The 57,671-nt window shown below is 36.1% G+C and carries 33 protein-coding genes, 2 tRNA genes and 1 pseudogene (1 of these 36 running past the window's edge); 16 read left to right on the top strand and 20 right to left on the bottom strand.

Translation table 11 applies throughout. From position 1 onward, the window contains the following. The 3 genes from BZG01_RS05900 to BZG01_RS05890 all read right to left on the bottom strand — a co-directional run. Window positions 1-1,221 carry the 5' portion of a RagB/SusD family nutrient uptake outer membrane protein gene (locus BZG01_RS05900; protein ID WP_101308907.1) on the bottom strand. Its footprint begins 663 nt before the window's first position, so the window shows 1,221 of its 1,884 coding nt (coding positions 1-1,221); it begins with the start codon at window positions 1,219-1,221; the stop codon falls past the left edge of the window. 19 nt (window positions 1,222-1,240) lie between these two features. Beyond that, window positions 1,241-4,450, bottom strand: a complete 3,210-nt coding sequence (locus BZG01_RS05895; RefSeq protein WP_218973018.1) for a SusC/RagA family TonB-linked outer membrane protein — start codon at window positions 4,448-4,450, stop codon at window positions 1,241-1,243. Between the two features lie 83 nt (window positions 4,451-4,533). Then, window positions 4,534-7,062: a family 43 glycosylhydrolase gene (locus BZG01_RS05890; protein ID WP_101308906.1), complete on the bottom strand. Its 2,529-nt coding sequence runs from the start codon at window positions 7,060-7,062 to the stop codon at window positions 4,534-4,536. Window positions 7,063-7,415: 353 nt separating this feature from the next. On the opposite strand from BZG01_RS05890, the gene BZG01_RS05885 reads away from it, so the two are divergent. After that, on the top strand, window positions 7,416-11,468 hold the full coding sequence (locus BZG01_RS05885) for a hybrid sensor histidine kinase/response regulator transcription factor (protein ID WP_101308905.1): 4,053 nt from the start codon (window positions 7,416-7,418) through the stop codon (window positions 11,466-11,468). 569 nt (window positions 11,469-12,037) lie between these two features. Here the strand turns inward: BZG01_RS05885 and BZG01_RS05880 are convergent. The 13 genes and pseudogenes from BZG01_RS05880 to BZG01_RS05825 all read right to left on the bottom strand — a co-directional run bounded on the left by BZG01_RS05880 (window position 12,038) and on the right by BZG01_RS05825 (window position 36,192). After that, window positions 12,038-14,377: a beta-galactosidase gene (locus tag BZG01_RS05880; RefSeq protein WP_101308904.1), complete on the bottom strand. Its 2,340-nt coding sequence runs from the start codon at window positions 14,375-14,377 to the stop codon at window positions 12,038-12,040. A 41-nt stretch (window positions 14,378-14,418) separates the two neighbouring features. Continuing rightward, window positions 14,419-16,572: a glycoside hydrolase family 43 protein gene (locus tag BZG01_RS05875; RefSeq protein ID WP_101308987.1), complete on the bottom strand. Its 2,154-nt coding sequence runs from the start codon at window positions 16,570-16,572 to the stop codon at window positions 14,419-14,421. 44 nt (window positions 16,573-16,616) lie between these two features. Next, complete coding sequence (locus BZG01_RS05870) at window positions 16,617-18,575, bottom strand: alpha-L-arabinofuranosidase C-terminal domain-containing protein (protein ID WP_101308903.1); 1,959 nt, start codon at window positions 18,573-18,575, stop codon at window positions 16,617-16,619. A 17-nt stretch (window positions 18,576-18,592) separates the two neighbouring features. Further along, a complete protein-coding gene (locus BZG01_RS05865; protein ID WP_101308902.1) occupies window positions 18,593-21,184 on the bottom strand; it encodes an alpha-L-arabinofuranosidase C-terminal domain-containing protein in 2,592 nt (863 codons plus the stop codon). Between the two features lie 263 nt (window positions 21,185-21,447). Further along, window positions 21,448-22,812 carry a glycoside hydrolase family 27 protein gene (locus BZG01_RS05860; RefSeq protein ID WP_101308901.1) on the bottom strand — a complete coding sequence of 455 codons (1,365 nt, stop codon included), beginning with the start codon at window positions 22,810-22,812 and terminating at the stop codon, window positions 21,448-21,450. A 436-nt stretch (window positions 22,813-23,248) separates the two neighbouring features. Then, the gene (locus BZG01_RS05855) at window positions 23,249-25,204 is read right to left on the bottom strand and encodes a glycoside hydrolase family 127 protein (protein WP_101308900.1); all 1,956 of its coding nucleotides are present in this window, start codon (window positions 25,202-25,204) and stop codon (window positions 23,249-23,251) included. A 304-nt stretch (window positions 25,205-25,508) separates the two neighbouring features. Then, window positions 25,509-27,881, bottom strand: a complete 2,373-nt coding sequence (locus BZG01_RS05850) for a glycoside hydrolase family 31 protein (protein ID WP_101308899.1) — start codon at window positions 27,879-27,881, stop codon at window positions 25,509-25,511. A 752-nt stretch (window positions 27,882-28,633) separates the two neighbouring features. Continuing rightward, a complete protein-coding gene (locus BZG01_RS05845) occupies window positions 28,634-30,184 on the bottom strand; it encodes a RagB/SusD family nutrient uptake outer membrane protein (RefSeq protein ID WP_101308898.1) in 1,551 nt (516 codons plus the stop codon). 12 nt (window positions 30,185-30,196) lie between these two features. Continuing rightward, complete coding sequence (locus BZG01_RS05840; RefSeq protein ID WP_101308897.1) at window positions 30,197-33,526, bottom strand: TonB-dependent receptor; 3,330 nt, start codon at window positions 33,524-33,526, stop codon at window positions 30,197-30,199. Between the two features lie 129 nt (window positions 33,527-33,655). Next, window positions 33,656-34,699 (bottom strand): FecR family protein, encoded by a 1,044-nt coding sequence (locus tag BZG01_RS05835; protein ID WP_101308896.1) that lies wholly within the window; start codon window positions 34,697-34,699, stop codon window positions 33,656-33,658. Between the two features lie 95 nt (window positions 34,700-34,794). Further along, a complete protein-coding gene (locus tag BZG01_RS05830; RefSeq protein WP_143470845.1) occupies window positions 34,795-35,388 on the bottom strand; it encodes an RNA polymerase sigma factor in 594 nt (197 codons plus the stop codon). 333 nt (window positions 35,389-35,721) lie between these two features. Then, a pseudogene (locus tag BZG01_RS22090) lies at window positions 35,722-35,910 on the bottom strand (hypothetical protein); the annotation flags it as partial. A 198-nt stretch (window positions 35,911-36,108) separates the two neighbouring features. Further along, window positions 36,109-36,192 (bottom strand) — tRNA-Leu (locus BZG01_RS05825). Between the two features lie 149 nt (window positions 36,193-36,341). On the opposite strand from BZG01_RS05825, the gene BZG01_RS05820 reads away from it, so the two are divergent. From BZG01_RS05820 to BZG01_RS05800, 5 genes are all read left to right on the top strand, one after another. Next, the gene (locus BZG01_RS05820) at window positions 36,342-36,890 is read left to right on the top strand and encodes a hypothetical protein (protein WP_101308894.1); all 549 of its coding nucleotides are present in this window, start codon (window positions 36,342-36,344) and stop codon (window positions 36,888-36,890) included. Window positions 36,891-37,057: 167 nt separating this feature from the next. Next, window positions 37,058-37,504: a thioredoxin family protein gene (locus BZG01_RS05815; RefSeq protein WP_218973017.1), complete on the top strand. Its 447-nt coding sequence runs from the start codon at window positions 37,058-37,060 to the stop codon at window positions 37,502-37,504. Between the two features lie 3 nt (window positions 37,505-37,507). Beyond that, window positions 37,508-38,566: an FAD:protein FMN transferase gene (locus BZG01_RS05810; RefSeq protein ID WP_101308892.1), complete on the top strand. Its 1,059-nt coding sequence runs from the start codon at window positions 37,508-37,510 to the stop codon at window positions 38,564-38,566. Further along, window positions 38,544-38,771, top strand: coding sequence for a DUF4266 domain-containing protein (locus BZG01_RS05805; RefSeq protein WP_101308891.1), 228 nt, complete (start codon window positions 38,544-38,546; stop codon window positions 38,769-38,771). Before BZG01_RS05810 ends, BZG01_RS05805 begins: the two co-directional genes overlap by 23 nt. Beyond that, window positions 38,756-40,045 (top strand): DUF3570 domain-containing protein, encoded by a 1,290-nt coding sequence (locus BZG01_RS05800; protein ID WP_101308890.1) that lies wholly within the window; start codon window positions 38,756-38,758, stop codon window positions 40,043-40,045. The genes BZG01_RS05805 and BZG01_RS05800 overlap by 16 nt, the downstream gene beginning before the upstream one ends. Window positions 40,046-40,175: 130 nt before the next feature. On the opposite strand, the gene BZG01_RS05795 is transcribed toward BZG01_RS05800, so the two are convergent. Both BZG01_RS05795 and BZG01_RS05790 read right to left on the bottom strand, forming a co-directional pair. Continuing rightward, window positions 40,176-40,248: transfer RNA gene (locus BZG01_RS05795), tRNA-Gly, on the bottom strand. Window positions 40,249-40,443: 195 nt separating this feature from the next. After that, window positions 40,444-42,657: a S9 family peptidase gene (locus BZG01_RS05790; RefSeq protein WP_245870280.1), complete on the bottom strand. Its 2,214-nt coding sequence runs from the start codon at window positions 42,655-42,657 to the stop codon at window positions 40,444-40,446. Between the two features lie 306 nt (window positions 42,658-42,963). On the opposite strand from BZG01_RS05790, the gene thrS reads away from it, so the two are divergent. From thrS to BZG01_RS05755, 7 genes are all read left to right on the top strand, one after another. Next, window positions 42,964-44,916: a threonine--tRNA ligase gene (thrS, locus tag BZG01_RS05785; RefSeq protein WP_101308888.1), complete on the top strand. Its 1,953-nt coding sequence runs from the start codon at window positions 42,964-42,966 to the stop codon at window positions 44,914-44,916. A 21-nt stretch (window positions 44,917-44,937) separates the two neighbouring features. After that, entirely contained in the window at window positions 44,938-45,492 is a 555-nt protein-coding gene (infC, locus tag BZG01_RS05780; protein WP_101308887.1) for a translation initiation factor IF-3, read from the top strand. A 34-nt stretch (window positions 45,493-45,526) separates the two neighbouring features. After that, window positions 45,527-45,724 (top strand): 50S ribosomal protein L35, encoded by a 198-nt coding sequence (rpmI, locus tag BZG01_RS05775; protein ID WP_101308886.1) that lies wholly within the window; start codon window positions 45,527-45,529, stop codon window positions 45,722-45,724. A gap of 93 nt (window positions 45,725-45,817) precedes the next feature. Further along, window positions 45,818-46,171: a 50S ribosomal protein L20 gene (gene rplT, locus BZG01_RS05770; protein ID WP_101308885.1), complete on the top strand. Its 354-nt coding sequence runs from the start codon at window positions 45,818-45,820 to the stop codon at window positions 46,169-46,171. Between the two features lie 232 nt (window positions 46,172-46,403). Next, a complete protein-coding gene (gene dapB, locus BZG01_RS05765; RefSeq protein WP_101308884.1) occupies window positions 46,404-47,117 on the top strand; it encodes a 4-hydroxy-tetrahydrodipicolinate reductase in 714 nt (237 codons plus the stop codon). Window positions 47,118-47,172: 55 nt separating this feature from the next. Beyond that, window positions 47,173-48,561 carry a signal peptidase I gene (gene lepB / locus BZG01_RS05760; protein WP_101308883.1) on the top strand — a complete coding sequence of 463 codons (1,389 nt, stop codon included), beginning with the start codon at window positions 47,173-47,175 and terminating at the stop codon, window positions 48,559-48,561. Window positions 48,562-48,882: 321 nt separating this feature from the next. Continuing rightward, on the top strand, window positions 48,883-49,530 hold the full coding sequence (locus tag BZG01_RS05755) for a WbqC family protein (protein WP_101308882.1): 648 nt from the start codon (window positions 48,883-48,885) through the stop codon (window positions 49,528-49,530). Here the strand turns inward: BZG01_RS05755 and BZG01_RS05750 are convergent. Both BZG01_RS05750 and BZG01_RS05745 read right to left on the bottom strand, forming a co-directional pair. Further along, complete coding sequence (locus BZG01_RS05750) at window positions 49,519-49,953, bottom strand: NUDIX domain-containing protein (RefSeq protein WP_101308881.1); 435 nt, start codon at window positions 49,951-49,953, stop codon at window positions 49,519-49,521. The genes BZG01_RS05755 and BZG01_RS05750 overlap by 12 nt on opposite strands. Before the next feature lie 30 nt (window positions 49,954-49,983). Next, window positions 49,984-50,778: a C40 family peptidase gene (locus BZG01_RS05745; protein WP_101308880.1), complete on the bottom strand. Its 795-nt coding sequence runs from the start codon at window positions 50,776-50,778 to the stop codon at window positions 49,984-49,986. Window positions 50,779-50,967: 189 nt separating this feature from the next. On the opposite strand from BZG01_RS05745, the gene BZG01_RS05740 reads away from it, so the two are divergent. From BZG01_RS05740 to BZG01_RS05730, 3 genes are all read left to right on the top strand, one after another. Further along, window positions 50,968-53,091: an HD family phosphohydrolase gene (locus BZG01_RS05740; protein ID WP_101308879.1), complete on the top strand. Its 2,124-nt coding sequence runs from the start codon at window positions 50,968-50,970 to the stop codon at window positions 53,089-53,091. A gap of 302 nt (window positions 53,092-53,393) precedes the next feature. Beyond that, a complete protein-coding gene (locus tag BZG01_RS05735) occupies window positions 53,394-55,046 on the top strand; it encodes a Zn-dependent hydrolase (RefSeq protein ID WP_101308878.1) in 1,653 nt (550 codons plus the stop codon). Window positions 55,047-55,163: 117 nt separating this feature from the next. Further along, a complete protein-coding gene (locus BZG01_RS05730) occupies window positions 55,164-57,554 on the top strand; it encodes a TonB-dependent receptor plug domain-containing protein (RefSeq protein ID WP_101308877.1) in 2,391 nt (796 codons plus the stop codon). Window positions 57,555-57,671 lie beyond the last annotated feature (117 nt).

The following is a 57,671-nucleotide window of genomic DNA, read 5'->3' as shown; positions in this document are numbered from 1 at the left end:
AACAGTTTCATACAAGCGGGGGTCTCTATTTGTAAACATATCTGATACATGATCAGTCCAATTGAAAGCAGTTCCATCTGCCATAGGAAACATTTCTATAAATTCCTGTGTTGGAGTAAAAGCTCCATTTTGGCAAGATTGCGGGAAGTAATAATCCCATTGGTTATTGTTACCATAGGTATAACGTATGCGTGTTGATATTAACATTTCAGGGTTATTACTGCCACTTCCCCGTGTAAAATAAGCAGATCGGAAAGCCTCTCGATAATCATCAACATCAGTTCCTGATGCCTGTGCTAAAGAATAAACTCCATTATGGCTTAGCTCCTGAAAAAAGCTGGTACAAGCAGACAAACATTCATCCCATAACTCCGATTTATATCCTCCATACCAAACTTGCAGATTGGTTACTGCATCTTGGGTTCCTTCAGTACAATAAGGCTCACTATCATTAAACAAAGGACTGGCCGCAAATAACAAAACTTTACATTTTAAACCCATTGCGGATGCTGATGTAAAACGACCATCCCAATTTGAGATATCTTCAGCATCTAACGACCATGGCAAAACTTTTGCTGCTTCATCCAACAATCCAGTCATAAACAGAACTGTGGAATCCACAGTAGCACGTTTGGTATAATAAGCTGCTTCATCGCTGCTAACTTCAAATGCATGATCAACAATAGGTAAACCTCCATAGTGACGAAACAAGTCAAAATATCTTGATGCAATAATTACTTTTGCTTCGGCTTTCAACCTTTCTTTTTCATCCGTTTCCATATCAGGTACATTATCCACATTTTCAATAAATAACCAAGCCTGACGAACAGCTTCCCATACCTCCTCTTTTGTGAAACCAAATCGGGTAGCATCACTCGACTCTTCGGTACCAGCACTATAACTTCCCGAATAATAGCTCCTATTGACTCCATCCCAACTTAAATGGCTATGCCAACAGTCAGACAAAGTTTCGAACATTCCCATGTTCATTTTATTATCAATACTATTCCAATAAACCGGCAGTCCATAATACAGTTTACTATATGTATTCCACAAAAAGCGTCGTGAATATTCTGCATTACTAAATATCGTATCCTGAGTAACATCAACACCTGGTTGCTTTTCTAAAAAGTCATCTCCAACTGTTACATCATCAACACATGAAACAACTGTTAATGTGCCAATTACAAATGACACAAGTAATAATTTTATATTTTTCATAGTAGTATACATTAAAGAATTAAAAAGCCAATTTCAATCCTAGATTTATCACCCTTGTTAATGGATACGCTGGTCGGGAACTCGTTTTTGATTCCGGATCACCTAACTTAAATTTTGAAAATGTAAGTAAGTTATAACCACTAAGATATAAGCGGCAATTGTCTATACCAGCTCTTTGAAACACCGGAAGATTTAACTTATAGCCTATTTCAATATTTTTCAACCGCAGGTAGCTGGCGTCAACTAAAAACAAATCAGAACTTTGATAATTATTTGTTTTATGAGCAAGAGTAGCACGTGGTAATTTTGCTGTTGAAGCTGTTTCAGGAGTCCAACGCTGTTTGTATTGATACGATAACAAACCTTTTGTATTCGTATCTCCCATCGGATTACGAAATGTTTCCTGAAGTAAGCGTGAAGTATTCCAAGCTCCAGTCCACTGCATACTAAAATCCAGGTTCTTCCATGAAAAGCCAAGATTCATACCTGCCACATACTCCGGATTATTGGTATAACCAGCTTTTGTTACATCATCCGAATCAATTGTTCCGTCTTTATTTAAATCAACATAAACAACATCTCCCGGCTCTAAACCTCCTGCGTGTACAGCAATATCCTGCCCATATTGAGCTTTATACCGGTCATTAGCTGTTTCATCATAGAAACCCCAAAATTTACGAATGATATTAGATCCCACGGGTCTGCCGGTTTGCCTCATATAATCTTCATTGGGCTTAACTTCTCCCTTTTCAATAATTTTATTTTTTGCAAATGAGAGGTTCATGTTCACCCAATATTTAAAATTTTCGCCTATGTCATCATTCCATTTCAAGGCAATTTCATAACCATGACTATCAACTACCCCCATATTTATAACTGGCAAAGAAACGCCTACAATATTAGGTGTCGTTTCAGACTTCACTAAAATATCTTCTCGGTGCTCACTAAATACATCTACAGATACTTTAAAACGCTCTTTTAAGAATGCCAAATCAATACCATAATTTTGCTTGTAAGCTTTTTCCCATGTTACATCTTTATTCGATTTTGAACTTTCATAGGCTCCTGGTTGATTTGAACCTACATTTGTTCCAAAATTATACCCACTTCCACCAAGCACATAGGAATCAGGAATGTACATAAATCGTTGCTGCGTATCTCCTACATAGTATTTATCATTACCTACAACTCCATATGAACCTCTCAATTTCATGTAATTAATGACATTTTTAAATTCCTTCATGAAGTTTTCTTCAGATACAACCCAAGCTAAAGATCCAGCAGGAAAGAATCCATATCGCTTAGCACGTGCAAAATTTTCGGATCCATTGTATCCAACATTAAACTCTGCCATATAGCGGGTACTCCAATCATATGTTATACGACCAACCATTCCTACATAACCTGATGGAATATCGGTATATTGTTTTGGATAATATTTTTTAGATTGAGTGTACAAAGCAAGAGCGCCAATAGTGTGCTTTCCATATTTACGATCGTAGTTTACACTTGCTTCAGCATACCAATTACGTCCTTTATCAAAACTTTCACCATAATTAAGCTCTGCATCATCCCCACTTTTCTTATATTCAATTCCCCCATCACTTGTCTTAACCGGAGTATAAAAAGGAGTGGATGAACTTCTGGTTTTTGTATGATAAAATGTGCTGTTATAGGAACCCTTAACTTTAAAATATAAGCCTTCTGTAACAAAATCAAGCTTCTGCTTTAAAGCCAAATCAACATTAAGCACATTAGTTGATTTAGCATTATATCCTTTTCCATAGTAAGGAGAAAGTCCATCACTACCGGCATCCGGCAAATAATCAGTATTTGTCACAACCCTTTTTCCATCAATTATACCTGCACCACCGAAAGGAGTTGCCCAATAAAGCTGACGAAATAACTGATTCTGATCTTCGTTAGAAATCGGAGTGTTTTTATCTTCTATACGACCACCTAAATTTAGAGTTAACAAAGTGCTTTCTGAAATATCATAATCAAGGTTAGCACGGTAATTATAACGTTTGAAATCAAAATTAAAATCGTAACCCGAATCAAAAGTCTTAAATAAACCTTCTTGTGTAAAGGCTCCCAGAGACACAAAATATCTTATTTTCTCAGCTCCTCCAGAGATATTTACATTATGCTGAGTTTGAATTGCTCCCTTCTTTAATAATTGATCAAGCCAATCTACATCCGGATATAGTATTGGATCAGAATGTGTTTTGAAAGCTTCCAGAACATCAGGCTGAAATTTATAACTACCAGCGCTCACACCATCATTAGCCTGCGCTTCATTATAATAACTTGCATATTCATAACTGTCTGCAAATTCAAGCAATTTTGTGGGCATTTGATAACCAGTAGAAGATGAAAAAGATATTTTAGCCTTTCCTTCTTTTCCTCGTTTGGTAGTAATTAATATAACACCATTGGCTCCACGCACACCAAAAACAGCCGTTGCCGAAGCATCTTTTAAAATAGTAATGCTTTCTATTTCATTCGGATCTAACTGAGAAAACTCACGTTCAACACCATCCACCTGAATCAAAGGAGACGAATTGTTCAATGTCGTTACACCTCTAATATAAATCTCAGCATCATCCGCTCCCGGTTCTCCGGAATATTGTACCGATGACAATCCTGTTACCGAACCAGATAATGCATTAGACAAAGATCCTGTTGGAGTTTTTAATAATTGCTCTCCTGAAACTGTAGACACAGCTCCAGTAATTGTGGTCTTTTTTTGCGAACCATAGGCAATGGCAACCACCTCATCCAGATCAATGCTTGATTCTTCCATAACAACATCAATCGTAAGCTTGTTTCCAATAGCCATCTCCTTTTCAAGCATGCCCACAAAAGAATAAACCAAAAGCTCGGCTTCTGCAGGAACACTTATAGCATAATGACCGTTAATATCAGTGGTTACACCAATGAATGTACCTTTAACAAATACATTAACACCAGGTAATCCCATTCCACTCTTGTCTTTAACAGATCCTTCAATCTCCTTTTTTTTCTGAACTTCCAGCGACGAATTTTCATACAGAGAGGGTTTGTTATTATCAGATAACAGCTGATACCCCTCACCTTGGGGATTATGATCATCCGCCCTTCCGGTAAGCATTGTTGCAAAAACAAAAAGATTAGTCAACGTTAATCGCAACAAGGTTTTTGTACTGCTTCCCAAAGGAAACCAATACCTTGTAAATCGTTTTTCCATAAATTAAAATTTTTACTTAGTAAATTATTTATTCAACTATTTTAAAACCAGCAACAAAAACACCCACAGTTCTCATTTCCAGTTTAGTCAAAAACATATTTATCCCATTCTTTTGCCCATTTAATGATTGGCTTCCCGTTCTCAAACGAAATTGGCAACCAAACATAACGACCATCCAAGTGATTCTTAGGATTCCATCTGTCAGCCATAAAAACGAATGATTTTTTTTCTCCATATACAGGAAATACACAGGTGCTTTGCGATGAAAAAGTCAACTCCGCCCCTTCTCCACGACAGGGATTCCCAAGGGTTTCCCACGCTCCCCAAATGGATGAAGCTACAGCTGAACGTGCTGCATTAGGCGCCCATCCTGTACATCCGGATGTGATTAAATAATATTTACCCTCTTTTTTAAATAAAGCAGGTGCTTCATTATGCCCGCCAGGAAATAAACGAACATACTTACCTGTATAATTCAAATAATCATTAGTTAGCTCTGCAATATGAATGGTTAAATTATCTTCCGAAGAATAGATATGATATGCTTTTCCATCATCATCTACAAACAATGTCATATCCCTCGACATCTGTCCCCCCTCAAAGTCCCGTCGCACAAACAGGCCATCTACAATAGCTGCACGCCATTCGGGAGTCCACCATTCTTTAAAATCATCAGCCGTCAAACTTGATGTCCGTTGATCTTGATTCATATTTACAGGCCATATACCAGCATTTGGTCTTAATGATTTCACAAATTTATAAGGTCCCTTCACATCATCACTTACTGCTATTCCTACTTGCGCAGCACGATAACCTTGCCCTTTTAATTCCAGATGGAAATACATAACAAACTGCTCTGTGACAGCATTATAAATTACTTTAGGGCGTTCAATGGTACACCCTTTTGCAATTGGACTTAATTTGTTATTTTCATCAACAGGTAAAGCTACACCCTCATTTTTCCAATGATACAGATCACCGGAAGAATAACACCTTACCCCAACCAATGCCTGACTGGTATTCGCACTCTTGTGTTCTCCAAACCAATAATATTTTCCTTGATAATACAGAATACCTCCTCCATGTGCATTGATATGATTTCCTTGATCATCTAACCATAATTCGCCAGGATGAAAAGATTGGTATTCTTGTTCCGGCTCATCAAATAATTTCTTTAATCTCGAAATTTTCGCTTCTATAGATTTGGCTTGCAATATTTCACAGATATTTTTTTTTGAAATAGTAAGATCTGTTCCTTGAGGTTGGTTTTCAAAATCTCCCAAAAATGAGTTCCCGATGAAGGAAGTGTTAATATCTCCACCAAAGTCAAATTTGCTTTTTAAGCCACTGTCAGCGTAAAATATATTGTTTTTAAATTGAGTATTTTCCGGCCATTTATTCCCCCAATCTCCCATTTTTAATATCCGAGAATCAATGGAATCATTTTCTTTTGGATATTGTACAATCAAGTTGTTAGAGATCATTGTATTTTTAACAGGCCCTGTGATATGCACAACTGGCGTAAACCATCCACTTTGTTTGGTCGGGTAATTTCTTATTCCGTCATTTACGCTAATATTATAACGAACAGTCGAATTAAGAGTGCCTTTGTTCCAGCTCTTCCCAAGAGAATTTCCATCATTACACACTAATAGAAATCCACCCGCATTATCATGACTATAATTATATTGAATAATAGTATTGTGACAATTGTAATCTGAATCGAATCCTTGTCCATCCCATTTGGCATTATGCTCACTTACTTCGTTATACTGGATAATCGTGTTATCGCAACTCCATGGCCAAATACCTGCTGCCGCTTCATTTGGCGATAAAATGTCAGGACAATTTCGCATCACATTATATTCTATTACAGCACCATCACATCCGATAGGTACAATTCCATCACCGGGTACACTTTCAATCAGGTTGTGTGATATAAGAATTTTCAAATTGGGATACCATTTATCCCGACCAGCATACCCCCCGGAATAAATACCATTCCTTCCACAATTTATGATATGGCAATTTTGTATTGTTAGTCCTACAAATCTTGATTTTACTTTAGAACCTTTATTCTCCCAGAAAATACCCCCTCCAGCACCTTCTTCTTTCACTAAACTTCCATTTACATCTCTAATTACCAAATCATCTAATGTTACATCAAAACGCTCACCAGAATCTTCAGCTTTTATATAAACACCCACTCTGCCTGCTGCTCTATTTTCTCCGTTATTTGTTATTTCAAGCTGAGATACTTTACAATAGGCTGGGTTACTTAATAACAGTGTATATTTTTTATTACCGGCTCCATTAATTTGGGGGAAAGGAAGCGATATATCTCCATAAGCTCCAACCACAATTAATGCCCCTTTTTCCCCTTCCAAATTAAGAACCAACTGCCCGTTAAAAACGGAACCTCTTTTGAAAAGAATGGAATCACCAGCATTAAATTTTAAAAGATTTACATTTTTTAAACTACGCCAGGGTTTCGAAATATTCACCCCTTTATTTAAATCGTTTCCGCTGTGGGAATCAATATAATAATTCGATGAAAATACAATATTCTCAAACAAACAAAGAGATATAATAATAAGTGCAATTCGCCTCATATTTAAACTAACTATATTTTTTAGGAAAAATTAACATTACAAATATGTCTATCTTTGTCAGGATAAAAGTTGAAAGATCATTCCGAATGGGGGAGAATTCATTCAAGGCTTAATTTCAAAGGCTTTCAGATGTAAAAAGACAGATATTTAATCCTTTTTGAATGATTATTCACCTTAGAAAACCAGATAAGAATCGTATTATCAATTTTTAATTAAAATATACTTCACCTCTAATTTCCCGTATCGTAACAGCATCTTAATATTTGATCAGGGGAATTTGACATTAATTAACAGAGAAGAAAAGTTCCATAGATTACATATCGCTTATTCATAAGAGTAAAATAAACCCAGCCATGAAATTTAAAATACTAACATTATCATTCCTGATATTATTATATGCTTCAAACAATCATGTGAAATCGCAGAATATTTCAGTCTCTCAACTGCCAATAATGGATCAATTACCCTCAAATTCTGTTCATCGAATTTTTCAGGATAGCGAAGGGTATATTTGGTTTGGAACTCCCGAAGGATTGTGCAGGTATGATGGCAATAGAATAAAAATTTTCAGGTCAGATATTTATTCTCCAAACTTATTTGCCAGTAACGAGATTTCCTGCATTGCTGAAGACAACAACGATAACCTTTGGATAGGAACGAATGAAGGTTTAAGTATTCTAAACAGAAACACCTATCAAATTAAAACTCATCCTGATAGTATATTACAATCGATGGCAATTCGTGATATATTAATTGGCAGTGATAGTACCATTTGGGTTGGAGCATCAAATGCTGTGTACAGATACAATCCTGATTTTTCAAGAAAAAAAAGATATACGCACAATCAGAATGACTCCAAATCAATTCCTAATGGCGGAATTAATAAACTTTTTGAAGATTCATATCATAATATCTGGTTAACGCTATGGGAAAAAGGATTACATAAATATGATACGGAAAGTGATCGGTTTATCCAATACCCTAAAATTGGACGTACAAACAATCCATTTAAAATATTTCAGGATAATCAGAATAATTACTGGATAGGTACCTGGAATGATGGCTTGTATAAATTTACCCCTAATGCAAAAAATGATAATTTGTATACACAAATAACAATTCCTAAGACGAATTATTCTGAGGAGGAAGAAACCTTCTTTAGCTTTACTCAGGACGATAATGTTGAATATATTTGGTCAATGTCTTTGTCTGGATTAAGTACATTTAGGTATGACAAATCAGGTGATCTTATTCCTGTTAACACACAAGAATTACTTAAAAACACCAACAATATTTTTAGCGAAATAATAAAAGACAGAGATGGTAGTTTATGGATTGGAGCCTTTAGCGAAGGGGTGTTTAAAATTGATTTTGACAAACCTGCAATTAGTAATTTCCCAATAGATGTTCTTAATACCAAAAACAACATAGCACCCTCTTTCACCTCATTATGTATTGATAACGATAAGGATATTTGGGTCAATCAAAATAGGTTAGGTCTATTTATATATTCACCGGAAACAAAAACAATTAGATATTTTACCGAATTCGAAAAATTAAAAAACATACCGGAATTACTCAAAACAAATAGCATCACCTATCTTTCAAGTCGCAATGAAATATGGATCACCAATGATCTAAACACGAAAATTGTAAAAATTAAAAAAAAGGGATCTGATATTACTTCCTTAAAGGAAATCTTTCTAAATAGTATATCTGAAAACACCGGTCTGATAAATCATATTTTTGAAGATAATAAGTCTAATATCTGGATCGGTACCAATAATGTTCTGTTTGTTCAACCAAGAGGATCTGAGAATATATTTCTGATAAATAAGAAGATCGGTTCAATAAACACACTAACACAGGATACAAATGACAACTTATGGATAAGCTCTGCCAAAGGAATATATAAAATAGCTATCCCGCAAATAGTAACAGAAGATGAAATTTCCAATTTAGAAATCGAAAACATTCAAAGTAAGTTATTGAGTGACCATATTCAATCCATTACCGCAGACCTTAGTGAAAATATTTGGATTGGTACTAAAGAAGGTAGTTTAATTGCATACAATACTACTGATAAATCGTTTACAAACAGAACTGTAAATTGCGGATTAAAAGGAGAGGCTATTTTGGATATTATTTCAGACAAATACAATAATATTTGGATTACTACCTATAAAAGAATAATAGAATTTAATCCTAAAAACAATGCCTATTTTGTCTATTCAGCCTCTGATGGAGTTCAAATCAATTCACATCTAAAAGGATCATTCTGTAAAACAACTGATTCAAAATATATATACATAGGAGGAAACAGAGGATACTCGCGTTTTATTCCTTCAGAAAAATTAAACTCTCCCTTGGCTAAAGTACAAACAAAAATTACTGATATAAAAATACAGAACAAATCAATCCTTAGCCAGAACAGTGAAGTTAAATTCGATTTCAAGAATAATTCTCTTGTTTTAAGTCCTGAGGATAAAAACATTGAAATTTATTTCTCTACTCTCGATTACATAAACGCAAAAAAAATAAAGTATGCCTATAAATTGGAAGGAGTAGATAACGATTGGATTTACGCTAAAAACGACAGACAATTTGCGGTTTACAATCAATTAAAAAAAGGACATTATACTTTCTGTATTAAAGCTACTGATGCTCATAATCTGTGGAGCAATAATATCACCAAACTTACAATTTACCGTAAACCGGCATACTATGAAACAAACACTGCATATCTCTTCTATTTTTCACTATTCACTCTAGGAATATTCCTGCTTTTCAAAATTATTCTAGGCAGAAGCAAATTAAAAAATGAAGTGAAAATCACCCAAATAGAGAAAAGCAAATCAGAGGAAATTACCCAAACAAAACTAAAATACTTCACAAATATTTCTCATGACCTATTAACACCCTTAACGATAATTAATTGTTTGATAGACGACATTGAAACGACGGTTCAAAAAAACATGCCCGAATTTGGAATTATACGATCGAACATTATCAGACTCAAAAGATTACTTCAGCAAATACTTGATTACAGAAAAGTGGAAGGTGGTAAAATGGAATTACGTGTTGCAAAGGCGGACATTTCATCCTTTATAAATGATATCTGTTACAACCACTTTATCCCAATGTTTGATAAAAAAAATATTCTATTTGAATTGAATTCAACACCTCAAGAAATAAGCGCCTATTTTGATGCCGATAAAATGGATAAAATCCTGTTTAATCTTCTGTCAAATGCTTTTAAATATACCCCTAGAGATGGAAAAATTATTGTTGAGCTTAATCTTCTCATCAAAGACAACACAGAATTTATTTCGATTAAAGTATCAGATACAGGCATAGGAATTCAACCCGAAGACATTGAACATATCTTTCAACGGTTTTATAATAACAAAACAACTGATGTAAGCGAAACAAATGGGATTGGCTTATCTCTAACAAAAGATTTAGCAGAACTTCATCATGGGAAAATATCCGTAAATAGTTTTCCTAAAAAAGGTTCCACATTTTGCGTAGAGATTCCTATTGATAAAAAAAGTTATACAATTGAAGAAATATATCCGGAAGCACAAAGTTTAGATTTAAATAATATAGATGATAATCCTCAGGAAGATCCGGAAATATCTTCAAAAATCAGCAACATAAACATCCTGGTGGTTGAAGACAATGTTGAATTACTTGAAATAATTCAAAAACGCTTGCTCAAATCTTATAATGTATTGACGGCCCAAAATGGTTTGGAAGCTATTGAGCTTGTAAAATCAACGGATATAGATATAATTATTAGTGATGTAATGATGCCGGAAATGGATGGCCTCGAGTTGTGCCGAACACTAAAAAACAATATAGAAACAAATCATATTTCGATTATTCTTCTTACTGCAAAAAACAGCATAGATGATCGTATTGAGTGTTATAATGCCGGAGCAAATGCCTACATCTCCAAACCTTTTGAAATAAATGTACTGCAGGCGAGAATCCAGAATTTCACTTTGCAAAAGAAACAGCAGCAGCAAGATTTTAAATCTAATCAAGAAATAAATATCTCTTCATTGGATTATCCGTCAATGGATGAACAATTTTTAAAAAATGCCATTCTCATTATTGAAAAAAACTTAACGGAAACAGAGTTTGACATCAACTCTTTTGCCGGGCAACTTAACCTGTCAAAATCAACACTATACAGGAAAATTAAAACAATTACAGGATTATCGCCTATTGAATTTATTCGTAACATTAAACTAAAGCATGCCTCCAAAATGCTAAAATCAGGTCACATTAGCATTTCCGAAGTAGCATATTCCGTAGGGTTTTCTGATCCAAAATATTTTGCATCCTGTTTTAAAGCGGAGTTCAACATTACACCAAGCGAATTTCAAAAAAAACAGTAATACCGATTGTTGCTTTGTTTGAATCATAAATTCGCAAGCTCATCCACGGCACTGCTCAACATTCTGCATTATATCATCTAGCTTTAAAGCTAAGACTAAAGGCCATTTGTTGAACTTGAGATTCAAAAAAATATTAGCATGTAAAACGGTTCTGAAACAGAATAATAAACACAGCCTGAACTGATCGCTTTGAAGTCCGGTTTTTTAGCTCAGGAGCACCTCAAAGCACTTTGAGCACCTTCTTTTTTGCAAAAGAGCACCTCAAAGCATTTTGAGCACCTCTTTTTTTGCAAAGGAGTACTTCAAAGCATTTTGCGCACCTCCCTTTTCGCTCAGTAGAACGTCAAAGCATTTTGCGCACCTCCCTTTTCGCTCAGTAGAACGTCAAAGCATTTTGAAGTCATTTTTTTTTGCAAAGGAGCACCTCAAAATGCTTTGAACTGTCTTCTCCGAGACTGTTCGGGAAAATACTAATCGGTATTCTCCATTTACACAAGAAAAAACAAAACCATTATTCCAGCTAAGGAATAATGGTTTTTACATTTCTTAATCTTGTGTTTTTTCTGCTTTTATAATTTAAACCTCGTTTGCTTTAAATACACTTTATAATCTTTTATCATACCCGGTTTTCCCTCTTCGGCACGCGGTAAATACCAAAAGCCTGTAACAAGCTTTTCTTCACCCAAATCAATTACAATCTGATGTGGAAAGCCTGCTTTGGTTGTTGAGTAATTCGTATGCCATATGGTTGATTCCTGTAAATCGAATACATTGCTTGCCGTATTATTGGCCACATCTAATTCTTCACTGTCGGCGTATATTACTTTCCAATGCTGCCGCGATAAGGGTTTGCCATCTTCACCAAGAATTTCCAGTTCGGCAATGGCAGCAAAACTATCTCCTCCAAAGGAATTTAAGGCTTCCAAACAGAAGTAGCGGGTGTTCGCTTGTTTATTAAAATTAATATGCTGCCAACCATTTCCTTTTGTAAATGAAGCTTTATAATTCGGCGTCTCATTGGTTAAATCAAGAGTTTCTCCAGGTTTACGCGAAGCATAAGCTCCATTTCCTTTTAAAACATCTAATATTGGGTGGCGCAATCCTTCGGTTTTAGCTTCTGTGGGCGATGCCAAATCGAAAACAATCACTTCATTTTCACCTTCTTTTAACCAACATCCCGGAACGTAAAGTGTTTGCTGCGGGCCAATTTCCCAATAGCGGCCAATGGCGTGACCATTCACCCAGGCCAAGCCCTTGCTCCAGTTGCTCATATCCAAAAAAGTGTCTCCTTTTTTATCAACCACAAACCTTCCTTTATAAAAAGCAGGTTGTTTTTCAGAATTTGTCAGCTTGGTATAATGCTTGTTTTTAGCAAAACTGTAATCGGAAGGAATACTATATACCTGCCAGTTTTTTAGTGCCTTTACTTCCTTATCCGATTTTATTTCAACCTTCCCGGTGATCCCTTTCCAGTCGTAAATCCCTTTGCCAAAATTCTGCCTTCCCATGGCCTCAACTAAAATATCAAGAACAGCACCTTCTTTTACAGGAGGCAATAGAATTGTATTTTCTCCTCTTAGCCGGCTGAGAGTTGCTATTTTTTCACCATCGATAAAAACTTGTGTCCAGTCATGAGCTTCAGTTATCACTAAAGATTGCTGTTTATCCGATTTTTCAAGCTTGGTCCGGTATAAAATACTTCCCCATCCCTGATCAAAAAACTCCATCGATTTAATGTCTTCACTCATTTTTGCTTCGGGAAGATTGTCGAACAAGAGAACTGTTTCATCCAATTCAAAAACTGGTATGCTAATGGTTGGTATTGAATCGGGAATTTCACTTAGCGACTCACCTTCAGGCAAATATTTTTCCAGTAATTTTCTAACTTCGAAATATTTGGGTGTTGTTCTTCCCGATTCGCTAATTGGCGCATCGTAATCGTACGAGGTACAAGTTGGCGAGAAATTAGGAAAGTTGGCACCGCTCCAATGTCCGAAACTGGTTCCGCCATGAGTCATATATAAACTAAACGAGATATTCTGATCCAACATATCCTGCATTCCGTTCACCAAATCGGCTGCACTTCGGGTTTCATGTTTTGCTCCCCAATGATCAAACCAGCCTGACCAAAATTCACTGCACATAAGAGGTGTATTAGGACGAAGTTCTTTCAGTTTTTTAAACTGTTCATTGATATTGGCTCCCGTCCCAAAATTAACAGTCCACAGCAAATCATCCAATGCATTGTTCTGGAAATTGGAACTCCAATCGCACTGAAATAATGGGACATCATTAAATCCTGCACCTTTTACGATATCGCGAATATCTTGAATATAGGGCTTATTTGTACCAAAAGAACCATACTCATTTTCAACCTGTACCATTAATATATTTCCTCCTTTGGTAATCTGGAGGTCGGCCAGCTGCTTTCCTACTTCGTTTATAAATAGTTTTGCCTTTTCCATAAAATAAGGATCCTGCTCTCGCAGCTTAATATCCTTTTTCTTTAGCAACCACCAGGGCAAACCACCCATTTCCCATTCGGCACACACATAGGGTCCGGGACGAACAATCACATACATCCCGTTCTTTTGAGCCAAACGACAAAATTCTGCCACATCATTATTTCCGGTAAAATCGTATTTGCCTTCTTCAGGTTCATGAATGTTCCAGAAAACATACAGGCAAATTGTATTCATGCCTAAAGCCTTACTCATCTTGATGCGTTGCTCCCAATATTCTTTCGGAATGCGTGGATAGTGCATTTCGGCAGCCTTAACAACAAATGGTTTCCCGTTAAGCAGAAATGTTTTATCTCCAACTTCAAATGTTCCTTCATTTTTTGGGGGCGAACAAGCATTCAGTAAGAATGTGAACAAAAGGATCGTATATAAAAATAATTTTTTCATTGTGTACAGTATTTGATAATTAAACACTCAGCAATCCATTCTTAATTAAGAGCATCGATACCTGAAAGAGTTGGCTTTACTTCTTTTATACTTCCACCGGCATCAAATTCCAATTTATCAATACACACTTCGCGGTGAAATCCACCGGCTCTTCCCATTGTAATTCCTTTTGGACGGGTAAAACGATGATATACCAAATACCATTCGTCTTTGCCAGGAATTTGAATGGCTGAATTGTGTCCTGTGGCATAAATCTCCTGATCTTTATCTTGTCGGATTACAATGTTATTTTCTGGAATCGTCAATTTTCCCACCGGCGAATCTGAAGTGGCATAGCGCACTTTGTAATTCGGACTTCGGGTATCATCTTCCGACCACATAAAATAGTAGATTCCATTGCGGTAAATTACATAGCTGCCTTCACGATAAGTGTTATCAACATTCATCAATTTTGTGGTTTTTTCGTTGATAGAAACCATATCATCATTCAATTCGGCTGCGGCCATATAACCATTCCCCCAATACAGGTAACTTTTGCCGGTTTTAGGATCGGTAAATACATCGGGATCAATTTCCTGCCCATTTGTAATTCCTTTTGGCTTTTTATCAATCAATGCTTTTCCACTGTCAACAAACGGCCCCGTAGGGTTATCGGCCACAGCCACACCTATTTTTTGTGCTGCAGTAAAATAATAGAAATACTTGTACTGTCCGTCGATTTTCTTTTCGACAATACAGGGTGCCCAGGCATTTCTATTGGCCCAGCTAACATCTTTTTTTAGGTCAATAATAACACCTTCGTCGGTCCAGTCAACTAAATTATCGGATGAAAACACACTGAATTTATAACCCGACCAGTTATTGAAACCATCGCTGGTTGGGTATATGTAATATTTGCCGGTTTTCTCAGAATACAGAATGTCAGGATCGGCTTTGTAACCTTCCAAAACAGGGTTGTGATCTTCCGAAACCGATACCTCGAAGTTTTGACTTTCTTTTCCATCAATTTTAAACGTGTATTTCACCGATCCTTTCGAGAAATCCTGTGCCCCTTTGGGACTATAAGAAATTCCTGAAAAGGTTTTGAATTCCGGATCGAAATGATTCATGTCTGCTCCGGTTTTTACAGGAAGATAAATTGTCTTATCCTGAGCTTTAAAGCAGACATTGTTCTTCTTTAGTAAAGGAGAACTGGCATCAACCAGTAAATCGTCGTAATTGCTGTAAGTTGATACCAGTAATTTTAATTCTTTATCAGTAATTGGCATCACCGTACCATGTCTTGGGTGAAAATTCATCGAAATATCCTGATCGATTACAGTGAAACTCTCTAAATCAGTACTTCTCGTAAATTGATAACCACCTTTGGTATAAAGGTCGTACATCAGAATCCAGTCGTTGCAGTTATTTAATTTGAAAATCCCACTTCCTTCCACAGGACTGGTTTCACAATCCATTCTTTTATCGCTAACCAGCTGATAACCTTCTGTTAATTGATCTGAAACGGCCAATTTAATGCCAGGGTCGCCATCTTCGGCTTTATGAAACAAATGATACTTCCCGTTGAAAAAGACGATATCACCATCAATACAAGCTTTTGTATTGCTTTCTTCCGGCGGAAAATAAAGTTGTTCAGGTGCTGATTCGAGTCCCGAAAAATCAGCATTTGCGTATGCATAATAGATTTTATCAGGATCATCTCCCTGCTTCATTGAAAAATAAACCATGTATTTTTTAGTGGCTTCGTCGTAGATTGTTTGCGGTGCCCACACACGATTCACATCGGAAAACTCATTCTTGAAAGTCTCGGGAATGTTTACAACAGAACTTTCCCAATGAATTAGATCTGTTGATTTCAACAAAATCATCGCATAATTATTCCAACCCTGTTCCGGTACAAATAAGTCGGTGGCTACCATGTAAAATGTTTTTCCATCCTCTCCGCGCAAAATATGAGGATCGCGCACACCACCCGAAGTACTGATTTGTTTTGAATCAATTACAGCCTGATTGTTATTGAGAGCCCGATAGTGATAACCATCTTCGCTTACTGCAAAATGAATGGCTTCTTCGCCGGGAGCATTGCCTGTAAAATAGGCGAATAAATAGGCACTGGTATCATTTCCTGCTTTATCAGAGCTGCAGCCAAACAAGACACTGAATACAAAAAAACAGAGTCCGGAAATTAATATCATGTGCTTTTTTGGTTTTGAAAACATATATTTCAAGTTTAGATTTATTATTTAATTTTTAGACGGCACACGTAAAAAGCATTGCCCGCTGCCAAAAGTTTAAAGCTGTTTTTTTCAGAGCTAATGGAATAATTTCCCGGTACAATTGCCAAAGGAGCTGCCAATGTATTTTGTAAGTCAGGATTATTTGAATGCAGACAAGTTATCTTCACCTCTTTGTCTTCAAAGGATTTTTTTAATCCATCCAGTTTGATATTTATTTCATGATTAACAGAAGATATATTTACCACTTTAACGATTATCTCTGAGTTTTCATGATCCAATACGGCACTTGCATACAAACTATCTTGTCCTGTAATGTTTTCATCCTTCGATTTTATTGAAAGCACGTTTGTTCCAGCATTTTTAGCATACATTTTTTGAACGTAATAATTTGGAGTGCAAACAGAAGTAAGATTATCGAACCAGATCATATCCGGACGCCATTGCCAGGCATCAACATGAGCGAATAACGGAGCATAAGTTGCCATGTGAACGATATCAGCATTTCGCTCCAACCCTGTCATGAATGCCGCTTCAGCCAATGCTGCACGCAAATTATTTGCCTTATCCTTATCGTGTGCTGCATATTCGCCGGCAAAAACTTTTGGCCCTTTTCGGTCATATGTATCATATCTCTTTGCATTCTTATAAAACCATTCAGGATTTTTGTAATAATGCTCATCAACAAGATCAACTTTTAATTCTTTCATTTTTGGCCACAGGTATTCAAACTGCTTGCCATCAGAAGAAGGACCGGAACCGCCGACAATTTTAATTTCAGGATGCTTTTCCCGTATTACTTTCACAAATTTCTCCAGTCGCTCTACATACACTTCTCCCCATTGCTCATTACCAATAGCAATCATTTTCAAATTAAAAGGTTCGGGATGTCCCATTTCTGCCCGCACTTTTCCCCATTTAGTACTAACTTCCCCATTGGCAAATTCAATTAAATCAACCGCATCCTGAATATATGAATCAAGGCTGTCAACCGCAACGCACTCTTTACTTTCGTACTGACAAGCCAAACCGCAGCTTAATACAGGCAAAGGTTCTGCTCCAATATCCTCGCTAAGCAAAAAGTATTCAAAAAAGCCTAAACCATAACTTTGATAGTAATCCGGAAAGAAATGATATTTGAAAGTATAAAACCACCTGTTGATATTCAAAGGTCTGTTCTCAGCCGGACCAACACTATTTTTCCATTGATAACGGGTTTTTAAGGTATTTCCCTCGACAATACATCCACCTGGAAAACGTAAAACACCCGGGTGCAAGTCATACAATGCCTGAGCAAGATCCTTGCGCAATCCATTTTTCCTGCCTTTCCATGTTTCTTTCGGAAATAGAGAAATGTGGTCAACATCAACTGTTCCTGCGGTTTCCAAAATGAATCGGATTTTACCTTTTGCTTCTGTTTCCTTAGCTTTTATTGTACATGTATATTTTTTCCAGTCACTTCCTTGTACTAAAATTTCACTGGTTCCAATTGCAGCATTGCCGGCATTTAGTAATTCTACCTTAAATTTATTTTCATCATTGCTAATTGATCTCGCATAAAATGAAAACAAATATTCATCATACTGATGAAATCCAATGCCTGTGAAACCATTATTTTCGAGTCCGGTACCAGTTCTAAGGCCTTTTTCGTTAAAACGGACATAATTTGGATTTTTATCGAAACAAGGCGATTCCTGCTGAACTTTTACATCACCAAAAGGAGTCCACCCTAAAAAGGGATGATCAAACTCGAAAGAACGATTTTTAATCAACTCTGCATACAATCCACCATCGGCACCAAAGTTGATATCTTCGAAAAACACGCCGTACATTTCAGGCTGTATTTCTGCACCAACATTCTTTACATCAATCACAAAATTATTCTGAGCGAAGATCGAAAAATAAGGTAGAATGAAGAGTGATATAAATATCAACGGCCTTTTAATCTGTTTTTTTAATTTCATTTTAGTAAATATTATTTTTATTCTGATTTGATTCGAATGATAGAGAAAGAGTACGCAGGTATACGATAATTAAACTGTTTATTGATAACCATTGAACTTTTTACCGGTGTGCAGTTTACGTTGATAAGTTCACCCTTTAAAATGGTTACAACTGCTTCTGTTTCTTTTATCTGAAGTTGTTCCAAATTAATCGTTGAGTTCACTTCAACCGGCAGCAGGTTAGTTAGTTTCAAAATGTAATCACCTGTTTTACTATCGTGCACCAGCGATGAAATTATTCGTTTTTTTAGTTCCTTTCGGTTATCAGACAAAGTGATTGCTGAAGGAATATATTCATCGCCAGAATTTTGACCATAAAGTTTTTGTACGTAATAATCAACCGTGGGCTTCACTTCTGTGTTGTTGAAATAAATCAGATCCGGATTCCATTGTGTGTGTCCTTCTTTGGCCAGTAATGGTGCAAAAGATGTCATACTAACCACATCGCCGTTGCGTTCTACATTACTCAGGTGCAATGCTTCGCAAAGGGCAGTTTCGATATTCATTTTACGGCCGGCTATGTGTGCTGCATATTCTCCTAAATATACTTTGGCTTTGGAACGGTCATATTTGTCGTAATAGTTTTGATTATTTAAGAACCAGCCAGGAGACTGATAGTAGTGTTCGTCTACCATTGGAACATTTAATTTTGTAGCCAATTCCCAGCCTTCTCTGTAATCGGTGCCCATATAAGTTGGGCCAACAGTACCAATTACTGTGATTTCAGGATATTTTTCCTGAATAGCTTTGAAAATCATGGTAAAACGTTCCTCGAAAATATCAGTAATCAGATCTTCATTTCCAATTCCAATGTATTTCAGATTAAAAGGCTGAGGATGTCCGGCTTCAGCTCTTCGTTTTCCCCACGTGGTATTTTTATCCCCATTGGCCCATTCAATCAGGTCGAGAATTTCCTGCACATAATCACCCATGTCGCACATTGGAATGCCGCCTTGTTGTCCGTCTCCTCCCGTTGCGGAGTTCTGACAGGGCACACCTGCAGCCAGCACCGGCAATGGTTCAGCGCCAATATCTTCGCAATACTGAAAATATTCAAAATAACCCAAGCCTGCAGTTTGATGATACCCCCAGATATTCCGTTGCGGCATCCGGGCTTCCAGCGGGCCAATCGTGTTTTTCCAGCGATAGATATTGTCAAGACCATCGCCATGTGCTACACAACCACCTGGAAAACGGATAAAGCGAGGATGAATATCGGCAATTGTTTGAGCCAAATCTGCCCGCAAGCCGTTCTTTCTCTCTTTGAATGTATTCTCTGGAAAAAGAGAAACCATATCCAATGCCACTTTGCCCGTAAATTGCGGAACTATTTCCAAATGAGTTTTATCACTATCACCGTTTGCAATGATCACAAATTCCTGTTTTTTCCAATCTGAACTAATGCTTTTGCCGAAAGCTTCAGCATATACTTTCCCGTTTTCATCCACCAAACGAATCAGTAATTTCCCTTTAGCCCCATCCAAGCCTCGAACAAAAACAGAAAAGTTGTATTTGTCACCGGCTTTCACAGGAATGCCATCAAAACCTTCGTTAACCAAGGCCTCACCCTGCTTTTTAATCGATAAAACAGCGTAGTGTTTTTGATTGGGGTGGATCGGAGTAACCGTATCAATAATAAAACTGTTTTTATCACCGGTGAAATTCCATGCCGTTGTACTATTCCAATTCTTGTCATGCCCTTCTCTGTCACTTAGAGCATATTCAAATCCACGGTTTTGAATTAATTCGGCATACAAACCTCCGTCGGCAGCATAATTAATATCCTCAAAAAATATTCCAATCAATAAATCGCTAATGGACTTACTTTTTTTCAAATCGATGGAAATTTCAGCATCCAGCGCTTTTAATGATTTGAATCGTTGAGAATCTTCACTCAGACTTTCATTTCTTTGTTGTTCATGGTACTGACTCCATTCATAATGTTTAATCAAACCATCAATTATTTTCCATGATGTTTTTTGAATGATACCTGTTTGTTTTTCACCATCAATCATAACAACAACGCGGTCGTTTAAACGATCACTTTTGCTTCCTTCAACGGTCTTTGTATAGGTTTTAAAATCTGTAGTCGTAGTTTTATATACCTTTTTACTTCCATCATGATCGCTCAGCCAGCTAATCAGATAATTTCCTGAGCCAGTCTGAAAGGAAATTTCCGGCAAAAGAACATTGCCTTTGTCCATTACATAGGGATAGGCTTGTCTGCCCCAGGTAAATAAATCGGTGGTGGCTGCATGTGCAAACTGCCCCACTTCTTCATTTAAAGTCCAAATGCAGTGCCACTGTTCCTTCTGATCCAGAAATAGATAGGGTGTGATCAATCTTTTTTGACTTCCCCAACGCCCAAAATCACTGAAAAGGAATCTATATTCCGGACCAATGCCATGCCAGTTTTTTTTATCGGTACTCCAGGCGTAATGCATTCCGTTGCTGCCGTTATTTTTAACTGCAGCATAAGAAAACACAAAAGCTGAATCGGGTTCGTTAGCGAACACGGTCTGAAATAACGATAAAACAATAAGGCTCAGCAATAAATAAAATCGTTTCATATGTTTATAATTTTAAGTTTTTGTCATATAGCCTGTCCCGAACTTGTTTCGGGAGAACTTACCATGCTTGGAATAATCATCTCCCTGTGTGTCAAAATATCCTTGTCATGGACGTTTCATATGATTATAATTTGTTTTCATTTGCCATATAGCCTGTCCCGAACTTGTTTCGGGAGAACTTACCATATAATCATCTCCCTGTGTGTAGAAAGCTTTATACATGGACGTTTCATAGTGTATTATGTTTCTGTCTTAAAATTATTCTACTGTATGAATTTGAACAATCCACAAGCATGAGCAGCTAATTCGCGGCCAAATGTATCCGAAGTCGTGCTGATTTCTTCTCCCGTCCACAAATTAATCACCTTACAGTTTGAATCTACGCCAATTTCATTTAGCTCTACAGCAACTTTCACAGGCGAATCTGAAATATTGAAAAGGGCAAGATAAACATCACCGGTAACGGAATTTTTAGAAGTAATGGCAAGCTTGCCATCCTTTTGAAAAAGCTGATGTACATTAATTCCTACGCGGTGCATTTCCAACACTTCTTTATTAGTCAGCAAGGAAAGTGTAAACTCATCATTACTTGGAAGATCACCTCCAAACATTAAGGGTGATTTGAAAATTGAGAACAAAGTCATCAGCGTGTATTGTTCATCCTTGCTCAAACGGGTCATGCGGTCATTTCCACGTTCCCCGCGAATAGAGATGCGTCCCAATGGAATCATATCACAATCGGGCCAGGTGCCGGGTGCGATGTAAGGATACCATTTTTGGCAAATATCCATTAAATGAGTGATGTGTGGCCAGGTATCCCATACATCGTCAACCATTCTCCACATATTGGCATGATTTTGCACATGTTTCCCTGCTTCAATGGGTGTTTCGCCCGGTGAAGTGCTAAGGACAATAGGACGACCGCACTGGTCAATTGCATTGCGAATCAGTTCAATTTCCCCTTGATGATATGGGCGTGACAAGTCATCAATTTTAATGAAATCAACCCCCCATTCGGCATACAATTCAAAAATTGAGTTATAATATTCCTGTGCACCTGGTTTATCTGCTGTAATTGTATAATTATCCTTCAACCATTCACATTGGAGTTCGGTTGAATAGATCTGATCGGCTGTAATACCGTCTGTTCCTTTAATTGGCAATTTATTTTCTACAGCCACTTTCGGTATACCTCGCATGATATGAATCCCAAATTTTAAGCCTTTATTGTGAATGTAGTTAGCTAGTTCTTTAAACCCTTTACCGTCTTTTGCTGAAGGAAACCGATTTACCGCAGGTTGGTAACGTCCGTATTCATCAATCACATAGTGTGGATCGGTTTGGTTGTATCCTCCTGCTTTGTCATTTTCGACAAACCAGCGAATATCCACCACGATGTACTCCCAACCATAATCTTTTAGTTTTTCTGCCATATAATCAGCATTGGCTTTCACTTCATGTTCTTCAACGGTTGGACCATAACAATCCCAACTGTTCCAACCCATAGGTGGAGTTTGTGCCCAGGATTTAAATTCGTCTTTATTGAAAGTTTTAATCGTCTTTTTAGATTGGCAGGAAGTAAAAAAAGCCAGTGTAAAAATGGATAAGAAAAAAATAGATGATCTCATTTCAGTTCTGAGTTTAGGTTTAGGTTCTATTAAATTGTAAGGTTCAAAATAAAAGTACAAAATACGTTTTCTACAATATCTGCACAACTTTAATTGGATGTTCTTCAGAATAAATAAAAGAATCAATGCAAAAATCTAAATGGTACTCTGAATATACCATACCTATAGTGTCCATTTAAGATCAATCTCCACTATCCGAAAAACAAAAAAAGTCACCTAATCAAAAATAGCTGCATGTAAACATATTAATATTCACAAACTCTATAAACGTGAAGAACACCTTTAAACAGATCGCCAAATTCCGCTCTATCCCCATACCTCATTGTTTCAACAGATAAATAATATATATGATGAAATAATGAAGTCGCCTGTTAATTTCCAAAAAGAGAGTTAGACATTAAATCAAACTCTCTTTATCTTTTGTTATTTTAATAGGTTAATTCTCAGGCAACCAAACTTTCATTTTATTGGCACCGCGGTTATCCCACACGAAATAAGGTATGGCGATAAAATTCTTGCCGGAAACGTCAGCAGCAGTAATAAATTCTACACCATTGAGTAGTTTGGAGTTAAAAGCAGCAGTAAAACTGGTTTCTGATGAAATACTTACCTGATCAACATCGTCGTTATCAGCTCCCTCCACGCAGTAAACAATCGGTCCACGCTCGAGTGCCACTTTACCCAGATCATCAAGAACCTGTTCATTAGCTTTCACTTTACGAATATCCATCGGTAATGTGTATTCCACCCGGTCTCCTTTTTTCCAACTGCGGTTTAGAACAGCGTATCCCTTTTCAGTATGCAATTCAACAGCTTCGTTATTCACTTTAACAATAACATTATGAGAATTTACTCCCTCGTAGCTGTACAAATTACCAGGTACCGGTTGATTTTGTGCCCATCCCGGTATACGCAGACAAAGCACAAATTTGGTTTCCTTTTTCGGTGAAACCTCAATATTCACTGTCCCATCCCATGGGTACTCTGTTTGCTGGTGTACAGCAACAGTTGTGCCGTTTACCTTAAGATTGGTTTCACTTTGTACAAATAGATTCACATAAACTCTATTGTTAGTTTGGGCATAAACATAACCGGGTACCGACGGCATGAAACGACAAAGGTTTGTCGGGCAGCAAGAACAATCGAACCAATGTTCCCGGGTAAGGCTTTCTCCCCTGTTAAATGCATAGTGATTGTCACATTCAAGAGGATTTGGATAGAAGAAGGTTTTACCATCAAGTCCAACACCCGAAATTACACCATTGTACAAACTCCGTTCCAGCACATCTATGTATTTTGAATCACCATTCAGCAGGAACATACGATAGTTCCAGTAAACATTAGCAATTGCAGCACAAGTTTCATTGTAAGCTGTAAGGTTGGGAAGTTCGTAATTTTCACCAAAAGCTTCCCCATCATGTTTAGAACCTATACCTCCTGTTAAGTACATTTTTTTATCAACAATGTTTTCCCATATTTTATCAACTGCAGTTCGGTATGCATCATCGTTGTATAAAGCCGCAATATCGGTCATTCCTGCATACATATAAGCCGCACGCACAGCATGTCCAACGGCTTCAGTCTGCTGTATCACAGGCAGATGATCCTGATTGTATGGTCCCCAAAGTTTGCGTTTAGTACTGTCACCGCGCGCATCCAGAAAATGGCGGGCCAAATCGAGGTAGTCCTTCTTTTTGGTGATCATGTATAATTTGATAAGTCCGGTTTCGACGATTTGATGACCTGGAACAAGCGCCGGGTGATCCTGATTGAAAACCTTGACCAGTAAATCTGCATTTTTGGTCGCAATATCCAGAAAATTTGTTTTTCCAGTGGCCTGATAATGTGCCGCTGCAGCTTCAAACATATGTCCGCTGTTGTAAAGTTCATGGCTACTTTCCAATCCTTCCCAGCGTTTACCTGGTGCACACCATGAAGCAGGAGATATTGTCGGATCAATAATTTTCCAGGTCGTCAGATATCCGTCTTCTTCCTGTCCTGTTTTAATTATGCTAATTATCGAATCAACGTAATGATCCAGCTTAGGATCAGGCACCGTTGTCATCGAATAGGCAGCTCCTTCAATGATTTTGTATACATCGCTATCGTCAAAAGGCATTTCTCCTTTTGTTTTTCCTTCCATCACGCCTCCGGCAATCAAGAAATTATCCATACGGCCCATTTCTTCACATTTTGCAAAAGAAGCCGGAATAGTTACAGTTCGGTTTGTTTCAATTTTTGGAAGCCAAAAATGGTCGTTGACAGTCACTTCATTAAACGGAACTCCGGTAATGCTGTAATCGGGAGTGCTGGCGATCTCTTCGCCTTTTTTCTGAGAGCAGGCTGCTGTCCCGGCTAACGTAAGAATTATTAGCAGATTTTGTAGTTTCATAAATGTTCTCTTAATTATACTTCTGATTTGACTTCTCAATTTAATTTCATACTTACATCAATTCCTGCATCGGCTTCTTTTGAACATCATCAGTTTTCTGGTTGAATTCAGCCAATACTAATTAAATGAATTAAGCACCAAATTCGGCTTTGTTCATTTATATGTATGCATTATAACCTGCTAACTTCATTATACAGATTGGGCAACATTCTGGTACCCGAAAGAAAAAACCACAGAAAAATCCTCCTGCCATACAGGCTTGTTTGGAAAATTTCTGCGGTTTGTATTCATATTGAACAATGATTTAAAGTTTTTCTGACAGAGCTTTACCGATGTATGTTACTGTTCTCACAGGAGTACTTTCTGCCAAACCAGTTCCTGAAATTGAATTCACCAAAACCAAACGAAACTGACGTTCAGACAACATGCCTGAGAATTCTCCCTTTCGGTCTGAAATACTCAATGTTTGCTGTGCATCGTCCCATTTGAAAGAAATAGTTGAATAAGCTCCTTTTTCGTAATTGTAGTTGTCTCCTTCATCTTCATACAAAGTAAATTCGCCATCAGCACCGGGATAAATACGAATCTCCAGATCGTCCCACTTTTTCTCTGATGCATATTGCACTTCGGGTCCCCAAGGTAAAATAGAACCGGCTTTCACATACAATGGGATCAGATCAATTGGTGCTTCTCGGTTTATTTCCTGACCGCCAGCCAATTTTTCGCCTGTCCAAAAATCAAACCATTCAGTCCCGGCAGGCAGATAAATCCGGCGACTATGGGTTTTACTAAAATTACTGAAAACCTTATCATTATTTTTACCGGTATACATGGGTTTTATAACTGGTGCTACCAACAAAGACTGACCAAATACATATTCATCATTCAAATCAGCAAGCTTTTTATCATCAGGAAAAAGCAAGGGCAACGCATACATAAACGAACCTGAATTGCTGGTTACCTGCCAAGCTGTTGAATACAAATAAGGAAGCATGCGGTAACGCAGCTTAATCATCTTTTCAATGGCATCAAAAGCCCAATCTCCTCGTTTACCAAACTGATAAATTTCACGAGGAATATCTGTTCCATGCGAACGCATCATTGGAGTTAAGGCACCGAACTGAGCCCAACGAACATAAAGCTCGTGATATTCAGGATTTTTAGCACCACCGTCTTTATTGTATCTGCCGGCAAAGAAACCTCCAATGTCTGCATTCCAATAGGGTATACCACTCAATGAGAAGTTTACGGCAGCCGGAATTTGTTTTCCCAGATTTTCCCAACTCGAACCGGTATCTCCCGACCATGAATTGGCACCATTTCGTTGCTGTCCGGCAAATGATGAACGGGTTAAAATATACACCCGCTTTTCAGAGGTCATTTCCCGTTGATGATCGTAAATTCCTTTGGTATGTTCCAGAGAGAAAGCATTAGACACCGATTGGTATGACCCAAGAAAAGTAGGTTCTACAAAATCGCTCTCTTTCACATTAATATGGTCAGGTTCTGTAGAATCAAGCCACCAGGCATCAGTTCCAATCGAGAATACACCCTTGTTCAAATAATCCCAATAAATATCGCGGGCTTCCGGGTTGTAAACGTCATAAGGTTTAGTACCTCCATTGGGTGGCCAAGTATCAAAATTTATGAGCATGCCTTTCGACTCAAATTCTTTGTATTGCTTGGTTAACGGACCAAATCCCGGCCATGCAACCACCATAAGGTGTCCGTTCATTCCGTGAACCTGATCAGCCATGACTTTCGGGTTAGGATATTCAATTGGTTTCCAAGTCATGGCATTCCACATACTGTCTTTGCCCCAGTATTGCCAATCCTGAATCATTCCGTCAATCGGAACCTGCAATTTTCTGTATTCTTTCAATACATTTACCAGCTCGTCCTGATTTTTATAGCGTTCTTTGGATTGCCAATATCCAAATGTCCATAATGGCATCATAGGCGCCTGACCTGTTAAGTCTCGCATTTGTGCCACTGCCTTTGTTCCTATCCCTGAATACATGAAATAATAATCAGCACAATCACCAATTGCCTCAAACGAAGTTTCTTCATCATTATCTACAAAAGTGTTTACGGCATAATTATCCCAATAAAGAGCATAACCTTTTGAAGAATAGAAATAAGGGATCGTAATATTCAGATTTGAGTTCTTCATTTCGAGGGTTTGGCCTCTTTGCATCAGCTTGCCATTTTGAATCTGCCCAAGTCCGTAAAGTGCTTCATCATTTTCCAATGCAAAGGCTTGTTTTACTGTGAAACTGGCTTTGCCGGCATCATCAAACGGAGTAAATATGGAGCCAGCCTCTTTTTCTGCCAGCAATTCATTTCCGTTCAGGTCAGCAAATTCAATCTTACCGCTTACAAGATCGAGGGTCAGCTGAAGTGCGCTGCTTTTTACAGTAATCAACTGACCTTTTTTATATATTTCCAGTAGTTGTGCTTCCGGCGATTTAATTACTGAAAGAGATTTTTTCTCGAAATTGAAGCCTTGCTTCGATTTGATAATCCTAACAATTTCAGGTGAGAAAAACTGTACTTCAATTTCGGTTGAATCAACTGTAGCTTTCAGACCAAACTGAGTTTTCTCATATTCGTCAGGAGCGCAAGAAGCCATCCATATTGACAAGTAAATAAAAGACAGGTAAATAATTTTTCGCATAATTTGTTTCTTTGAGTTACTATTGGGTTTTTGGTTGCAGCAGCTTGTTGGACAAACGAATTAAAACAGATCGCCGGAAACTATATTTAACAGCTCCCTCTAAAAACACTGCAAGTATTGCTTTGTGCCAGTCTTATACTATCTGCCGGTGGTATATAATATGTGTTCTGAAATGTTGGTCCGCATAAAGACAAAGTTAATGGTGAATTTTTCTCACAGAAACAACATTTCCATTCCAAATGTTTACCATACAACCAGTCCATTAGTTTTCATATTTGATTAATTTACACTTTCAAAAGTGTAAATTACTTTTTAAATATACGAATTCCGAAAATAAATAAAAAATAGAAAAATAAAGGAACGTGCCACACAGGCAGGTCAAATTATTGCTCATAATTCGCAGATAAGTATTATACGCCATACGATAATCCATACTGCCTTACCGTTTAATTTGTAAATTTATTTTCCGAAAATGTTTATTTTTATTTTGCAAGTTTTAAGCGAACCAATTTATATGTTTCTCTCACCAACCCGTGCTTTTAATTGAAATATTTTTGCATTTTATTTGACAAGTAAAAGTATTGTTCACTATTAAAAATCAATGCTTATTAATTTCAATTCAGATCCATTTGCAAATCTTGTCAGTGGTTTATTTTGTGGATCAATAAGAACCAAAAAACGTAAGGATTAGTTCAAAAACAAAAGCCAAGATCTTAAAAAAGACCTTGGCTTTGCCTTATTAATTGATATTTTTAATACCCAGGATTATTAGGGAGTAAATTTTCATTAATATCAATGTCTCCTTGAGGTACTGGCCACAACCACCCCTTGCTTGCATTAAAGTTTATAGTAGTTATCTTAATCTGTTCGAACACCCATTTAGTTGGGTCTGCAGGGTCAGATAATTTCGATTTGTCATAACCATACACATCATGCACTAAGGATTCATCTTTCCAACGCAGCATATCTGCATACCGTGTTCCCTCCATGCAAAATTCGACTCTTCTTTCATGTCTTACTATTTCACGAAGTTGAGTTTGGTTAAGCCCGGTTCCTTCAACAGATTCAATAGCAGGCATTCCCACTCTTGCACGAACAGCATCAATCAGGTCATAAATTTCCTGATCCGTACTACCAGATTCGATTAGCGCTTCAGCACGCATCAGGCAGATATCTGCATATCGCATCAAGATCGTATTCAGGGTACTGGTGTTGACGTCGGCAACTCCATACTCCGCATATTTACGTGGTTTGGCGCCACAAGGGTATTCAGCATAACTGGCAGGAATAAAAGTAGCATCTCCATATGTTGAACCCGGCAGAACTACAGTACTAGCAAGTCTTGGATCTCTGTTTGTATAAGGATCCTGATCGTTGTAACCGGATGTTGCATCTGTTATCGGCAACCCATTGGTCATGTAATATGAATTAATCATATCGGCTGTAATGTTCGACGTTTGCCAGGTACCCAGAACAAATGGCTCTGCCGGCCATGGTTGGGGTTGATTTGTTGTGTATTGAATATCAAAAATAACTTCACTATTATTCTCCTTGGCTTCCGTGAAAAGACCAGAGTAGTCTGAGAAAAAATCATAAACCTCAAGATCCATAACATCCTTAGCGGCCTGAGCGGCTGCATCCCATTGTTCATTATAAAGTAAGATTTTTGCTTTATAGGCCAATGCTGCACCTTTAGTCGCACGTCCTACCTCAGAATAAGATTTTGGTAATACAGCGATAGCATCAGTAAAATCAGAAAGAATTTGAGTAAGAACTTCACTTTTAGCATTTCGTGACACGTAGGCTTCATCAAGTGTCAGCACTTCGGTTATAAGTGGCACATCTCCAAAAAAAGTAATTAAATCAGAATAGGCATAAGCTCGTAAAAATTTTGCTTCCGCCACCATCTGAGTCCGCACTTCGTCGCTTACCGGAGCTGTACTAATGTCTTTCATAAATTGATTTGCCCTTGTAAGGATTTTATAATCTTGTTGCCATTTTGCATTCGGAGCCCAGCTGTTTGAATTGGTACTCCATGAGCCAATTTCATTTGAACCCTGCCATGCTGCCTGGCAATAACCGTTATCCGACATAAATTCAAACTGATAAAAATGAGTCGGTGTGGCATTTGGCTGAATGGCATTGTAAATACCCATTAGTGCCATTTTAGCCTGGGTTTCGTTTTTATAGAATGTGGTAGGGGACAACCTATCAAGAGGCGTTTTATCAAGAAAATCATCTGAACAACCAAACAAAACTGATAAAAGAAAAAATATAGTAATGATTTTATTTGCATTTTTCATCGTTAGGATCTTTTAAAAGTTAACATTTATACCCATAGTCATCACACGAACCTGAGGAAAAGCCTCAGCTCTGGTTTGATCAACTTTTTGCTCAGGATCAAAACCTTTAAAATTCGTGATGGTAAAAGCATTTTGGATACTTCCATAAATTCGTACGGAACCTAATCCAATTCGGGAAACAATTTCAGGATTAAGGGTATAGCCCAATTCAATATTCTTCAAACGGAGGTAGGATGCATCTTCCACATAGAAAGACGAATGAACATTCGTACGATATTCGTCTAAAGTTACCCGTGGCATAGTATTGGATGGATTTTCAGGTGTCCATCTGTCTTTCCACCATGAACCTAGATTGGCCACACCGCTAAATGGCGTAGCAATTTCATAATAAAAATAGCCATCAATGCCTTGTACACCTTGAAAGAATGCACTAAAATCAAATTGTTTCCATTCCAAATTTAGGTTCAACGAATAAGTAAGATCCGGGAACTGTTTACCAATTATCGTTCTGTCGTTATTCTGATCTACAACGCCATCGCCGTTAAGGTCTTTAAACTTAATGTCTCCCGGCTGTGCAACATAGTTTGAAACAGAAACAACACCTGGCTTTAAAGTATACGTACTTCCATCATAGTCAAAATCAGATAACTGATAAATTCCATCCATCTTGTAGCCGTATAATGAATTAATGGCGTCCCCCACTTTTTGAGCCTTGGGAGAAGTAAGTTTCTCCGGATCCATTTTTGTAATTTTATTTACAACGTGAGATGCGTTAAACGTAGTACGGAACTTAAGACCATTTGAAAACGTTTTTCGGTAGGTTAAAGAAGCTTCAATTCCCTTATTCTGAACTTCACCGGCATTTACGAAAGGTGGATTCAATTGCATAGTCCATGGAATTTGTCGATCTAAAAGTAAACCTTTTGTTTTTTTGTCAAAATAATCAACGGTCAGTTCCATGCCGTTTCTCAATGTCATATCTATACCAAAATTCAATTGTTCTGATGTTTCCCATGATAAATCTTTATTGATCATATCTTCTAAAGCCACACCTGAATATAGGGCACCTCCAAGCGAATAATCTTTACCTGACTGCAAGATATCACTCCCGTTATAATAGTTTGGTATTTTCTCATTTCCAAGCTGTCCCCAAGAGGCACGTAGCTTCAAGAAATTAAGCCAATCAGCATCTTGCATAAAATCTTCTTTCGAAATAATCCAACCGCCTGAAAAAGATGGAAACGTTCCCCACTGATTTCCTGAAGCAAATCGCGAAGATCCATCTCTTCTAATGTTCGCTTCAAACAAGTACTTGTTATCAAATACATAATTTATACGCCCGAAGTAGGATCGCAAGCCAAGGTCGTAACTTCCGGCATTATTTTTCTGAGTAGCAGCATCACCAAGATTGAGTACTCGCTGGTCATTGTTAACAAAGTTTTTTCGATAGCCACTTTGCCAATCGTAAGTAAACTCTTCTTCAGAATAACCGGCTAACAATTTTAACTCATGTTTTCCAAATGTTTTGTTGTATTTCAATAAAGAAGTCAACATTGTCTGAACATCTGTATTATTACGAACATCCAAATCTGATGATTCTGTTTTTGAACTTCCGTCCTTATTTGCTAATACAACATTCGCATTAAAACGGTTCCCGTTTGATGTAACAACATTATATCCATATGTTACCTGCGCACTTAAATCTTTAGCAATTTTATATTCAGCTTCAACCTGCCCACTAAAATTATAGCGTTTCGTTTCTGCTGTACTACCAGTTTTAATTTCGGCATAAGGATTTAATTCCCCGTTTACGCTCATATATTCTCCATCAGCATTTCTAAGGGGATATACCGGAGCTAGTGTTGCATACCATGTAGCATTCCAAACACTGGTAGGCTCACCTTTAACACCAAGGTTACCAGCCAATTTAGTCGACAGCCTTAATTTTTTATCTTTTAAGAAAAAAGCATCTATGTTCGAACGAAAATCGGTCTTTTTGTAGCTGGTTGCTACCATAATACCATCTTGATTTAAATGCCCAAGCATAAACGCGTACTGCACATTTTCATTACCACCTGACATATTTACACGATGATTCTGTGTATTTGCCTGACCATAGTACACTTTAAAATAATCAATATCAGGATACATTGGGTCATTGTGTGCTGCATACTTTTGAATATCTTCATCGGTGTAATTTGGAACACTTCCTGAATTTGCCGATGCCTCGTTACGAAGTGTGGCATATTCTACCGAATTTAAAACACTTGGCAAACGGGTTGCTTTCTGTACGCCAAAATAGCCGTTATAGCTCACTTTCATCTTGCCGGCAGTTCCTTTTTTTGTGCTAATCAAAATAACTCCATTGGCAGCCCTGTTTCCATAAATGGAAGAAGATGCTGCATCTTTTAATACTGATATTGATTCAATGTCAGTTGCATTAACATCAGACATATTGCCAGGAAATCCATCAATCAGTACCAATGGTGAATTATCAGTCCATGTTCCAACACCTCTAATGGAAATAACCGCATCATCATCTCCTGGTTTTCCTGAACTTTGCAAAGCATATACTCCAGAAACAGTACCTTGCAAAGCCAAACTGGCATTGGTCAAAGGTCTGCTTTCCATATCCCCCATCTGAACACTTCCTACGGCTCCAGTCAAATTTGCTTTCTTCTGTGTGCCATAACCAACAGCTATCACTTCATTCAACCCAATTGTTTCTTCTGTTAATGTTACGTTAACGTTTGCTCTTCCATCAAAAAGAATCTCCTGAGACCTCATTCCAATAAAAGAATAAACAAGAACCCCATCACCTGGAACATTCAAAAGAGTATAATTTCCATCGATATCGCTTATTGTTCCATTTGTGGTTCCTTTTACCATTATTGTTGCACCTGGCAGAGGAATTCCATTGGGATCAGTAATTTTTCCGGAAACTGATTTTTGCTGCAAGTTGTTTTTTTCTTTTCCCTCACTGTTCACCAGTAAGATATGGCGATCGAGAATCGAATAAGAAACATCAGTATCTTCAAATAGTTTATCCAATACCTGATCAATCTTGATTTCTTCGACCTTGATGTCTACCTTACGGCTAACATCAATCAAATCATTATTGTACATGAAAAAGTACTCCGAGTTACTTTCTATTTGATCAATAACTTCTTCCACACTTACATTCGTCATGTCTAATGATATTTTAGTCAATTGAGCGTAAGATTTAATCGCGAACGTTTGCGATACAGAAACTAATAAGATAAAAATGGTAAAACGCATAATCTTAAGCATTTTTAACAAGCTGGTGTCTTCCAGCAGCCTGTAGGTTTTGTTTTTTTTCATAAATTTGTAATTAACGGATTTACTACTTCTTAAAGTTAAATTCTAATTAATCGACAGGGCAGGTAGTGCAAATACCTCCCTGTTTTTTTTCATAACATTGTCATAGGCATTTTTTTTGGGTTTTATATTTTAGTTTAACCACATTTCTATTTTCTTTTTTAGGAAAGTACTGTCTGGTTGTTGTAGTCTTTTGTGTATTTTATACTGTATGGGAGCCACAGTTGATAACATTTTGCAAATATCTTCGAGATTTTCATCTTGAAATGAGGCCCTGAATATTGAAGCTTTCAACGCATCACCATGAAGAATTATTTCCACATTATATCTTCGCTCCAGTCTTTTTGCTATTTCTGCCATAGTAGCATTCTTAAATATCAGCAATCCTTCTTTCCAACTTGTGTAGCTTTTTGCGTCAATACATGATTTAACAAGCTTTTTTGTTGATTTGTTATAGATGAGTTGCTGGTTAGGGTCAAGTTCCCCTTTCACACTTTCATCTTTACCAAGAACAATTACTTTTCCTCTTTCCAAGATAACCCCGGTAGTTATATCATCATCATATGCATTCACATTAAATTGAGTTCCCAATACCTTAACATCAAGATATGGTGTTAGTACCCTAAATCCATCCGAATTGATATGTACAACATCAAACCAAGCTTCACCAGACATTTCAACTTTCCGATTCTGTGCAAAATTGACTGGATATTTAATGGTGGATCCGCTATTCAGCCATCCTTGAGTTCCATCCGGCAATTGAAATTTCACTCTGGATCCAATTGGCGAATGAATTTCAGCCCAGGATTCAACCTTTTTAGGAGAATTAATTGAAAAGTAAGATAAAACACCGACAGTAATTAAAGCAGGAATCAATAAAACAACAGCAATTTTTGAGAATACATTGTAAAACGATTGAAAGACAGTTTCTTTTATTTTGCCGGTACTATTTATATGATCATGCAAGCGGTTCAAAATTCCAGCCAGGCGTTCCTTGTTATCCTCAGTCGGTTTAGTTTCATTCCACTCCACCTCCATTTGCTTCTTTAATTCTTCATTACACTCTTCATTTTTGAAATAAGAGGATATGGATAAATAGTCATTGAATGAATATTTACCCGATAAAAAGCGATTTAATTTTTCCCTATTTGTTTGCATGATATCTATAATGTCCATTTAAGCGAAATATCCACTATCGGAAAAGGTGAAAAAAAAGATAAAAAAATCAAAAAGATACATACAACACTAAATATCAGTGCATTATGTTTTTATTAAATTGAAACAAAAAAAGCAAAAAAAAGTGCTCCAGCCAATTTTCTTTTTGAAAGTTCTTTTAGAATTTGCTTCTGGGCGGAAGCGAGCTGATTTTCTACGGTATTAGGAGAGATTTCAAGTTCTTCGGCAATTTGTTTAATTGAAAGTCCGTAATACTTTCTTTTGATAAAAATTTCTTTACGCCTTTTCGGTAAAGCATCAATAATTAGCTCTACTTTTTCAAGAAGAAATTTATAATCTATGGTTTTATCCAAATTGTTTTCCTCTTTAAGCAGAGAATAAATCAAATCATCTTTAAAAGCATTATCCTTAGATTTTTTGATGAAGTATTTCTTAATAATATTATAGGCTATTGTGAAAATATAAGCATTAAAAGAATGTTCTGGTTTTAAACCATCTCTTTTATCCCAGATATACAGAAACACTTCCTGTACAACCTCTTCGGCTTCTTCACTTGACTTTAAATATTTAACAGAGAATTTGAATAAACGTGAAGAATACTTTTTAAATAAATCATCAAATGCATTTACATCTCCACTCTTCAATTTTTTCACAGAATGATAATCTATATGTTGAATTGACGAGCTCATGGTTTGCTGATTAATTTTCAATATACCGATTTAAAGATAAAACAAAATCATACAAAACAAGGAAATGTCAACTAAAAAAGAATCATTTTTATTTTTTTAAAAGTATTCTAGCAACTTAATAAAGAATATTGCTCATTTAACTTCTTCCATATTTATGGAATACTTAGATTATGGTTTAAATGTCTTTTGTTTATCAAATATCATCCTTTCAGTCATTGAAATATTTTGTTGTAATACTCCGATTCAAATAGTTTAGAATTGACACTATTCAGGAAAACAAAAATCAAGTTATATTTATCCGGAAGAAACCTGAAGAATATATTTACTATTTCATCACCTGCTTTCCTCAGGAATTACAGATATCTCTCCGACACTTGCCATGGTAGAACTATCAAGCACTTCCTTTACAATCAATTTAACATATCTTGCATTTACTTCTTTTGGAAATATGATTCTCCGGACCTTACTTGACCCATCAAAACACTCATCCTTCAGCACCTTTTCCCAAGATCTACCATCGAGACTAGTTTCAAAAAATCTAAATCATCTCAAAAACTACAACATAGACATATTTACAATTAATATGGATTCCTCCATTTCTGCCATGTATATTAGCAATATATCAAAAAAACAATCAAGCTCTCCTCACGAATAGAAAACAAAAAAAGCGCTTAATCCATAGGGAATAAGCACTTTTGATATTATTTAACAGTAGTAATGTGCCCAGGAAAAGACTCGAACTTTCACGACCATACGGCCACCAGCCCCTCAAGCTGACGCGTCTACCAATTCCGCCACCTGGGCAAGGGTCAGCAAAATTAACAAAAAAGATACAAACGCAAAGCAAAATCAAACATTCATAAAATTTCTAAATAAAATTGATCTGCCATTATTCATTGTTCTTTGGAGATGAAATTCATTTTCTATCTTTGCAGGATATTATTACAGAACACATGGCAGAAAATAAAAAGGATTACTCCTACTTAGATAAGTTGGCAATTCAACCTGAAAAATGGAATGAATTAGACAAAAATGAATTTCAAGTGATGACATTCAGAACCTGTTTTTTATATGGCGAAAGCCAAAATAAAAAGATGATCCCGGTTCTGTTCCAAATGTACGATCACCTTCAGTCGAACACCAGCAGTATTGAAAGAATTAAAATGCTAACTGCTTTAAGTGCTTCCATCCGAAAAAATAAACCAAAAGCAATTATGGCTTTGTTTCCTTTTATTCAAGTTGAAGAAGAAGGAAATGTAATACGAACAGCTAGTCAATTTTTCGTGAACCTATCTGTTATATCCAACAAAGAATATAGCTCCGGAGCCAAGATCTTAATAGAATTAGTAAAAGATGCTCCTTTAGATCGCAACTCAGCCTATATACTTCTTGGCCTTCTGGATATCAACAATGATAAAATTGATAAATTAATTTCTCTCCTTAAATCAGTAATTGGAAACGAGGTTAAAAGCATTTTACACAACAATGGCGTTAGCTTGTAGATGTTTTAAATTCTACCAATAACAACAGCTGCAATCTAAATATGTATCTTTTTGCATCTTTTAACAATTAAGATACATCGCACAAGACATATTTTTCATAGATTTGATTTATTAAAAATAAATACTGAAATTAAAGTATCTATTACCTACAATAAATAATGATTTTTATGAAGAATCTTTTAAAAACATCACTACTGTTTATTTGCTTAACATTTTTCTATGGTGCATCCGTAATGGCACAAAACAATTTGGAAGAAGCCTTACAAAAAGCAAAAATTGAAAATAAAACCATATTCCTTAACTTCTCTGGTTCGGATTGGTGCAGATCCTGTATTCTGCTAAAAAAAACAATTTTAAATACAGATGAATTCAAAAAATTTGCAGAAAAAAATTTAATCATTCTAGATGTAGACTTCCCTCGATTGAAGAAAAATAAATTATCGAAAGAGCAAACTGCGGTTAATGAATCTTTAGCAGCCAACTACAATTCAAAAGGGCAATTCCCAACCGTCATTCTTATGAATTCGGATGCTAAAATTATCGGGAAAACCGGATACAAAAATGTATCACCAGAAGAATACATTGATCACATCCAATCTCTTATTGCACAGTAAAGTATGAAACAATTTGGCATTTTACTGCTTCTGCTGACAGGAGTCTTGCTTTCAGCTTCAGCACAAAATAATAAATCGTATACCGAAGTATTATTACTGATGGGATCGCGTTTTGAAATGACAGCTGTAACAAGTGATGAAAATCAAGCCAGACTGGCCATAAAAACAGGTATCGATGAAATTAAACGAATTGAGCTCTTAATCTCATCATGGGATCCAAATTCGCAAACAAGTAAAATAATTGCCAATGCCGGAATCGAACCTGTTGTAGTAGATCAGGAGCTTTTTAATTTGATTCGTCGGTCGATTAAAATTTCTAATCTTACCCACGGTGCTTTTGATATTAGCTACGCCTCAATGGATAAAATATGGAAATTTGACGGCAGTATGAAAAGCATGCCCGATTCACTATCCGTTGCAGCTTCAGTCTCAAAAATAAATTACAAAAACATTATTCTTGATGAAGAAAAACACAGCGTATTCCTAAAAAAAGCCGGAATGAAAATAGGCTTTGGAGCCATAGGTAAAGGATATGCTGCAAATAAGGCTCTTGAATTGATGGCGAAAATGAATTTGGATGGCGCACTTGTAAATGCATCAGGAGATTTAATCAGCTGGGGAAAAGACGAAGGTGGTAAAGATTGGAAAATTGGCATTACAAATCCAAAAAACAAAAACCAGATTTATTCCTGGTTGACAATTGGAGAAACGGCCGTTGTAACATCAGGAAACTATGAAAAGTTTGTTGAATTCAATGGTATAAAATACAGTCATATTATCGATCCGAGAACAGGTTATCCTGTAAAAGGCTTAAGCAGTGTTACGGTAATTTGTCCCAATGCAGAACTGGCTGATGCTCTGGCAACTTCTGTTTTTGTTTTAGGAAAGGACAATGGACTCGAATTAATCAATCGGCTAAATGGTATTGAGTGCATTTTAGTGACTGATGATCAAAAGCTGATTACTTCAAACAATCTAAAACTGGAATATCAGAACGACAACAAAAAAAATAATTATCAAATACAAATTGGAGAAACCAATGAAAAACAAAAGGAAAATTAACTTAGTCATCATGGGTTTATTTGCGATGATTGCAATGAACAGCTGTGTTTCAGTAGCAGCTTATCAAAAAACCTATTTAAATGATGAAGAAATGGCACTTCAGGCCAAAAAACTTGAAGTTTACGAATCAAACTTCCAGGCTTACCGCGAAGGTGCGGCAGGAGCCAACGGAGGAAAATCAGGAGGAGGATGCGGATGCAACTAAAAATTATTTTATCCCTAACATTGCTATTATCAGTAGTATTTGCAGTAAATGCCCAAACAGATAAAAACAGCATCGACGACAAACAAGAAGACAGTCGTAAAAAAGTAAAATCATCGGAAGATTACAAAGAAACCGAAGTGGATTTCCTGCTTAATTACTACGAGCAGGACGGCGATCATTCTCCTGTTACCGGCGGACAAGGCACTGAAGAACTAACCAATGTTGCTCCAAGCTTTGTGGTTCACATTCCTGTTGATTCCTTATCAAGCCTGGATTTAAATTTTGGTATTGATATCTATTCATCTGCTTCAACAGATAATATCGATTACCTTCAAACACACAAAACATCTGCTTCAAGCAAAGATGCAAGAGCTCATATTAATGCATCCTATTCTCACACGTTGGCTAATTCGGGCAATGCTTACAGCGTTCTAGCCGGATTTTCGCAGGAGTTTGATGTTAGCTCATATCATGCAGGAGGTTCGTACACCATCAATTCTAAAGATCAGAACAGATCTCTTACCATTGATGGATTGTATATGAGCGATAAATGGAAATTACTTTACCCTGTTGAAACAAGAGGAACTTCAAAGGCGAATCTTAAAGATGATGTCCGCAATACTCTTAAATTTGGTTTATCATACTCGCAAGTGATTAATAAGCGCTCACAGGCCTTATTTTCAATGGAAATAGTTTCACAAAGCGGACTATTATCAACCCCTTTTCACCGGGTATTTTTTGATGATACGCCCAATTATCCCAATACTCTGGCGGAACTAACTCAATACAGCAATGTTGAGAAATTAGATGATAGCAGAATAAAAATTCCAATCTCGGTAAGATGGAACTACTATTTAAGCGATTTTATCCGATTGAAAACCTTCTATCGATACTATTCTGATTCATGGGGAATTTCTGCTCACACGGCAAGCATAGAACTTCCAATGACGGTAAGTCCATCGTTTATTGTTTCGCCGTTTTTTAGATACCACAATCAAACTGCTGCCGATGATTTCTATAAGTTCGGACAAGCCAGCGCATCAAACACTCCAGAATTTTATACTTCGGATTACGATTTATCGGATTTTAACAGCTATAAAGTTGGTGTTGGCTTTCAATATTCGCCGGTTATGGGAATTTGCAATTTTAAATCTCCTCTACGGAAAAATAAAACAGGTCAATTAAAAAGAATTGGATTACGAACCGCCTACTATGACCGAAGTGATGGTTTAAATGCCTGGTTAGTTAGTTTGGATTTTGGATTCACATTCTAACAACTGATATATTATCTAATAGTGAATGGACTGCTTTTATGGTAGTCCATTTTTTTTGATTCAAAAATACCATCCAAATTATAAGACACAAAAAAACTGTTCCATATTATTGATGAAACAGTTTTAACTGAGCGAGAAACGAGACTCGAACTCGCGACCCCAACCTTGGCAAGGTTGTGCTCTACCAACTGAGCTATTCTCGCATATTGATAAGAACCTTTATTCTTAACATCAGCGTTGCAAATATAGATATTCCAATGCTTTTGACAAGAGGTTTTCAAAAAAAATGTCGAAAAAAAAAATACAAACACAGCTAAAAATCTGACTATTTGAGCAAAAGAAAAGAGGAAATCATCAAAAACAATTTCCTCTCTCCAATTCATTCGCCGCTTTACTGACTATAAATTAACTTTTAAAAACTTATTGAATCGATTATACAAATGCAATCTTGTTTTCCCACCATATATGCTATGATTCCTATTGGTATACACCTGCATTTCAAATTGTTTATCTGCCTGCACCAAACGTTCAGTCAACTCATAAGTATTCTGAATATGAACATTATCATCTGCCGTTCCGTGACAAAGCAAGAGTGATCCTTTCAATTTATCAACATGATTAATTGGTGAATTATCATCGTATCCTTTGGCATTTTCCTGAGGTGTTCTCATAAATCTCTCGGTATATACCGAATCGTAATACCTCCAGTTCGTTACCGGCGCAACGGCAATTGCAGCAGCAAATACATCACTTCCCTTCTCTAAACAAAGAGTAGACATAAAGCCACCATAACTCCATCCCCAAATAGCAATTCTATTTTCATCTATAAAACTTTCCTTAGCCAAACTGCGGGCTGCAGATATCTGATCGTCTGATTCCAATCTTCCCAATTGCATGTAAGTGCATTTTCTAAATAGTTGCCCACGGGCTCCTGTACCTCTGGGGTCAACACAAACAACAACATATCCTTCCTGAGCCAAATACTGGTACCAATCAAAACTCCATGAATTAAGAACACTTTGCGAGTTCGGCCCACTGTATTGTGTCATTACTACAGGATATTTTTTCGATGGATCAAAATTAAACGGCTTTATCATCCATGCATTCAGCATTGTCATTCCATCAGCTGCCGGAAGCATTGTGAATTCTTTTGGCGAATATTGATATCCCCTCAATTTGGCAACCAACTCATCGTTGCTTTCCAATACCCGAATCATTTTACCCTTACTATTAAATAAACTAACAGTATTTGGCTGAGTAACACTTGAAAAATAATTGATATAATATTTAAATCCGTTACTAAAAACAGTATTATTAGTTCCTTTCTCAGGAGTTAGTAATTTCTTTGCTGTTCCATTTAATTTTACGGAATAAACATTTCTATCCATTGGCGATACTTCGGCAGATTGATAGTAGCAAACCTGATTTTTTTCATCAAAGCCCAAAAAATCGGTTACATCCCAATCTCCGTTTGTAATTTGCTGTACCGATTTACCCGTCGCCATATCATACAAATACAAATGATTGAAGCCATCCTTCTCGTCCAAATAAATAAAATGCTTTCCATCATTCAAATAGGTTAAATGATCAAAATTTCCTTCCTCTATATAATACTTATTCTCTTGTGTATACATTACATTCGAACTACCGGTTCTAGCATTAGCAAGCAACAGTTCCAATTTATTCTGATGACGATTCAATCTGTAAATACTTAGCATTTTAGGATCCTGAGTCCATTTAATGCGGGGAATGTACTGATCCTTCTCCTCACCCACATCCATTCTTTTCGTAATTCGGTCTTCAATATTATAAACAAACACCTCAACCGTTGAATTCTTCTCTCCTGCTTTTGGGTATTTATAAGTATAATTTTCCGGATACAAAGCATTCTCTTTTATCTGTGGATATAAACCTTCGAATTTGTTCATATTGAACATCTTCACATCGCCTTCATTAAATTTCATATAAGCAAGAAACTCACTGTCCGGAGACCATGCGAATGCTCTGTTAAATTCAAACTCTTCCTCATAAACCCAGTCAGGTGTTCCGTTTTGTATCTTATTCCATTCCCCATCCTTTGTGATTCTAATTTCAGAACCAAATAAAACATTATGAATAAACAGATTATTATTACGAACAAAAGCAATCCGATTGCCATTCGGCGAAAAAGTAGCCAAACGCTGCTTTCCATTCTTCGACAAAGGAACCAACTCTCTGTTTTTAAAAGAGAACACAAAATAATCAGCAGTAAAAGAACGTCGGTATATGCGCTCCGGATTTGTCATTAACAGAATACGGCTTTCATCAGCACTAAACTCATATTCATTAATGCTTTTTATTTCCACATCTTTTATTTGATTCAAATTCAACAAGGTATCTACAACCTCGCCCGTGGCATAACTGTATTTCACAATTTTAGTACCACCTTCTTCTAATGTTGTGTAATGAATACCATCTTTCATCGATAGTAATCCTTGAACAGATTTCTGACTAAAAGTGCCGTTAAGCATCAAATCCTCCATGCTTATCTTCTGATTTTCAGTCTGTGAAAAAGACAAAAAACCAAAGCACATAAGGATGCAGAAAGTAAATATCTGTCGACTTATCTTCATAATTTTAAATTTTAGTATCGGTTGTTTATTAATCTCTCAAAGATTCCACTTTTTTACAGAAAAGAAAAATTACTACTTGATAATTATTTGTTACCACGCATCATTTGTTAGATTTCACTAATTGTCATTCATCCTTATCGGATAAAAAAACAACTCCGCTTCCAACTGTTAAGAATAAAACCGTAAAAATTTTCAGACATGATTCTTACAATACACAAATATTGGCAAGCAAATTCAGCTGAAAATTAGGGAGAAAGTTATATCTTTGTGGATTGAATAAAAAAAACGAATTTTTAAAATTATATAATGATTAAAATTACATTTCCGGATAATTCTGTAAAAGAGTTTGAAGCAGGGATTTCTGGCCTTGGTATTGCCAGAAGTCTAAGTAACAGCCTTGCCAAAGAAGTTTTATCTATAACTGTAAATAATGAAATTTGGGATATCTCTCGTCCAATAAACGAAGACTCAAACATTAAATTACATACTTGGGATGATGCTGAAGGTAAGTATGCGTTTTGGCATAGCTCAGCTCACCTTATGGCAGAAGCGTTGGAAGCATTATATCCTGGAGTGAAATTTGGTATTGGTCCGGCTATTGAAATGGGCTTTTATTACGATGTCGATTTAGGAAACGGAATGGTTCTTTCCGATAAAGATCTTCCTAAAATTGAACAAAAAATGCTCGAACTTGCTCGAAACAAGAGTGAATATCAGCGTACAGATGTTACCAAGGAAGAAGCTATTTCGTTTTTTAAAGAAAAAAACGAAGAATACAAACTGGAATTAATCAATGACCTGGAAGACGGCACCATCAGTTTCTATAAACAAGGAAATTTTACTGACTTGTGCAGAGGACCACACTTGCCTAACACCAGCTATATTAAGGCCATCAAATTAAACTCAATTGCCGGAGCTTACTGGAGAGGTGATGAAAAACGCCCGCAGCTTACACGTGTTTACGGAATTACTTTTCCTAAAAAGAAATTCCTTGATGAATACGTGATAATGATGGAAGAAGCCAAAAAACGTGACCACAGAAAACTTGGGAAAGAAATGGAATTATTCACTTTCTCTCAAAATGTGGGTCAGGGAATGCCATTGTGGTTACCAAAAGGTGCACAGTTACGGGAAAGTTTAGAAACTTTCTTGAAACGCGTGCAGAAAAAATTTGGATACGAGCAGGTTATTACTCCTCATATTGGAAACATAAACTTGTATAAAACGTCAGGTCATTACGAAAAATACGGTGAAGATTCATTTCAGGCAATTCAAACTCCTCAGGAAGGAGAAGAATATTTGCTAAAACCAATGAACTGCCCGCATCATTGCGAAATTTACAAGTTCAAACCACGTTCATACAAGGATCTGCCTGTTAGATATGCTGAATTTGGTACTGTATATCGCTACGAACAAAGTGGAGAATTGCACGGCTTGACCCGTGTTAGAAGTTTCACACAAGATGATGCTCACTTGTTCTGTACACCAGATCAATTGAAAGATGAATTCAAGAAGGTTATCGATATCATTTTCATTATCTTTAAAGCACTAAACTTTACAGACTACACTGCTCAGATATCTTTACGCGATAAAGTAAACCGTGAAAAGTATATTGGTAGTGACGAGAATTGGGATAAAGCAGAACAGGCCATTATCGAAGCTGCTGAAGAAAAAGGCTTAAATACAGTTGTTGAATATGGCGAAGCTGCTTTTTATGGTCCGAAACTCGATTTCATGATTAAAGATGCAATCGGCCGTAAATGGCAGTTGGGAACCATACAGGTTGATTACAACTTACCGGAACGTTTCGAGTTAGAATATGTTGGCAGCGATAATCAGAAACATCGCCCGATCATGATTCACAGAGCTCCATTTGGTTCTATGGAACGATTTATTGCCGTTTTACTGGAACATACTGGTGGTAAATTCCCTTTATGGCTAACACCTGAACAGGTTGTAATTATGCCAATTAGCGAAAAATATAACGATTATGCCGAAAAAGTTTTAAATTCGTTAAATAATTCCGATATTCGCGCCGTATTAGATGACCGCAACGAGAAAATTGGTCGGAAAATCCGTGATAGTGAGTTGAAAAAGACCCCATATCTTATAATTGTAGGCGAAAAGGAAGCGACCGAAGGTACAGTTTCTGTTCGCAGACAAGGGGAAGGAGATTTGGGCTCTCAAAGCATTCAGGAATTTACAGATTTTATAAATAAAGAAGTAGAAGATCAACTATCTTCTATTGAACAATATTAACTTAATTAGGAGGACCTAGACATAGCTGGATTTCAACATAAAAACAACAGGGGGCCAAGAAAACCTCAAGAAGCTCTACACAAAATTAATAAATTAATTAGGGCACGTAGCGTTCGCGTTGTTGGAGAGAACGTAGAACCAGGAGTTTATTCTATTGCTGAAGCATTAAAATTCGCTGAAGATCAAGGATTAGACTTAATTGAAATTTCACCAAATGCCGATCCACCAGTCTGTAAGATTTCTGATTACCAAAAGTATCTTTATCAGCAGAAAAAGAAACAAAAGGAATTGAAGGCTAAAGCGGTTAAAGTTGTAGTGAAAGAAATTCGTTTCGGACCAAACACCGACGAACATGATTACAATTTTAAACTAAAGCATGCCGAAAAATTCTTAACTGAAGGTTCGAAGGTAAAAGCTTATGTTTTCTTTAAAGGCCGGTCAATCCTTTTTAAAGACAAAGGTGAGATTCTTTTATTAAAATTTGCTCAGGATCTTGAAGAGCTTGGTAAAGTTGAACAACTGCCAAGATTAGAAGGAAAACGTATGACCATGTTTTTAACACCAAAGAAAAAGTAAAGTAATTTATATATAATCAATAATTAGTTGTACAATGCCTAAGATGAAAACAAATAGCAGTGCAAAGAAAAGATTTACTTTGACTGCATCTGGAAAAATCAAAAGAAAGCACGCTTTTAAAAGTCATATTTTGACTAAAAAGAGCACCAAAAGAAAGAGAAATCTTACTTATTTTGGATCTGTAAATAAAGCAGACCAGAAAAACGTTAAGTTAATGCTTAACATGTTGTAAAAATCAGTATTTGATTTTTAAAGTTTATTAACCGGGTGATTTAGCAAAAAAAGAGTCCTTAAATGGAACGCTAACATTCTAAAAACAGAAACAATGCCTAGATCAGTAAATTCTGTAGCTTCAAGAGCTAGAAGAAAAAAGATTTTAAAAGAAACCAGAGGTAACTTTGGAGCAAGAGCTAACGTTTGGACGGTAGCAAAAAACACATGGGAAAAAGGTATGCAGTATGCATATCGTGATAGAAAAAAGAAGAAATCAAACTTCAGAGCATTGTGGATTCAGCGTATTAATGCTGCTGCCAGACTAGAAGGTTTGTCATATTCACAATTGATTGGTTTGATGCATAAAGCTAACATCGAAATTAACCGTAAGGTTTTAGCTGATTTAGCAATGAATCATCCTGAAGCATTTAAAGCTGTTGTTGGAAAAGCACAAACAGCTAAATAATATTATAAATTATTTACTTTAGAACGGGATTGTTTTGTACAATCCCGTTTTTTTTTGTTTATCTCCTAAATCCAAATGCTTAATGGGGTCTTTATACTGATTATCGAAAAAGCATTTTCAAATGGCACAATAATCCACTCTTGGTAGTTTAATATGCCTTGGATTTATTATTTTTGAAATCATTAAACAGGAGTAATACTATTAACCATACAAGCTCCTAAAAAAACCACACATGAGAATAGCACTTATTGGCTACGGAAAAATGGGCAAGGAAATTGAACAAATTGCACAAAGCCGAGGCCATCAAATAGGATTAATCATTGATCAGGAAAATCAAGCAGATTTACATGCTGAGAACCTTAAAAATATTGATGTTGCAATTGAATTTACAAATCCTGATTCAGCCTTTGGCAACTATCAAATTTGCTTTGAAGCAAGTGTACCAGTTGTGTCAGGCACAACAGGATGGCTGGATAAAATAGATTTAGTTAAAGAAAAATGTCAGTTAGGAAGTGGTTTTTTCTATGCCTCTAATTTTAGTTTAGGAGTAAATCTTTTCTTCGAACTTAATAAAAAACTAGCGGCACTAATGGCGCCTTTCAGCGAATATAATGCTGACATGGAAGAAATTCATCATATTCACAAGCTAGATTCGCCAAGCGGAACGGCAATTACTTTAGCTGAGGATATTATTGAAAATCATCCAAAAAAAACAAAATGGATTGAAGCCGCAAGTATGAAGGAAGATGAACTTAGCATATTTGCTAAACGACATGGTTCAGTTCCTGGCACACACTCTATCACCTGGCACTCTGATGTCGATGAGATCAGCATTCAACATTTGGCTTATAGCAGAAAAGGCTTTGCTCTTGGTGCTGTGTTAGCCGCAGAATTCATGCCTGAAAAGAAAGGTTTTTTTGGTATGAAAGATCTTTTAAAACTATAGTTCAGCACAACAGCTGGAATAAAAAGAAATTAAGTAATCATTTAAAAAAAATTGAATGAGCAGTATACTAAAAAACAAATGGTTTAAATTTTCGATAGCTCTAATCATCTGCCTTTTGATGATTATTTGGATAGGTAATTACTGGCTGATTTTGGGCCTTCCCGTCCTTTTTGATGTATACATCAGTAAAAAAGTACATTGGGCTTTCTGGAAAAAAAGAGGTGTAAAAAAACAAAGCGCAACAGTAGAATGGGTTGACGCAATTATTTTTGCAGTTGTTGCTGCAACCATTATCAGAATGTTCTTTATTGAAGCATATACAATTCCTACTTCATCAATGGAGAAATCTTTACTGGTAGGAGATTATCTTTTTGTGAGCAAAGTAGCATACGGGCCGAAAATTCCAAACACTCCGCTATCCTTTCCTTTTGCGCATCACACAATGCCTTTAACCAAATCAACTAAATCGTATTTGGAATGGATTCAATGGCCTTACAAACGCCTTGCCGGTATCAGCGAAGTGAAAAGAAACGACGTTGTTGTATTCAATTTCCCTGCCGGTGATACTATTATCGTAGGCCGGGAAAACCCAGACTATTACACAAATTTAAGAGGTATAGGTGATCAATTTATGTCTGATGACATGAAAAAAGGACGGACTCTTCAGTCAGAGAAAAAATATATTGACATGGCACGAAAGTATCTGGCGCAAAACACAGAAATAGCTACTCGTCCGGTAGACAAACAAGAGAACTACATCAAACGATGTGTAGGACTTCCGGGAGATACTCTATTGTGCATCGATGGTGAATTACATGTTAATGGTAAACCTCAGGACAAAATTGAGGATATGCAGTACAATTATGTTGTTCGCACAAATGGAACTCCTATCAATCCAAGAAAACTGGAAGAACTAAACATTGCCAAAGCAGATATTGACCACAGAGGATCTGATTACAATCTTCCTCTCTCGCTTAGTAAAGTTGAAGAATTGAAAAAACTGAGCAATGTTGTTTCAATTATTAGAAGAAATTCAACTCAAGGTATTTCTGAAGATGTTTTCCCTTTTAGCGACCATTACACATGGAACAGAGACAATTTTGGACCATTAGTTATTCCTAAAAAAGGACAAACAGTTTCCCTTAATTTAGAAACACTTCCTTTGTATGAAAGAGCTATTAATGCTTATGAAGGTAACGATTTAAAAGTTCAGGATTCTACCATTTATATCAATGGAAAAATTGCAACAGAATTTACATTTAAAATGGATTACTATTGGATGATGGGTGATAACAGACACATGTCAGCCGACTCAAGATACTGGGGATATGTTCCTGAAGATCACATTGTAGGAAAGGCTTCATTTATATGGCTTTCATTGGATAAAGACAAAACTGCTTTCAGTAAAATCAGATGGAACAGAGTTTTTAAATGGATTCACTAATCGGCTTAGACTAAAATTATATGAAACGTCCATGACAAGGATATTTTGACACACAGGGGGATGATTATTTCAGCATGGTAAGTTCTCCCGAAACAAGTTCGGGACAGGCTATATGACAAAAACTTAAAATTATAATCATATGAAACGTCCATGCCAAAACATTTTTTGACACACAGGGAGATGATTATTTCAGCATGGTAAGTTCCATATGGCAACTGAAAAACAAATAATAAACATATGAAAGACACCCACTGCGGTGTCTTTTTCTTTTCCTTATTTTTCTATTTTTGTGCTTACGTTTCAACAGCTTCAAAATAATCTATGAAAAACTCGAAAGCCTTACTGACAACATCTTTTTTTGCACCCATTCAATATTACTGTAAATTAATTCAATACCCTGAAATCGTAATTGAACAATGGGAGCATTATTCAAAACAATCGTACAGAAACCGCTGCAATATCTATGGGGCGAATGGTGTTTTACCTCTATCTGTTCCGGTTGTAAAGGCAACAAATAAAAAGGTGTTTACTAAAGATGTTAAGATATCATATGATACCAATTGGCAAAAATTGCACTGGAAAGGCATTGAGGCGGCTTACAAATCTTCTCCTTTTTATGAATATTATATTGATGATTTAGAGCGCTTCTTCACTCAAAAATGGGATTTTTTACTTGAATACAATAATGAAATTCAGCAAGAAGTATTCGGTATTCTTGAGATTGACCCAATTATTAAATTCTCTGAGGACTTTATTGATTTTGGCACATCTGAATATGATGATTTCCGGGAAAAGATACACCCTAAAGTTTCAAAATTAGAAACAGACAACACGTTCGCAGCAAAAAAATACACGCAAGTGTTTGGAGACAAATATGGTTTTATTGAGAATCTGAGTATTTTAGATTTAATTTTCAATTTGGGACCAGACAGTCTAAGCTACCTTGAATCAATCAATTCAAATTTGTAGTAGTTTCAGCAGATCTGACATAATAAGATCGTGATCGAAAGCCAGAGGCGACAATTTTTCAACAGCTTGCCATTTTGCTTGTTTGGCATCATCTTCTCCCTTAACAACCGGCAATTCATCGGACATCATTGTTCCAGTATATACAATCGATACGGTTCTTCCCCGGGGATCACGGTCAACAGCTCCATACGTCCTGAATTGTTCTAAACCGAAGCCAACAAAACCTGTTTCCTCTTTTAGTTCCCGATAGGCTGCCACTTCAATATCTTCATCCATATCAACAAAACCACCAGGGAATGCCCACATATTCTGAAAAGGAGAATTGGCTCTTTGAATTAGCAATACGTAAAGCACATTATTGGATTTGCAAAAAAAAGCACAATCTACAGTTAGTGCCGGCCGTGGATATTGGTAAGTGTACATATAACAGAATTCCTCAAATTGTTACTGAATCTACTCGTTAATAATTCTTTTAATCACTCTTAACTTGTGAGTGTAGCGCTTTTTATCAACATTAAATATTCCCTGATGATCTACATTATCAATACGGACATTGCCTGAAGCATGTATAATTTTATGCCGATCCCAAATAATACCAACATGAGTAATTTTCCCTTCTTCGTTATCAAAAAAAGCCAAATCGCCTGGCAAAGCCTCTTCTACAAAAGTGAGAGTATTTCCAATTAAAACCTGCTGACTTGCATCTCTTGGCAATACAATCCCATTTAACTTGTAAACAATTTGGGTTAAGCCGGAACAATCAATTCCATACGGAGTTCTTCCTCCCCATAAGTAGGGTGAATTAAAATATTTTAACGCACTTTCGATTATTGAATCACGTAAGTGTTCGGCAGAAGAATTTTCAGAAACCTTGCCTTGATAGAAATAATCCTTATCGGCAATTCGAAATGACTTCTTCTCCAAATCACAAAATGGAAATGAACTTCCAGGTACAATCAATTTATTGGAGTAATCCTGTTCCTGAAAAACCAAATTAAACGTATCATTAGCTACCACCTGAAGCTCCTTATTTAAAATCTGAAAAAGTTCTTCATCAATCGCAGTAATCATTTTAGTATCCACCCAACCTTCGTAATTGTCAAATGCCAATCTGATTTTTGACCAGTTTTCATTCTCTTCAAGAATCTCAAAATGCTCCCCAAACAATAATTGAGTCACCATTTCGCTTCGTTCAGCCGGTTCTTTTCGGACTGGGATAATACTTAGATCGGAAATTCCGTAATTCATTTATTGTTCTATTTTAACATTCAAACCAAATATAAAGAATAAAATTATGCTTTTACATTTGGCATCGCAAAATTGACAATAAAATAAGTCATCTAAAAGAAACAAAGAATAGTTTTCAAGCACAAAATATTACATTATTTTTATAAACAGAATTTCAGTAATAACCGCACTCACAAACAGCAAACAAAAATGAGTAAATACTTCAGGTGGATTCGACAGAATTTAAACAACATCTACAGGTTTTTGATTACATCAATGACCATTATTCTCATCACCCTATTGTTTCCTAATATTGGCAACTTCAAATACGAATACCAAAAAGGAAAACCATGGATGCACGAAACCTTAATTGCCCCTTTTGATTTTGCTCTTTTAAAAACAGATAGTGAAATTTCGCAGGAGAAAGACAGTATTTTGAATAAATTCTATCCTTTCTTTAAAAAAGACACTGCTGTAATTACAGAAATTACGAACAAATTCAATTCCGATTTTGACAAGAAATGGAGTCAATTCACAAAATCCGGTTCATATAAAAAATTAAATAATTCCAACCAAACTACAGAAAAAGAGTTCTTACGACTCAAAGAATACCTTATTCTTAATCTCAGTAAAATTTATGAATTTGGAATCGCCGATTTTCAAAATGAACAGAAAGAATTAGGCTTCAAACGCCCTGATTTCATAAATAAATCGGTAAATAATCTAAACGAAGTTGTTCCTATTGAAAATATATATACACCCAAAAGTGCATATCAATTTATCTCAAATCAATTAAAAGCAGATTTTCCATCTTCCGCATATCAGAGTTTTATTCAGGAGTTAAACATTGATTCTTATCTTCAGCCTAATCTGTTTTACGATGCAGCAATGTCTGAACAGGTTAAAGCCAGTATGTTGTCCATGGTATCCCTTTCAAAAGGTATTATAGAATCCGGAACCCGGATTGTTCTTGTGGGAGATGTTATAGACGATCACACTTTTCTTGTTTTGGAATCACTAAAAAAAGATTATGAAAATATACTGGGATCGTCGCAGAACCATTATTTAATTGTAATCGGACAATGTATGCTAATTATTTCATGCATTCTTCTGCTGTTTCTTTATCTGCGAAATTTTAGAAAACAGATTTTACATGACAACAAAAAATTACTATTTATACTATTATTTGTACTGCTCTATGTTGCACTAACAACTCTTGTTCTTAAATTTACTAAAGTTAATATCTACATCATTCCGTTCGCGTTAATAACAATAGTTGTGAGAACGCTGATGGATAGCAGAACTGCCCTCTTTGTTTTTATAATAACAGTTTTACTTACCGGATTTCTTGCTCCAAATGGCTTTGAATTTGTATTTCTGCAACTCTCAGCTGGTATTATGGCAATTTACAGCCTCCCAAGATTAGAGCGTCGTGGACAACTAGTATTAACAGGAATCATTACCTTCTTAACGTATAGTATTGTCTACTTTGCATTTGCCATAACTCAAGAGTCAAATATTGCTGATATAAAATGGATGAACTTTATGTTCTTTGCCATAAACGGCTTATTTATAACATTTTCCTACTCACTGATATACATTTTCGAAAAACTATTTGGTTTTCTTTCCGATGTAACTCTTATTGAACTCTCGAATCAAAATCATCCGCTCTTACGCCAACTATTGCAGCACTCACCAGGAACCTTTCAACATTGCCTGCAGGTAGCCAATTTAGCCGAAGCAGCTATCAATAAAATTGGCGGAAATCCTTTACTGGTTCGAACAGGAGCTTTATATCATGATATTGGAAAGATGAAACACCCTGCTTATTTTATTGAAAATCAACTAACCAACTCAAACCCTCATGATAAATTAGATTTTGATAAAAGTGCTCAGATTATAACAGATCATGTTAAATTTGGGGTTAAAATTGCGAAGAAACACAAGCTTCCTCAGCTAATTATAGATTTTATTGAAACCCATCATGGTGCCGGAAGAGTTCAGTATTTTTACACCTCATTTAAAAATAAATATCCTGATAAGGAAATTGATGAAGAAAAATTTACCTATCCAGGTCCGGATCCTTTCACCAAAGAAACCGCAGTATTAATGATGGCAGATTCAGTGGAAGCATCGTCGCGGAGTTTAAAAGAAAAAACTCCCGAAACGATACGTGCTCTTATCGACAAAATAATTGACAAGCAAATTGCTGAAAACCGTTTCCAAAATGCTGATATAACTTTTAAAAATATCAATCAGATCAAAGAAATTTTCACAAATGCTCTTATTAACGTTTATCATGCACGAATTGAGTATCCAAAAGAGAATGAATAAAAATTTTAACCTTGTTTCCCCAATAATTTGATTTCAATCTATTTTCAATTGCCTGACAATAGGTTGAAATCAAAATTGCGGTATCTACAACAAACGAACAGAACACAAACATCTAATTTTGTGTCGATTAAATACACACAAACATCTTGAATTTCTTTTTTTTTCCTATTCATTTTTTTGTAACTTATGACTAAGAGTATTCTTCAAATCGTTTTCAAACGACTTATCCATATTCACTTGTTAAGGAAGCATAAAATTAATATAAGCTAATCACAGTATTTTAAATTCAAACCCTTATTGTTATGAATCGGAAACTGATAATTTTATTTGGACTCATCATTTCGATCGTATTTGCTTTTTCCTGCCAACCCAATAAAAAAACTGAAGAGAAAGAAAAATACGACTCTGTAATGAAACGGAAATTGGCAAACTATGTAAAAGTTCAACTCTCTGCCGATTTAAGCAATCTCACTCCAAATCAAATAAAACTATTTTCTCAATTAATAAGAGTATCAAATGAAATTGATGAAATTTATTGGTTGCAGGCATATGGTGATAAAAATCAACTTTTAAATAAGATTACTGATCCAGACATGAGGGAGTATGCAATGATCAATTACGGTCCATGGGATCGTTTAGATGGATTTGCTCCCTTCACCGATGATTTTCCTCCTCGTCCCTTAGGAATTGGTTTTTTTCCTGAAGATATAACTCAGGAAGAATTCTTTTCTTTAAAAAATGACAATAAATACAGCGCATTTACAACATTAACCCGTACCGAAAATGGATTACTAAAGGTGTTGCCTTACCACATGGCTTATCAAAGTCACATAAATATTGCTTTTTCAGCCTTAAAAAATGCTGCAGAGCTCTGCGAAACTAAAGATTTTAAGGAATACCTTTTGCAACGTGCTGAAGATTTACTTTCAGATAATTTCGAGAAAAGTGATCATTTGTGGATGAATCTGAAAACCAATCCAATTGATTTTATTGCAGGACCTATTTCGAACACTGAAGATCATTTTATCTGGACAAAATATTCCTACGGTGCGTTTATTTTGTTAAGAAATATGCAATGGACCAAGGATGTTGAGAAATACTCTTTACTGCTTCCTTATTTGCAAAAAAGCCTTCCTGTTTCTGATGAATATAAAAGTGAAACACCCTCTGAATCGGCAGAAATCGTAATTTATGATGTTTTATACAATTCGGGTTATTGTAATGCTGGCAATAAACTAATTGGGTTGAACCTGCCTATTGGCAACAGTATAACTACCAGTGCTAAAAAATTACATTTCAAGAATGTAATGCAAGCCAAATTTGAACAAATTCTTCAACCAATCACGAATTTAGTTATCGAAGAAAAACAGCGCAAGCATGTTTCATTCAAGTCATTTTTTTTAAACACAATTTTTTATGAAATAAGCGATGGGCTTGGAATCTCACAAACCATAAATGGGAAAGGAAGTGTAAAAGAAGCTTTAAAAGAACATTACAATGTAATAAATGAAGTGAAAAATGATGTACTTCGAATGTTTTTTCTTGGACAACTAACTGATATGGGTCAGATTGATGATGTTGAACTAATGGATAATTACGTTACCTATATGGCTGATGTATTTAGGTCTATTCGTTTTGGGGTGAAAGATTCGCAAGGGGTTGCCAATATGATTCGTTTTTACTATTTCGAAGAAAATGAGGCCTTTAAATACACCCCAAAGAGTGGCACTTACAAAGTTAATTTTTACAAAATGAAAAAGGCCATAGAATCATTATCAAAATTAGTTCTTGAAATAGAAGGAAATGGTGATTATGAAACAGCTGACCAGCTAATTAAAACAAAGGGGTTTATTCATAATGAACTATTACAGGACTTATATCGAATTCAAAGGGCTAAAGTTCCTAAAGATCTCGTTTACGATCAGGGTGAAAAAGTTATTATTTCGAGTAATTAATTCTCATTTTTCATAAAAAAAAGGCATCATAAAGATGCCTTTTTTTATTTCCGTTCCGCAGATAAAATATTTATCATATATTTGAATTCTAAACTAAATCCTGAAAATCCTAACCAAATGATCCGTCTACTTCTCTGTATTATTGCACTACTCTTTAATATCAGTGCTTTTGCACAAACAATTAAACTTACCGATTCGAAAACTCACAAACCAATAGAAAATGTATACATATTTGATTCGGAAAAATCAATAACAACAAACAACATGGGAGAAGCAAGCTTGGCTGGCTTCTCAAAAAACAAACTTATTCACTTTCAACATCCTTCTTATAAAAATCTTCAGTTTACTTTTTCAGAAATAGAAAATAAATTATTTATTATCTCCTTACAATCCATAATCTTCCCAATATCCGAGATCGTGGTATCTGCTAATAAATGGGAAGAGAATAGTAGTGAGATACCAATAAAGGTGATACAAATAAACAAAGACCAGATAAAACAAAGTACGTCTCAAACCAGCGCAGATTTATTAAAGGAATGTAATCAGGTTTATATTCAAAAAAGCCAATTGGGAGGAGGCAGTCCAATGATCAGAGGATTTGCGGCCAACAGAGTTCTCATTGTATTGGATGGTATCCGTCTCAACAATGCCATTTACAGAAGTGGTAACCTTCAAAATGTACTCAATATTGATCCAAACAGTCTTGAATCGGCAGAAGTAATTTTGGGACCAGGCTCTATTATTTATGGAAGTGATGCCATTGGTGGCGTAATGGATTTTCACACGATTAGACCACGTTTGTCAACTTCTGAAGTGCCTAACATCAACTTTTCATTTAAATCCAGATATTCCTCTGCTAATAGTGAAGTAATGAATCATGGCAAATACAATTTTGGGACTTCTAAATTGAGTTTAGCAGGTAGTGTCAGCTATTCTGATTTCTCGGATTTAAAAATGGGAAAACACGGTCCGGATGATTACTTGCGACCTCAATATGTTATCAGCAGAAATGGCACAGATGAAATAATCCAAAATCCAAATCCTGAAAATCAAAAACACAGTGGCTATTCCCAAATTAATGTATTGCAAAAAATACGTTTCAAAGCTTCAGAAACAATGGGTTTTCAATACAATTTTCAACATTCCGAAACATCAAATATTCCGAGATACGATCGATTAATACAATATTCAGATGGTCAGTTAAAATATGCTGAATGGTATTACGGCCCTCAAAAACTTCAATTGCATTCTTTAAAAATTAATAATTCCAAACCAACATTTCTATACAATTCTTACAAAGTAGTAGCTGGTTATCAAAATTATCAGGAAAGCAGATATAGCAGAAAATTCGATTCTTCAACACTAACGAACAGAGACGAGAATCTTAAAATATACTCCGTAAATGCTGATGCTGAAAAGCAAATAAATTCATCCTCTCAATTGTTTTATGGGAGTGAATGGACTCACAATAAAATAAATTCTTACGGAAATAACACAAATATTTTTTCTCATGAAAAGTTAGAAACATCAAGTCGTTACCCTGATAACTCCAAGTATACCAGTTTGGCATTCTACTCCAACTTAAAATGGAAATTAAACTCAAAATGGATCCTAAATACAGGAATACGATATTCTCATGTTTGGATAACATCTACTCTGGACAATCGCTTTTACAACTTTCCTTTCGATAACTTAAATCTTTCCTCTGGTGCGGTAAATGGTGGTATCGGCATAAGTCATTTATCCAATAAAGGATGGTTGCTCAAACTAAATGCTGCATCAGGATTCAGAGCTCCAAATATTGATGATGTCGCAAAAGTGTTTGATTCGGAACCAGGGAAAGTTGTTGTTCCGAACAAGAATTTAAAACCTGAAACAGTATATAATTTTGAGGTAAACCTGAGCAAAAATTTTTTCAACACCCTGTTTCTTGACTTAAATGGATTCTACTCCTTCTTAGATCAGGCTATGCTTAGAAAAGATTTTTCGTACAACGGACAAACTACTCTAATTTATGATGGCGAGGAAAGCTCAATTCAAGCCATCTTAAATGCAGATAATGCAAAGATATGGGGAGGTAACTTTAGTGCAATTTTGAAGTTAACTAATCATTTTTCAGCCAATACAGATTTTACGATTACAAAAGGTAAATACAAAGATGGCAGTCCGGTACGACATGTTCCTCCAATATTTGGAAATACGTCGTTAACCTATAAAGCGAAACACTTAACATCAAAACTAAGCCTTGAATTTAATGATGAAATCAGCTATAAGAATCTTGCTGATACGGAAAGAGACAAAGCCTATTTGTATGCAAAAGACAAAAATGGAATGCCCTACTCCCCTTCCTGGATGATTTTAAGCTTTAACAATCAAATTAGAATAAACAAAAAGCTTATTGCTAATATAAGTGTGGAAAACATCTTAGACAAGAGATACCGACCTTATTCATCTGGAATTAGTGCTGGTGGCAGGAATTTTATTTTGGGAGTTTCTTATGGGCTTTAAATTATTATATCTATTTCATTACTCTATTTATTTGAATATTAAATTGACATATTCAGAAATAATCCATATATTTTACTTTTAGAATATCAAATAAAACAATTCATATCATGACGAAGT

The sequence above is a fragment of the Labilibaculum manganireducens genome (assembly GCF_002843385.1).
Classification (GTDB): Bacteria; Bacteroidota; Bacteroidia; order Bacteroidales; family Marinifilaceae; genus Labilibaculum; species Labilibaculum manganireducens.
Note: the sequence above shows the minus strand (reverse complement) of the source record. Positions and strands in the feature narration are given on the sequence as shown.

What these genes read in the sequence shown, in the direction of transcription:
- BZG01_RS05895 (WP_218973018.1), bottom strand. Translation starts at nt 4,450, where the DNA reads ATGGAAAAACGATTTACAAGGTATTGGTTTCCTTTGGGAAGCAGTACA.
- BZG01_RS05890 (WP_101308906.1), bottom strand. Translation starts at nt 7,062, where the DNA reads ATGAGGCGAATTGCACTTATTATTATATCTCTTTGTTTGTTTGAGAAT.
- BZG01_RS05885 (WP_101308905.1), top strand. Translation starts at nt 7,416, where the DNA reads ATGAAATTTAAAATACTAACATTATCATTCCTGATATTATTATATGCT.
- BZG01_RS05880 (WP_101308904.1), bottom strand. Translation starts at nt 14,377, where the DNA reads ATGAAAAAATTATTTTTATATACGATCCTTTTGTTCACATTCTTACTG.
- BZG01_RS05875 (WP_101308987.1), bottom strand. Translation starts at nt 16,572, where the DNA reads ATGATATTAATTTCCGGACTCTGTTTTTTTGTATTCAGTGTCTTGTTT.
- BZG01_RS05870 (WP_101308903.1), bottom strand. Translation starts at nt 18,575, where the DNA reads ATGAAATTAAAAAAACAGATTAAAAGGCCGTTGATATTTATATCACTC.
- BZG01_RS05865 (WP_101308902.1), bottom strand. Translation starts at nt 21,184, where the DNA reads ATGAAACGATTTTATTTATTGCTGAGCCTTATTGTTTTATCGTTATTT.
- BZG01_RS05860 (WP_101308901.1), bottom strand. Translation starts at nt 22,812, where the DNA reads ATGAGATCATCTATTTTTTTCTTATCCATTTTTACACTGGCTTTTTTT.
- BZG01_RS05855 (WP_101308900.1), bottom strand. Translation starts at nt 25,204, where the DNA reads ATGAAACTACAAAATCTGCTAATAATTCTTACGTTAGCCGGGACAGCA.
- BZG01_RS05850 (WP_101308899.1), bottom strand. Translation starts at nt 27,881, where the DNA reads ATGCGAAAAATTATTTACCTGTCTTTTATTTACTTGTCAATATGGATG.
- BZG01_RS05845 (WP_101308898.1), bottom strand. Translation starts at nt 30,184, where the DNA reads ATGAAAAATGCAAATAAAATCATTACTATATTTTTTCTTTTATCAGTT.
- BZG01_RS05840 (WP_101308897.1), bottom strand. Translation starts at nt 33,526, where the DNA reads ATGAAAAAAAACAAAACCTACAGGCTGCTGGAAGACACCAGCTTGTTA.
- BZG01_RS05835 (WP_101308896.1), bottom strand. Translation starts at nt 34,699, where the DNA reads ATGGACATTATAGATATCATGCAAACAAATAGGGAAAAATTAAATCGC.
- BZG01_RS05830 (WP_143470845.1), bottom strand. Translation starts at nt 35,388, where the DNA reads ATGAGCTCGTCAATTCAACATATAGATTATCATTCTGTGAAAAAATTG.
- BZG01_RS05820 (WP_101308894.1), top strand. Translation starts at nt 36,342, where the DNA reads ATGGCAGAAAATAAAAAGGATTACTCCTACTTAGATAAGTTGGCAATT.
- BZG01_RS05815 (WP_218973017.1), top strand. Translation starts at nt 37,058, where the DNA reads ATGAAGAATCTTTTAAAAACATCACTACTGTTTATTTGCTTAACATTT.
- BZG01_RS05810 (WP_101308892.1), top strand. Translation starts at nt 37,508, where the DNA reads ATGAAACAATTTGGCATTTTACTGCTTCTGCTGACAGGAGTCTTGCTT.
- BZG01_RS05805 (WP_101308891.1), top strand. Translation starts at nt 38,544, where the DNA reads ATGAAAAACAAAAGGAAAATTAACTTAGTCATCATGGGTTTATTTGCG.
- BZG01_RS05800 (WP_101308890.1), top strand. Translation starts at nt 38,756, where the DNA reads ATGCGGATGCAACTAAAAATTATTTTATCCCTAACATTGCTATTATCA.
- BZG01_RS05790 (WP_245870280.1), bottom strand. Translation starts at nt 42,657, where the DNA reads ATGAAGATAAGTCGACAGATATTTACTTTCTGCATCCTTATGTGCTTT.
- thrS (WP_101308888.1), top strand. Translation starts at nt 42,964, where the DNA reads ATGATTAAAATTACATTTCCGGATAATTCTGTAAAAGAGTTTGAAGCA.
- rpmI (WP_101308886.1), top strand. Translation starts at nt 45,527, where the DNA reads ATGCCTAAGATGAAAACAAATAGCAGTGCAAAGAAAAGATTTACTTTG.
- rplT (WP_101308885.1), top strand. Translation starts at nt 45,818, where the DNA reads ATGCCTAGATCAGTAAATTCTGTAGCTTCAAGAGCTAGAAGAAAAAAG.
- dapB (WP_101308884.1), top strand. Translation starts at nt 46,404, where the DNA reads ATGAGAATAGCACTTATTGGCTACGGAAAAATGGGCAAGGAAATTGAA.
- lepB (WP_101308883.1), top strand. Translation starts at nt 47,173, where the DNA reads ATGAGCAGTATACTAAAAAACAAATGGTTTAAATTTTCGATAGCTCTA.
- BZG01_RS05755 (WP_101308882.1), top strand. Translation starts at nt 48,883, where the DNA reads ATGAAAAACTCGAAAGCCTTACTGACAACATCTTTTTTTGCACCCATT.
- BZG01_RS05750 (WP_101308881.1), bottom strand. Translation starts at nt 49,953, where the DNA reads ATGTACACTTACCAATATCCACGGCCGGCACTAACTGTAGATTGTGCT.
- BZG01_RS05745 (WP_101308880.1), bottom strand. Translation starts at nt 50,778, where the DNA reads ATGAATTACGGAATTTCCGATCTAAGTATTATCCCAGTCCGAAAAGAA.
- BZG01_RS05740 (WP_101308879.1), top strand. Translation starts at nt 50,968, where the DNA reads ATGAGTAAATACTTCAGGTGGATTCGACAGAATTTAAACAACATCTAC.
- BZG01_RS05735 (WP_101308878.1), top strand. Translation starts at nt 53,394, where the DNA reads ATGAATCGGAAACTGATAATTTTATTTGGACTCATCATTTCGATCGTA.
- BZG01_RS05730 (WP_101308877.1), top strand. Translation starts at nt 55,164, where the DNA reads ATGATCCGTCTACTTCTCTGTATTATTGCACTACTCTTTAATATCAGT.